The sequence below is a fragment of the Paenibacillus sambharensis genome (genome assembly GCF_003233845.1).
GTDB lineage: Bacteria > Bacillota > Bacilli > Paenibacillales > Paenibacillaceae > Paenibacillus_I > Paenibacillus_I sambharensis.
Map to the genome: position 1 here is coordinate 1 of NZ_QKRB01000034.1, position 47,295 is coordinate 47,295.

At 48.1% G+C, this 47,295-nt stretch carries 45 protein-coding genes; 7 read left to right on the forward strand and 38 right to left on the reverse strand.

Annotated features, from left to right (window positions below):
* Positions 1-692: 692 nt before the first annotated feature.
* The 16 genes from DNH61_RS04790 to DNH61_RS04880 all read right to left on the reverse strand — a co-directional run bounded on the left by DNH61_RS04790 (position 693) and on the right by DNH61_RS04880 (position 15,534).
* Entirely contained in the window at positions 693-1,469 is a 777-nt protein-coding gene (locus DNH61_RS04790; RefSeq protein ID WP_111145540.1) for a hypothetical protein, read from the reverse strand.
* Between the two features lie 254 nt (positions 1,470-1,723).
* Positions 1,724-2,230, reverse strand: a complete 507-nt coding sequence (locus DNH61_RS04795) for an outer membrane protein assembly factor BamD (RefSeq protein ID WP_111145541.1) — start codon at positions 2,228-2,230, stop codon at positions 1,724-1,726.
* Positions 2,231-2,457: 227 nt separating this feature from the next.
* On the reverse strand, positions 2,458-3,000 hold the full coding sequence (locus tag DNH61_RS04800) for a hypothetical protein (RefSeq protein ID WP_146240946.1): 543 nt from the start codon (positions 2,998-3,000) through the stop codon (positions 2,458-2,460).
* 185 nt (positions 3,001-3,185) lie between these two features.
* Positions 3,186-4,187, reverse strand: a complete 1,002-nt coding sequence (locus DNH61_RS04805; protein ID WP_181438584.1) for a DUF4365 domain-containing protein — start codon at positions 4,185-4,187, stop codon at positions 3,186-3,188.
* A gap of 254 nt (positions 4,188-4,441) precedes the next feature.
* A complete protein-coding gene (locus DNH61_RS04810) occupies positions 4,442-4,822 on the reverse strand; it encodes a hypothetical protein (RefSeq protein ID WP_111145544.1) in 381 nt (126 codons plus the stop codon).
* Between the two features lie 288 nt (positions 4,823-5,110).
* On the reverse strand, positions 5,111-5,773 hold the full coding sequence (locus DNH61_RS04815) for a hypothetical protein (RefSeq protein WP_111145545.1): 663 nt from the start codon (positions 5,771-5,773) through the stop codon (positions 5,111-5,113).
* Between the two features lie 228 nt (positions 5,774-6,001).
* Positions 6,002-6,601, reverse strand: coding sequence for a hypothetical protein (locus DNH61_RS04820; protein WP_111145546.1), 600 nt, complete (start codon positions 6,599-6,601; stop codon positions 6,002-6,004).
* A 343-nt stretch (positions 6,602-6,944) separates the two neighbouring features.
* On the reverse strand, positions 6,945-8,027 hold the full coding sequence (locus DNH61_RS04825) for a YaaC family protein (protein WP_181438585.1): 1,083 nt from the start codon (positions 8,025-8,027) through the stop codon (positions 6,945-6,947).
* Between the two features lie 595 nt (positions 8,028-8,622).
* On the reverse strand, positions 8,623-9,429 hold the full coding sequence (locus DNH61_RS04830) for a radical SAM protein (RefSeq protein ID WP_111145548.1): 807 nt from the start codon (positions 9,427-9,429) through the stop codon (positions 8,623-8,625).
* Positions 9,426-10,184 (reverse strand): hypothetical protein, encoded by a 759-nt coding sequence (locus tag DNH61_RS04835; RefSeq protein WP_111145549.1) that lies wholly within the window; start codon positions 10,182-10,184, stop codon positions 9,426-9,428. The genes DNH61_RS04830 and DNH61_RS04835 overlap by 4 nt, the downstream gene beginning before the upstream one ends.
* Positions 10,185-10,551: 367 nt before the next feature.
* Positions 10,552-11,196, reverse strand: coding sequence for a RipA family octameric membrane protein (locus DNH61_RS04845; protein ID WP_111145550.1), 645 nt, complete (start codon positions 11,194-11,196; stop codon positions 10,552-10,554).
* Between the two features lie 199 nt (positions 11,197-11,395).
* Positions 11,396-12,040: a hypothetical protein gene (locus DNH61_RS04850; RefSeq protein WP_111145551.1), complete on the reverse strand. Its 645-nt coding sequence runs from the start codon at positions 12,038-12,040 to the stop codon at positions 11,396-11,398.
* A gap of 226 nt (positions 12,041-12,266) precedes the next feature.
* Positions 12,267-12,521: a hypothetical protein gene (locus DNH61_RS04855; protein WP_220036923.1), complete on the reverse strand. Its 255-nt coding sequence runs from the start codon at positions 12,519-12,521 to the stop codon at positions 12,267-12,269.
* A 334-nt stretch (positions 12,522-12,855) separates the two neighbouring features.
* The gene (locus tag DNH61_RS04865) at positions 12,856-13,098 is read right to left on the reverse strand and encodes a hypothetical protein (RefSeq protein WP_111145554.1); all 243 of its coding nucleotides are present in this window, start codon (positions 13,096-13,098) and stop codon (positions 12,856-12,858) included.
* 1,083 nt (positions 13,099-14,181) lie between these two features.
* Complete coding sequence (locus DNH61_RS04875; protein ID WP_111145556.1) at positions 14,182-14,481, reverse strand: hypothetical protein; 300 nt, start codon at positions 14,479-14,481, stop codon at positions 14,182-14,184.
* Positions 14,482-14,922: 441 nt separating this feature from the next.
* On the reverse strand, positions 14,923-15,534 hold the full coding sequence (locus DNH61_RS04880; RefSeq protein ID WP_111145557.1) for a carbon-nitrogen hydrolase family protein: 612 nt from the start codon (positions 15,532-15,534) through the stop codon (positions 14,923-14,925).
* A gap of 236 nt (positions 15,535-15,770) precedes the next feature.
* Here DNH61_RS04880 and DNH61_RS04885 point away from each other — a divergent pair, with 236 nt between their 5' ends.
* The 3 genes from DNH61_RS04885 (at position 15,771) to DNH61_RS04895 (ending at position 19,094) form a co-directional block, all read left to right on the forward strand.
* Positions 15,771-16,616 (forward strand): alpha/beta fold hydrolase, encoded by an 846-nt coding sequence (locus tag DNH61_RS04885; protein WP_111145558.1) that lies wholly within the window; start codon positions 15,771-15,773, stop codon positions 16,614-16,616.
* 127 nt (positions 16,617-16,743) lie between these two features.
* Positions 16,744-18,072 carry a cytochrome ubiquinol oxidase subunit I gene (locus tag DNH61_RS04890; RefSeq protein ID WP_111145559.1) on the forward strand — a complete coding sequence of 443 codons (1,329 nt, stop codon included), beginning with the start codon at positions 16,744-16,746 and terminating at the stop codon, positions 18,070-18,072.
* Positions 18,069-19,094: a cytochrome d ubiquinol oxidase subunit II gene (locus DNH61_RS04895; RefSeq protein WP_111145560.1), complete on the forward strand. Its 1,026-nt coding sequence runs from the start codon at positions 18,069-18,071 to the stop codon at positions 19,092-19,094. The genes DNH61_RS04890 and DNH61_RS04895 overlap by 4 nt, the downstream gene beginning before the upstream one ends.
* Before the next feature lie 40 nt (positions 19,095-19,134).
* Here the strand turns inward: DNH61_RS04895 and DNH61_RS04900 are convergent, their stop codons facing one another.
* The 6 genes from DNH61_RS04900 to cypC all read right to left on the reverse strand — a co-directional run bounded on the left by DNH61_RS04900 (position 19,135) and on the right by cypC (position 25,661).
* A complete protein-coding gene (locus tag DNH61_RS04900) occupies positions 19,135-19,590 on the reverse strand; it encodes a tripartite tricarboxylate transporter TctB family protein (RefSeq protein WP_181438586.1) in 456 nt (151 codons plus the stop codon).
* Positions 19,587-21,116: a tripartite tricarboxylate transporter permease gene (locus tag DNH61_RS04905; protein WP_111145562.1), complete on the reverse strand. Its 1,530-nt coding sequence runs from the start codon at positions 21,114-21,116 to the stop codon at positions 19,587-19,589. The genes DNH61_RS04900 and DNH61_RS04905 overlap by 4 nt, the downstream gene beginning before the upstream one ends.
* A gap of 27 nt (positions 21,117-21,143) precedes the next feature.
* Positions 21,144-22,154 carry a tripartite tricarboxylate transporter substrate binding protein gene (locus DNH61_RS04910; RefSeq protein WP_111145563.1) on the reverse strand — a complete coding sequence of 337 codons (1,011 nt, stop codon included), beginning with the start codon at positions 22,152-22,154 and terminating at the stop codon, positions 21,144-21,146.
* A gap of 380 nt (positions 22,155-22,534) precedes the next feature.
* Positions 22,535-23,584, reverse strand: coding sequence for a pectate lyase family protein (locus tag DNH61_RS04915; RefSeq protein WP_111145564.1), 1,050 nt, complete (start codon positions 23,582-23,584; stop codon positions 22,535-22,537).
* A gap of 335 nt (positions 23,585-23,919) precedes the next feature.
* On the reverse strand, positions 23,920-24,225 hold the full coding sequence (locus DNH61_RS04920) for a hypothetical protein (RefSeq protein ID WP_111145565.1): 306 nt from the start codon (positions 24,223-24,225) through the stop codon (positions 23,920-23,922).
* Between the two features lie 176 nt (positions 24,226-24,401).
* A complete protein-coding gene (gene cypC / locus DNH61_RS04925) occupies positions 24,402-25,661 on the reverse strand; it encodes a CYP152 family fatty-acid peroxygenase CypC (RefSeq protein ID WP_111145566.1) in 1,260 nt (419 codons plus the stop codon).
* Between the two features lie 189 nt (positions 25,662-25,850).
* Between cypC and DNH61_RS04930 the strand changes: the two genes are divergently transcribed.
* Entirely contained in the window at positions 25,851-26,414 is a 564-nt protein-coding gene (locus tag DNH61_RS04930; protein WP_111145567.1) for a CBO0543 family protein, read from the forward strand.
* A 95-nt stretch (positions 26,415-26,509) separates the two neighbouring features.
* On the opposite strand, the gene DNH61_RS04935 is transcribed toward DNH61_RS04930, so the two are convergent.
* A complete protein-coding gene (locus DNH61_RS04935) occupies positions 26,510-27,877 on the reverse strand; it encodes a cytochrome P450 (RefSeq protein ID WP_111145568.1) in 1,368 nt (455 codons plus the stop codon).
* Positions 27,878-27,989: 112 nt separating this feature from the next.
* Entirely contained in the window at positions 27,990-28,298 is a 309-nt protein-coding gene (locus DNH61_RS04940; RefSeq protein WP_111145569.1) for a hypothetical protein, read from the reverse strand.
* Positions 28,299-28,496: 198 nt separating this feature from the next.
* On the opposite strand from DNH61_RS04940, the gene DNH61_RS04945 reads away from it, so the two are divergent.
* Together DNH61_RS04945 and DNH61_RS04950 are read left to right on the forward strand one after the other, a co-directional pair.
* Complete coding sequence (locus DNH61_RS04945) at positions 28,497-28,769, forward strand: GlsB/YeaQ/YmgE family stress response membrane protein (protein ID WP_111145570.1); 273 nt, start codon at positions 28,497-28,499, stop codon at positions 28,767-28,769.
* 190 nt (positions 28,770-28,959) lie between these two features.
* Positions 28,960-29,142: a hypothetical protein gene (locus DNH61_RS04950; protein ID WP_111145571.1), complete on the forward strand. Its 183-nt coding sequence runs from the start codon at positions 28,960-28,962 to the stop codon at positions 29,140-29,142.
* Between the two features lie 94 nt (positions 29,143-29,236).
* On the opposite strand, the gene DNH61_RS04955 is transcribed toward DNH61_RS04950, so the two are convergent.
* From DNH61_RS04955 to DNH61_RS05025, 14 genes are all read right to left on the reverse strand, one after another.
* Positions 29,237-30,946, reverse strand: a complete 1,710-nt coding sequence (locus DNH61_RS04955; RefSeq protein WP_111145572.1) for a glycoside hydrolase family 13 protein — start codon at positions 30,944-30,946, stop codon at positions 29,237-29,239.
* Positions 30,947-31,092: 146 nt separating this feature from the next.
* Complete coding sequence (locus DNH61_RS04960) at positions 31,093-31,443, reverse strand: hypothetical protein (RefSeq protein ID WP_111145573.1); 351 nt, start codon at positions 31,441-31,443, stop codon at positions 31,093-31,095.
* A gap of 119 nt (positions 31,444-31,562) precedes the next feature.
* Positions 31,563-31,853: a protein kinase family protein gene (locus DNH61_RS04965; protein ID WP_111145574.1), complete on the reverse strand. Its 291-nt coding sequence runs from the start codon at positions 31,851-31,853 to the stop codon at positions 31,563-31,565.
* Positions 31,854-31,885: 32 nt separating this feature from the next.
* Entirely contained in the window at positions 31,886-33,913 is a 2,028-nt protein-coding gene (locus tag DNH61_RS04970; RefSeq protein WP_245947947.1) for a serine hydrolase domain-containing protein, read from the reverse strand.
* A 239-nt stretch (positions 33,914-34,152) separates the two neighbouring features.
* Positions 34,153-34,578: an organic hydroperoxide resistance protein gene (locus DNH61_RS04975; RefSeq protein WP_111145576.1), complete on the reverse strand. Its 426-nt coding sequence runs from the start codon at positions 34,576-34,578 to the stop codon at positions 34,153-34,155.
* Positions 34,579-34,671: 93 nt separating this feature from the next.
* The gene (locus DNH61_RS04980) at positions 34,672-36,348 is read right to left on the reverse strand and encodes an ABC1 kinase family protein (protein ID WP_111145577.1); all 1,677 of its coding nucleotides are present in this window, start codon (positions 36,346-36,348) and stop codon (positions 34,672-34,674) included.
* A 31-nt stretch (positions 36,349-36,379) separates the two neighbouring features.
* Positions 36,380-36,748, reverse strand: coding sequence for a phasin family protein (locus DNH61_RS04985; RefSeq protein WP_245947944.1), 369 nt, complete (start codon positions 36,746-36,748; stop codon positions 36,380-36,382).
* A gap of 156 nt (positions 36,749-36,904) precedes the next feature.
* Positions 36,905-37,201: an antibiotic biosynthesis monooxygenase family protein gene (locus DNH61_RS04990; RefSeq protein WP_111145578.1), complete on the reverse strand. Its 297-nt coding sequence runs from the start codon at positions 37,199-37,201 to the stop codon at positions 36,905-36,907.
* A gap of 305 nt (positions 37,202-37,506) precedes the next feature.
* Positions 37,507-38,397, reverse strand: coding sequence for a PhzF family phenazine biosynthesis protein (locus DNH61_RS04995; protein ID WP_111145579.1), 891 nt, complete (start codon positions 38,395-38,397; stop codon positions 37,507-37,509).
* 58 nt (positions 38,398-38,455) lie between these two features.
* Positions 38,456-40,411 (reverse strand): type I pullulanase, encoded by a 1,956-nt coding sequence (gene pulA / locus DNH61_RS05000; RefSeq protein WP_111145580.1) that lies wholly within the window; start codon positions 40,409-40,411, stop codon positions 38,456-38,458.
* Positions 40,412-40,637: 226 nt separating this feature from the next.
* Complete coding sequence (locus tag DNH61_RS05005) at positions 40,638-41,747, reverse strand: prenyltransferase/squalene oxidase repeat-containing protein (RefSeq protein WP_245947946.1); 1,110 nt, start codon at positions 41,745-41,747, stop codon at positions 40,638-40,640.
* A gap of 14 nt (positions 41,748-41,761) precedes the next feature.
* Positions 41,762-42,925, reverse strand: coding sequence for a glycosyltransferase family 4 protein (locus DNH61_RS05010; RefSeq protein WP_111145581.1), 1,164 nt, complete (start codon positions 42,923-42,925; stop codon positions 41,762-41,764).
* The gene (locus DNH61_RS05015) at positions 42,922-43,965 is read right to left on the reverse strand and encodes a nucleotidyltransferase family protein (protein ID WP_111145586.1); all 1,044 of its coding nucleotides are present in this window, start codon (positions 43,963-43,965) and stop codon (positions 42,922-42,924) included. The genes DNH61_RS05010 and DNH61_RS05015 overlap by 4 nt, the downstream gene beginning before the upstream one ends.
* A 528-nt stretch (positions 43,966-44,493) precedes the next feature.
* The gene (locus DNH61_RS05025; protein WP_111145583.1) at positions 44,494-45,459 is read right to left on the reverse strand and encodes a DUF1861 family protein; all 966 of its coding nucleotides are present in this window, start codon (positions 45,457-45,459) and stop codon (positions 44,494-44,496) included.
* A 253-nt stretch (positions 45,460-45,712) separates the two neighbouring features.
* Here DNH61_RS05025 and DNH61_RS05030 point away from each other — a divergent pair, with 253 nt between their 5' ends.
* Complete coding sequence (locus tag DNH61_RS05030; protein WP_111145368.1) at positions 45,713-47,164, forward strand: IS1182 family transposase; 1,452 nt, start codon at positions 45,713-45,715, stop codon at positions 47,162-47,164.
* The last annotated feature ends 131 nt before the right edge of the window (positions 47,165-47,295 follow it).

The following is a 47,295-nucleotide window of genomic DNA, read 5'->3' on the forward strand; positions in this document are numbered from 1 at the left end:
GAACCCTCACTGGCTTAAGCTGCCGATCGATTAAGCGAAGCGATCGGATCGCCGTGTCGAAGACTTAGCCAGTGCAGGGTTGTCTGCTGATTTCGCTTCCTCGAAAAACCTCTGCAGACCAAGGGCCGTAAGGCCCGCAGCGTGAATACGGTGTTAACTGATGTCGACTCTTCTTCGAAATTGCTTCCTATTAATGTCTATAGTCCCTTGTCATCTTTTAGTTCTAGTATTTTTGTAATGTCTTGTAGCATTGTCGGTTCTTATAGGGGTTAGTCTTTATACTGGTTTCGTCTTTATACTGGTTTCGTCTTTATACTGGTTTCGTCTTTATACTGGTTTCGTCTTTATACTGGTTTCGTCTTTATACTGGTTCGTCTTTATACTGATTTTAATCTTTATACTACATTGCTCTTTATGGTTTGTTGTCATGTCTAGCTTTTATGTTTCTCTGACTTGAAGTCTTAATCTTTGAAGTCTTAATCTTTGTAGTCATTTGCTTGCCCTAAGCTCTATATCCAGTCGATTTCAGTTAACGTTGTTGTATTCACGAACCCGAGAGGCTTAAGGTCCGCTAGGACCGGGTGGCTCCGCCACTTAGCCTCGCAGGGTTGTCTGCTGAATCCGCTTCCTCGAAATGCCTCTGCAGACCAAGGGCCTTCAGGCCCGCCGCGTGAATACGGTGTTAGCTGAAGTTAACCCTTCTTCTCGAATGCGCCCACAAGCCTTAATAGATGTCCTACCTGATTCATATAATTGTCAACTTCATATCCGGTTGGTACATACGCAGAGTGTACTACTTTGTTTCTTAATGCTTTTATTGAACTTAATAGATAATCTAATTTTTCTTTGTCAACACCTTTTCGTTCTCCTAAAATAATCAATGCCTTATGCATTCCTTTTACTTGTTGATCCTTTTCTATTATTGCCGATGAAATGTGTTCTAGAATTGTGTATGCCCTGATGACTTTCTCAATAGAGCTTCCGATGTCCTTTGTAGATTTAAGATCAAGTCGAATATCCGGAATCTCGAATTCAGGGGTTCCTTCCATGAGGTTAATATATTTTTGAGGTAGTACTTCTCTAAAATCTAGTGATAGCTCTTGAACTGCAAAACGCTTGAAAAACAAATATGCAAAATTGATAAAGAATTGTGTTGTAAAATTATCTGGAGTCAATCCCTTATGTTGAATTGTATTTCTCAAATCGTGAATCTCTTGTATTCTTGGTTTTTCTGGAATATTTATATCAGATTTTTCTAAACTACTTAGAGATTCATGCAATGATAATGTTTGTCCATCTTGTTTATATATCCCCTTACCCATCAAGACAACTTTTTCTTTTAATATTAGTTCGATTGCATGGTCAACATGCAATATAGCAAATTTTCTACTTCTTGGAGTACCATCAAAATGGTGTTCAATTCCATGTTGAAATGATTCAATAGCATGTGCGAGCATTGGTGACATCATTTAAAATCGCTCTCTTCTTTTATAGATTTTGGGTTAATTTCAGCTAACGTTATTGTATTCACGACGTCGATCCCCCTTAGATAGCTCCTATCTTAGGGGGATCGATGTGTCCGGCTGCTCCTGCTTCCCCGAAACTGAAATGCCTCTCCGAATCACTTCTAACTCCTGCCGGACCGAGGGCGGATGCCCGATGCGTGAATATGGTGTTATATGCTGTCGTGGCCTTCTTGAGTTACTTTCATAATTGCATTTTCTTATCTCGTCCAAATCACTTCATCATTATTATTGTGTATATTTACTTTTGTCTTATCGATGTTAGTTGATTTACCTGTCGGATGATCAATAATATAAGCAGCTTCACCGTTCATTGAAATATTTACAAGACTACTGTCTTCAAACACTATTTCCATCTTCGTACCCTGCTCAATAATTTCGTTTCGATATATCACTATTCCGATAAAAGGTGATTGTTGTGTTACAGCAGTTATATCTATCCCTTCTGGATCACCATCCCAAAAGCTACCAAGATATTGTGGTTTATTGCTATTTAATATTGCTAGACTAAAGACCGAACCTACCCCCAAAATAATTGCATGATCAAAATATTGTTTCTTTGCTAGAACATTTAAGCTCTTAGACTCAATAAAGTCCTGCAGTTCTACCTCTGTTGGGGTTCTACTAGTAATTGGTTTAGAACTACTACATCCAACTACACTAAAAAGAGTAGCCATTAAAATTATTAGTTTTAACTTAGATCTCATGGTTTCACTCTTTGCTTTTTATTTTTGTTGCCACGATTGCATATAACGTTTAGACATTCACGAATCCTCACTGCCTTAAGTGACCGAAGGGAACGGCCGCGATGCGGTTAGGCAGTGCAGGGTTGTCCGCCTGATTCTCATCCTCGAAAACCCTCGGGCGGACCAAGGGGCGCGACAGCGACCCGAAGCGTGAATGCGGTGTTATCTGATGTCGAACACTTCTTCGATTACGCTTGCAGGTCTATACCAGCTTCTTTAAGAGCCATGAAATAAACCATTTTGTCGTGCTCTGCATATTCATCTTCAACAAATTTCTTGTATTGAAGTCGCTTATCCATACTGATATTTTTAAATGTACCAATCAGGTCATTATGATAAATAAGATTCTTTAAGGACGATATTGTGGTAGTATAAATACTCGGATAATCCCGTTTTGTCCTGTCCATCAACTCTATAAAATGGTCCATGTAACATTCAAAATTGTGACATTCATATTCTTCTATGCCCGTGCAGAATGGGAAACCACTTCCATCTTCCCATTCACAAAGCAACCCAAAAAAGGCAAGTAATGACCCAGATCTAAATCTTTCATTTGGATCTCCAAAATGCAAATAAAATGGATAGAGCAACTCACTACACCATGGAAAATCAATAATGCCCCCTTCTTCGTTAACGCAATAATGAAGGTGGTCTATGACTTGATTAATATTAAGTTCACTTTTCATTTTTCTCTCCCCGCAATTGTTCGATTTCAGATAACGTTCCCGCATTCACGAACCCTCACCGACTTAAGTGACCGAAGGGAACGGCCGCGATGCGGTTAGTCGGTGCAGGGTTGTCGCCTGGATCCACTCCCCCGAAATCCCTCTGGCGACCAAGGGACTCGGAGAGGCCCGCAGCGTGAATGCATTGTTATATGAAGTCAATGCCTCCCTGATTTAGCAATCAAAATTTGTTATATTTCTTGTAAATTTTTTTTCAAGTACTCAAATATTCCTGATGAGATCTCTTTGTTAATCTTTAAGGATAGATTATTTATTTCCATGTAAGTGTTTAGATTAATGTAGTTCTGTTCTACGAATTGACCTAAGTCATTTTTGTCGAATTCAACTAAATAACCTCTATCCTTTTCGTATATATTGATTTTCTTACAGAAGGAATGCATTAACAATGTTATTCCAGCACTCTTTTTTTGTGTATTCAAAAAGTAAAACCACGGTATTCCTATTTCTATAGAGTTTTTTAACCAAGTCATTATTTCTGGTATTTGAAAAATCTCTCGGTCATCTTCATCATATTCCGGAAAAAATATATCTAATGTCGACCTAGATTTTATTAACATATCTTTATTCTTTGATAATCGTTCAATAAAGCTAGTTAAATATTCATAGCTTCCTGTAAGTATCTCATTTTTAGGAATTGCTACGATTCTAAATTTGGAATCGTGAAGGAGACCGTCAATTGCCCAGTTTAATTTAATTTGTTCTTCGTAATCAACAATAGGACCTGAAGTTTGAAATAGTTCATATATAAAATTACTTGTAAGTAAATTTCCTTTTGGTACTTCCATCCACCAACCATTAGCACCATATGGTGATGTTTTATCTAATTCGAACTGGACCCAGTGCATGCGTTTAAAACCCTCATCCATTATGACAATATATACTGGAGACTGGCTATTTAAATAGTAGTTTAAATGTTTGTTCTCGCCAATGAACTTATATCCTCCATTAGTTTGTGATTTAAAAAAAGAATTTCCATGCTTCAATTGAATACCTATAAGTCTTCCTGTTACATATTCATTTTCTACTAGTTCAATATATCCATCAATTCCAAAATCGTTTTCTTGGTTAATAGGGTGATATATACAATTAAGTTCTGAATTAACAAAATGTTGAAAGAATGTTTGCCCAATGCTTCCTATTAATTGATTCTTATTTCTTTTTGGAAATGTCATCTTCTGAATATCTCCCATCGTAATTTGCATTGGTTTCATATAACGTGCATGTATTCACGAACCCTCACTGGCTTAAGCTGCCGATCGATTAAGCGAAGTGATCGGATCGACGGGTCGAAGATTTAGCCAGTGCAGGGTTGTCCGCTGAAATACATCCCTGCCAAATACTTCTCGAGGACCGAAGGCCGTTAGGCCTTAAGCGTGAATGCGGTGTTATGCGTAGTTAATGCCCTCTTCGAATCTACTGGTTAAATCTAGTCTGTCTCATAAAATGTCCATTCATCACCTCGACCGAATCTATCCTTTGCATGGACATCATTTACTATCTTTGTAGCAAGATATTCAGCCGATTTGACAACACCTTCAATTTCATATGTAATGGTATATCGAATTAGATTGTTCTCATCCTTCCTTTCAATTTCAAGTACTTTTCCACCTTTGGATTTTATTACTCGTTCAATCTCTTGTTTATGTACATCATTCAAGTACTTAGTAACTGGAACTATTAGTATTGCCACAGATACTATAGTGAAAATTATAGGAACTACCATAAACTTTTTGTTAACCATTCCGACAAAAATAGATGTGAATAACCCAACAATAAACACTAAAATCATAACTTTGACCCATATCATTTAGTTGGTCTCCCTAGTAACAACTTTTAAAGTCTTTCGATCAGACTTGCATTAATTACGCATAACGTCTCTTGCATTCACGAACCTTCACTGGCTTAAGTTGCCGATCGATTAAGCGAAGCGAGCGGATCGCCGTGTCGAAGACTTAGCCAGTGCAGGGTTGTCCGCCTGTCCCAGCTTCCTCGAAAACCCTCAGGCGGACCAAGGGACGCGATAGCGGCCCGCAGCGTGAATGCGGTGTTATAAGATGTCAGCGCCATCTTCGAGATACCTAAAAACATTTCCTAATTACTCTTCCTCAGTTATTGGCCTTCTTAATTTTTTATTCTTTGAAAAATATAAGTAATCCTCGATCCTTTCCAATCCTTCTTCGTCTATTTTAGAATACTCAGACCCTAATAACTCCAATATTCTCTCTCTTGATGGATAATTTACGGTATTTATATATTCACTTCTAACATCAAACAATAGCTGAATTTCTTTACTATCAACCTTTAATTTTGAAAAATAACCAACTACCCAGCTATAAAGATCCCATGTATGTAACCTATAAAAATCCGCTTGTTCCTTCTGCAATGGTTCATACTTTAGTCCTAATGATTCTGCAACTCTATCCAGTTCGTACTTTGCGTCCAATTTCCTTTGAATCTCTGCAACACCAGCCGAATACCTCATTGCATGGCTAATTGAATGTAATGTTTCAGCAATTATTGGTGCCGCAACTGTTTTTAGTGCATCAATAGTTGCATATGCTTCTTCTGTTGCTTTCTCAACTTTCTTAAGTTGGGCTTCAAAACCTGCACCTTTAAAGAATTCAAATTTATCCATGTTAATGAATGTTATAGCTAATGCACTAGCTACAACTGATATCCCCATCTCGGTTGGTCTTCCAGTAAATCCAAAATACATTGCCGGACCCATTATTATGATAATGTATATAAAATTCTTCATGTAAAACCTCCCGGATTATGGCTGGTTTATCGTTTTTGCGCTGATTTCTTATAACGTTTGTGTTTACGAACCCGAGAGGCTTAAGGCGACCAACGGGAGCCGGGTCGAAGACTTAGCCTCGCAGGGTTGTCCGGCTGCACCCACTCCCCAGACCACTCTCCTGCCGGACCGAGGGCGTCAGTCCGAAGCGTGAACACGGTGTTATACGAAGCCCAAGACTTCTTTGAATCATCTTACAGCATCTACGATTCTAATTAATTCTGTAAAATTCATTAGTTCTGGACTGTTAACATTGTTGAGATTAAAGAATTCTGTATTTCCTATTTTCGAAACAGCATCATATTCTCCAATTAATGAGTCAAGAAGAATGAAGTACATATTTACATAGTGATGTCTATTATCTTCTTCAAACCTGATGTATACCTCGAGATCAATATAATGCCCTCTGTTTTGATATGTAAAATAAACATCATTATAGCCCAGAGAGTCCTCACCCATGTTTACTTTTATTCCTTTAGAATCCATTCTGGGTCTAAAAGGAATGACAACCCAGTCTCTTAGTGGCGGAGCTGCGTCACACAAAGAGATTACATTATCAAATGAGTCCGCAATACCGTCTGCTGAAATAATTAACTCTCTCTTTTGTTCTGGATTATTGCTAATCTCGAACGTCAAGTTCTCATCAATTTCTTTGAGCTTTAAACTCAAATTATCAAAAAGTAATTCCTTATTTGTCTCAAAGTTATTATGAAAATACGATTCATTACTTTCAAACCACTTCCAGAAAGTAGCATAAGGATCTTTCTTCTTAAATAGATCTAAAATCATTTGTTATCCTCTTTTCTTGGGTTTCGTATAACGTTCTTGTATTCACGAACCCTCACTGGCTTAAGCTGCCAAGCAATCAAGCGAAGCGATAAGATCGACGGGTCGAAGACTTAGCCAGTGCAGGGTTGTCTGTTAATTCCGCTTCGTTTAAAATGCCTCTGCAGACCAAGGGCCGCCAGGCCCGCAGCGTGAATACGGTGTTAGGCGAAGTTGCTTGCTTCTTTGAATAACCTATAGAGTTACAAATGTCCCTTCTATTCCATTAGCAAAAAAAGGAAACTCAATAATTCTGGGACCGAGGCCACATTCCGCCGATGTGTGAATAAATAAGGCGAAGTTGCACTTAACTCCAGTAAGAAAATCCTGCGAATAAATGTCTCTTGTTATATAGCCTATCTAATACAAGATTAGGGACAACACGTTCAACAGCAATCATAAAATTCGTAATTAGAGATCTATACTTATCATGTTCCCCATCTATGAGTTCTCTCCATAGTGCTGGTCTATACCTGACCCATATACTAATGTGGTATAACAACATAAAATCAAGTAGTAACACATCATTGATGCCATGAAGTGGCTTCACATAGCATGTCTGTGACAATACGCTTGAATGTGTCTGTTTATTTACAATTAAGTTCTTATCAATTTTTGTTATTGTTTTTATACCTTGTTCACCATATTCATCATAGTTACATAATGAAATGGAATCATCCCAGCCCAAAATATCGTAAACGTCTTCAAAAGCAATGTACTCAGAATTCTTCTGGAATTTCACTTCGATCTCGGGATGATCTGGATGATTTAGAGCATTGTAGGCAAGGTATCTAGGTTGTTCATTGAATAACTCTATAAACATCCCACTAATCTCTGGAATTCTACTTACAAGATCCTTAAAAGAGATGATTTTTTGTGCATCAGCACCATTAACTAAATCACTAAATGTATTGTATCTTGTGGAGATTCCAATATCACGGACAACATAACCAAAAATACTTAGGAATTTTGCAAAGAATCCGTTGGTTAGTATAATAATATATTCCGATTCTGGAAATACACCTTCGTTTACATAAGATTTCAAACCATGTCCATATTTCGTGTATTCCTCAATACTCTTTAATGAGAGCGGATTTTCAATCTTGGTTATTAATAAAGCTTTTAATAAACTGAATGTTCCATAATAATAGGCTAAGCTCGCAGATGTAATGTTACCTTCAATTTTTGTATTAAAATATTCTCTAGCACTCCGAATACAAAATGCTAGCCCCCTTGACTTCTCCTCAAGAATATCGTCCTCAAGTTGTATTCCTTGTTCTTCAGCTCTTCTTTTGATAAAGGTAGTTGCACCAGTTACGCTAGCTAGTACATCTAATCTATTCCATAAGTGCCTGATGGGTTCTTCGGTTGGGATCCTTTCATACCTCATCGAACAAACCTCCATATATTTATTTAAGCAATTTCGCCTAACGTTCTTGTATTCACGAACCGTCACTGCCATAAGTGACCAAAGAGAACGGCTGCGACGCGGTTAGGCAGTGCAAGGTTGTCCAGCTGAGTGTTTCAAGCTGCTCTTCTTTTCAAGTTAATTTCGCCTAACGTCTCTCTCATTCACGATCTCCCGTAGGGAGTTGTCGCAGCAACTACTACACCGAATCATACCTGCGACCGAGGACGTCAGCCCGATGCGTGAATGCGGTGTTATCGCAAGTATTACACTTGGAAGAGAAACTACAAATCACGAAACAAATCAACAAATAGTTTGCTTTTTATATCCTCAATAAACATTTTATTATCTCTGGAAAATTTGTTTTCTAGATCACTTAATTCAGTCCTAAAGCCTAACCATCTACCTCAAGAACACGCCAGCTACCGTAGATATTGAAGATATGGTGTTATCAGATGGTGAGGTCTTATCTATTCAAAGATTGCCATGGACGGCAATACCTTTCATATCCTAATGTACCCGTTAGTTTAACAGATTAGTTAATGGTTTTTAGTTAAGTAACTTGAAAATAGTAAATTTATATATATCGATCTCTAGTTTTAGGATTAATAAACTCATTAAATCTAAATAGTTTTTCTTCCACATCAAGATCAAATATTGAGCAGATGTCTCTATAATCACCTTCTAAACTATTCGTATAAAGCTTTCCTTGCTCATCACAAAATATATAGCCAGTAACTCTATCGCTATATTTAAATTTTTCAATTTTAAATTTACTATCTTCCTTATCTAAAAAAGATAAAGTATCGTCAAAATCATTATTCAAAATTTCAAACATATCTTTGTTTTTTCTTGCGACAGATATAGGGAAAAATTGATATATACTCCAACAATCTATATTATCATACTTCATTAAATATCTATATATATCATATATAGATTTTTTGTTTTGCTTTGTTAATATTGTATTAATTTTAATCCTAATTTTTAAATCGGTTAATGTTTCAAGAATTGTATTTACCTTAGTATATAAGTTTTTTGATTTCCTAATAGAATTATGAGCCTCCCCAACTCCATCTAAAGAGATTCCAATTAAATCAACGTATTTTTCGATAAATTCATAATCGCTTTGAGTAATTGAAATACCATTAGTATCCACTTGAGTAAATAACCCATGTTCTTTTGCTAATATACACGCTTTTCTGAAACTGCTTTTACTAAATGAATCTCCACCACCGAAGGTAATCACGTTAAAATCCAATGAAATTGCTCTCGCTACAACTTCATATGCTTTGTCTTCTATTTTTTGATGATGAAAATTCACATAGCAAAAATCGCATGCTAAATTGCAGCTTTGATTGTATGTGAGAATAATTCTTTTCATTTCTCTATAACCTCTTTCATTGATTTAGAAAGTTTCCAACAATTATTAAAATGACTTTTTAATATATTGTAATTTTGATTATCACGCCCGAACTCTATAGCAATAAAATTATTTTCTATTCGATCTGAGGTTTTACCTAAATGATACGGATCATAAATCATATATTTATCTGTAAAAAATACAGAACAATAAACCTGGTCAGTAAATCTTATTTCTAAGTGTTCATAATTATTATTAAGAGCTAACAGACCATCAATGTCTAACTTCCGATCAATTCCATCTGTATTATTAAGATGATTTCTAATTTTTTTATTTTCGCAGAAGGGATTAATAAGTAGAACCTTAAAAGGTACTCCTTTATTTAATCTTTCTTTAATACTCTTCCAGTGCCTGTCTGTAGGAATATCCAAGTAAGATTTTCCTGTTTCAGCAAGTAGAAACATTTCGTTCGCATCTTCGATAGCCTTACCAGTTTCTGAATTTCTTTTATTTTTCGACCCAAAATCATCCATAAAGTAGTGGTTAGTAACCCCATAACTCTCCATTTCTTTAATTTTCCTCTCTCTAGCAATTGCCAACTTAATTACGGGGTTGTAATCTTTGTTTTTTATGAGAATCTCAAGTATAATAATCACAATTGAAGTTACTAACACCCAAATATAATAACTTTTGCTCAACAAAAAATTAATAACAACTACTGAAAGACCAAATAATACTATTTCTAAAACCCTATTTACTTTATACAGTTTATTCATGTTCGACCTCACTATATTAATTTGTTTAAAATCTAATCACACTTTTTAGTTGGTTTATTAATATTTCTCATTTAAAAAGTTATGGAAGTGAGATACTTCTGTTTTACTTACATTTAAGAAGGAATTTGAATACATTTACTCTTCTCCTGTTTTTTTTTCGTCTCGCCAGATTTCAGCTAACGTGCAGGTATTCACGAACCCTCACTGGCTTAAGCTGCCGACCGATTTAGCAAAGCGATCGGTTCGCCGGGTCGAAGACTTAGCCAGTGCAGGTTGTCTGCTGATTCTACTTCCTCGCAAAATGCATCTTGCGGACCGAGGGGCGTTAGCTCCGATGCGTGAATGCGGTGTTATACGACGCACCTGACTACTTTGAATAACCCCGATCGATGAATTCCTGTTTTCTGTTTTCTTTCCGGGTTGTTCCGTATTTAAAAAAGAAAAAAATAAAAAGAGATGAAATCAATAAAATCAATAATAGGTTCATCCCATCGAATAATTCAAATCTCTCAAAGTAAGAACTTAATGATTTGCTTGCTAATAATATCCAAATCACACAAACAAATAGACTTAAAATAATGTTAATTTTACTTACTGAGAAGGAGTAACGCCCGACTAGATTCCAAAAGTCACTTCGATTAGAGGTTGCAATGGTAGTTTTATATAACGGTCCCAAAGATTCATCTTCCAATTCACCAACTAGTGCTTCCCAGTTTTCTTGCCAGTACTTACTACCTCTATTGACAAGGTACCAAGCAACAGAGAAAACAAGTCCAATACAACTAATTAGGAATTGCACTTCGTATAATTCTTTATTTGTGTAATCATTTTTAGAAGATACGAGGAAATATCCTGCAAAAACGGCTGCAATAAAGGTCCAAAAGTATGTTGCCCGCTTCCAATACAATTCGATTTCAAACTTTCTTATATCCAAAATATGATCTAGTACCCTTTCATTTTTCTCTTTATCCCGAAAAATTAATTTTTCTTTTGGCTCAATGATTCTACTCATTTTTTACAAACTCCTTTACAGGTATGTCGTATAACGTTCAGGCATTCGCGAACCCTCACTGCCTTAAGCGACCAACGGGAGCGGCCGCGATGCGGTTAGGCAGTGCATTGTCCGCCTGGTTCCACTTCTTCGAAAACCCTCGGGCGGACCAAGGGACGACAGTCCCGCAGCGTGAATGTGGTGTTATGTGATGTCCACTCTACGTAGCGCTTACCCAGAACCAATTCTCACCCATTTTTTCTACTTGTATAAATTCTCCAAATATTTCATTAGGCCTTCCTCCATCTGCCGTATAGATGAATCCAGCATAATTATCTATTACTCCACGATAGGTATAAAATAGAACCTGAACATCCGATCCATTACCTTCGATTACAATTTCGCCGCCACCTTTGGACAACTTCTTATAGTTATCTGGTAATTGAATTAGAGCAGAATTATAGGATACGTTTGGTCTAATTGATCCGTCCAATATCATTTGTACTACTTCTTCTCGTTCAGATTTATTAAATCTGAAATTCAAGTTTACTGTTATCGAGGTGAAAGGTACAACGATAACTAGAATAAGAACTATCATATTCAATAAGATGGGAATTCCGCGTCTAGTTCTTTGCCGTTGCGTACCTACAACAAAATATATTAAAACGATTAGTGAACAAAGAGCAAAAATAAGATATCCAAATATCTCGATGAACTGAGCAATGAAAGGTGTAAAAAATTCCACAATAGTCCATTGAAAGATATTCTGAAATAAAATGACGATTGATCCTATTATCGAAATGGATAGCATGAAGTAAAACACGATATTCGATTGATTGTTTTGTGTTCGGTTTAAATCTTCCATGAATTAGCTCCATTTCAGTTTCGATGGATTGCACATAACGTTCTTGCATTCACGAACCCTCACTGGCTTAAGCTACCGACTGATACAGCGCGGCGATCGGTCCGCCGGGTCGTAGACTTAGCCAGTGCAGGGTTATCCGCTGATTCCGATTCTCCGATAACGCTTCTTGCGGACCGAGGGCTAATGCCCGGTTGCGTGAATGCGGTGTTATGTGAAGTATGACGCTTCATTGAGATAGCTGAATAGCCCCACTTATTTCCATTGCATATTTTAAACATGCAAGCTTGTTTAAACTTAAACCCATCTTGTCTTTAAAAGATTTATAAATAATATTTGCTAGTTCAATATCATCTGTACCAGTATTCATATTCAACAATATCTCTTCAATTTCTAAATCATACTCATCAATAGGAGCTCCACTATCAAGAAGACCGATTGGATCCCAATCATTTATGATTTGTGTTATTATTTCTCGTTGCACTATATACCTCCACTGAATTACTTTACGTTTATAATTCACATGATGTTCTTGCATTCATGAACCCTCACTGCCTTAAGCGACCAAAGGGAGTGGCTGCGACGCGGTTAGGCAGTTCAGAATTGTCCGCCTGATTCCTCTTCCTCGAAAATCCTGAGGCAGACCGAGGGACGCGACAGCGGCCCGCAGCTTGAATGCGGTGTTAGAAGCATTTCATTAATCACATCTTCCGATTCAATTGAAGAGTACCACTTATCTCGTTCTTCCGAATTCTTTCTGTGAACGTATGGTTCAAGCACTTTTTGCTTCCTCCAGTTCGTAATAAGTCTACTTTCCATTACAACGGGTATAAACTTGTTATTGTCTCTTGCTCTTCCATACACTCTAATTCTTTCATATCCATCACCTCACATATATGGAGAACAATAAACCTTGGTATTTGGTTTGAAATGCTGGTACCAGATACATGTACTACTTTGTCATCTATTAAATATCTGCCGTCAGCAATTAGGTTCCCGACCAGGCACCAAATAAAAGGTCTTGATATAATATTTTCGTTTTTACGACGCTCTTCACCCATAAAATCACCTTCATCGACAATTCATCTAACGTTCAGATATTTACGACGTTCCACTAACTTAGATAGCTCCTTTCTTAGCCAGTGCGAATGTGTCCGGCAATACACCTTAGAAAAGTCTTCCCGGACCGAGGAGCGTCAGCAACGATGCGTAAATGTGGTGTTATCTGATGATGTTCCATCCTTGAATTACTTTTAATATCAACTTCAGATTTAAAGTTCATGGGGTAGTTGGGACATCTCTTGAGGAGGTACATACCCGACCATATTATTGATTTTTTCGCATATTCGGTCAAACGAGTTGTTAGGATTTTTGCAAGATAGGAAAGTATATACGCTTGAGTTTCCATCTTTGTTTATATAAGAAATACTGAGTGTCTTGTACTCTCGTTTAACGCCAAAACCTCCACCTGTACGTACCCAATTGGATCGTTTATGCATAGATGCGCTCTTTATTTTTTCAAAACAAATAATTTCAATATCATCAATTGTTATGCGATCCGGATAAATATATAGAATTCTCTTTTGGTCTCCATGACTATAACCACTAATGCAATCCAAAAATCCCTTCTCCTTTTGTCTGTTATGCGATACAGCAAAGAATCCCAACACAGCAAGAATCAAAAACACCCAAAATGCAGGGTAGAACATGAGTAGAATTATTAAAACTAAAAGCGGAATACTGCACAAAAATAATATATAAGTTAAAAACGGATGCATAGCATCACCTCAAAAAATTTATTAAAACGCTATAATGAATATCTCTCATTTTCTTTTCTCGAAGAACTTTCTTCTTGTTAAAGTATATCTTCAAATAACGTGCTGGTATTCACGAACCCTCACAGGCTTAAGCTACCGACGATTAAGCGAAGCGATCGCATCGCCAGGTCGATTTCTTAGTGGTAATAGAATTAGCTCCTCTATCACTTGTCGTTCAAGAATATCTTTGACTTCTTGATCGGTGTATTCTCGTATCTCTTGGTATATTCTATCCATTAAACGCTCCAGATATGGTTTTTAATTCTGCTGTATTTTCGTAAGCTTTCTAGCATTCACGAACACTTCCTTGCTTAAGTGGCCAACGATTCAGCCCAGCGATCGTTTCTCAATGAAAGACAACCCATCTTCTATCCTAAGAATTTGATTTTTACTAAATGGATCCCAGCCTTGATCTAATAGATGACTAATTATTTTCGCCATAATATTAGGTTTATATAGATTGATTCTCTGAACTACACCCCACTCAAAGGTAATCTCAACAAAAGAACTTTTATGTATGCCAGAATAGATACGCATCTTAACGTTAATATCGCCTTCGTCAACCAAACAAATAAACTTCTTCTGATTTACAAGTAGCTCTCTAGTATTCTTACGAAAAACTTTCATCAGACTTACTCCTTAGTTGTCTGTCTTTAAGGAATAGATACTTTAGTACTTCTACTAGCAGCAGGATTAGAAGGCATTGCCCTCTTCGCATTCCTAGCTACTCGGTCAAAACCTAACGATTACATAATGTTCAACCATGGCAGGGTCCATGCGCACATGCAAAGTCCATTCATTGCATTTAATAACTGAGAGTTTGACCATAATGTTCCTCCAATTATAGCACCGCATCTAGTTTCTGGAAATAAAAAAAGGATAGCAAAGTCCTATTGACTTTGTATCCCGATGCTTTCGGCTTTTATTAAGAATTGCTATGTATGTTAACATTGTACAGCCCTACACCAGCTGAATTAAAGTAATTTTCTCACACTGAAATCTGCCTGTATCCGTCCCATATCCGCAAACACTCCCTCATTATACAGACAACGAACATACAGACAACTTCTATCCTCCAAGCTCCAGCTCCACAACTCTGCTTCCCGCTTCCCCGCGCGCGATAAAAACAGTCTCTCCCTGCCTGTTGAAGCAGTAAGCGATCGAAATCGACACACCGGTGTCGCCGTAGGAGCCGTCAGCATGGCTGACTCCGATCATGTAGCAGCCGCGTTCAGCAGCGATAGCTCTTGCCTTATCAATCCACTCATCGAACTGCGCTTCGCTGAACATGCCGACGCCAATCGGATGAACGATCAAGTCAGCGCTGCGCTGGTCTTCTGTCCGCAGTCCCTGCTGGATCAGTTCATCGCACAGGATATGGCCGACCCGCCAACCGTCTACATTTGCAAAGGCTGTGTCGCTGTATTTGATCCGATCCAGCACAATCCGCCCTTCCCGGTCGATCGCAATCGCCCGGTCCTTGGGACGCTCCTGCATTCGGCGGTAGCCGCCGATAATCGCAACCTTGAACTCATGCGCAAGCTGGCAGGCTTCCTCCACATTTTCATTCATGTACCCTTCCGGCACGATAACGGCATCTATTCCTGGATGGGCGATGAGCTCATGATGAAGCTGCCGCAGCTTCGGCTCCAGCTTGGGCTGGCAGATCAATATCTTCATTAAATATCTCCCTCTCTCGGCAGTAACAGCACGCAAGACTACTACACTATATTTTCTGATTAGGTAACCCTTCTTTAATCCGATCATATCACTGGCATCCGCTACTATAAATATTAGATTAAACTCTCTCTTCTGCTCCTGTAAACTAGCGTTTCTGCTATAATTTTGCTGACAGGAAAATACTGGACGACCACGAACTATAATGAAAGTAATATCGAACCAAGGAGTGACGTATCATGCTGTCGCAAGGTGTAATCATGAGGGATGGCTTCGAGCTATCCTATCGAATAGAAGGTTCGGGCGTACCTGTTCTCGTCATAGGCAGCAGTATCTATTACCCTCGCCTGTTTGCCGGAGCGGCCTCTGACGGCCTGCAGTTCATCCATCTGGATCACCGGGGCTTCATTAAACCTCCCGCACATATGAAGCCTGAGGACTATACACTTGATAAAATAACCGGTGACATCGAAGCCCTCCGTTCCTTACTGTCCCTGCAGGACTTCGTGATCCTCGGCCACTCCGGCCATGCCTTCATGGCAGCCGAATATGCCCGACTCTATCCGCAGCATATCCGCTCTGCCGTGCTTCTGTGTACGGCTCCCTCGAACAGCAAGGAGAGACAGCAGCTGAGCATGCAATGTTTTGAGGAAGAAGCAAGCCCCGAGCGCAAGCAGCAATTCCAAGAGGATATGGCACAGCTTGCTGCTGATCTGGAGCGTGAACCAGACAGACGGTTTGCACACATGTGTATCCGGATGGCTGCGCTCAGCTTTTACGATTATGCGTACCGCGGAGATCAACTATGGAATGATGTGTATACGAACATGCCGGCCATAGACCACCTGTGGGGGGAAGCTTTCGCCAGCATGGACTTAACCCGGATTATAGCAGACCTGAAGGTTCCGGTCCTTATCGGCTTAGGGCGTTACGATTATCTGGTTGGCCCTTCTTCGCTGTGGGACGGGATTGATGTTCGCAACCCGCATGTACGGTTGGTTCATTTCGAACACAGCGGTCATACGCCTATGCTGGAGGAGCCGCAAGCATTTCGCAGCATCCTTGCCGAGTGGGCCCTTCAATAGAGACCGAGATAACTATGCTTCTTCCTCTTGAGGAGAGAACCAGAACCACCTTACCGGAATAGAACTGGTAAATGTTAGCCAAAATAACCCCTGTGTTGAAATTTTCCAGTCACAGGGGGCTTTATGGATGGATACGGTTACGATGTCACGGGCGCTGATGGGATCATCGCTCGGCTTTCACATTATATTCGCAACACTGGGTGTCGGCATTCCGTTCATGATCCTGCTGGCGGAGGTCATCCATTATGTGAAGAAAGATGCGGACTTCGGCCTGATGGCGAAGAGATGGACGCGCGCGCAGGCGATTCTGCTTGGCGTCGCCATTCCGTCAGGCACGATTGTGGGTGTTATGCTGGCGTTGCTGTGGCCGGGTTTTATGGAAATCGTCGGGGAGGTCATTGCGCTGCCCTTCCAGATCGAGATCTGGGCCTTCTTCCTGGAAGCCCTGTTCATGGCGATCTATGTCTATGCGGCTGACCGGCTTACTCCCATCATGCGGATTATCAGTGTCGGCTTCGTAGCGCTTGGCGCCAGCGCATCTGCTCTTCTCATTACCGATGCTCACGCCTGGATGAACACCCCAAGAGGGTTCCGAATCGAAGACGGGCAAATACTTGACGTCAATCCGTGGGCAGCGGTCTTTAACCCCAGCGTATGGACAACAGCCTCCCATGTCCTGCTGTCCGCTTATATGACGGGCGCATTCGCGGTTGTGTCCATCGCTGCGTATAAGCTGCTTCGCGGCCAGCGCGAGGAGCGGGAGCGCAAGTTCCATCAGAAGGCCTTGGTGCTCGCGCTCTTCGTGGGACTTGCCATGAGTCTGGGCACAGCCTTCAACGGACATGCCACTGCCCAGATGCTGCACGAGTACCAGCCGGAGAAGCTGGCAGCGGCGGAAGGCTTATTTGAAACTCAGGCTAATGCCCCGCTCGCGCTCGGCGGCTGGGTCGATGGTGATTCGCAGCGGATCATCGGCGCCATCCATATCCCAGGCATGCTGAGCTTCCTGGCAGGCGACAGCTTTGATACCGTTGTGAAAGGCTTAAACGAGTTTCCGCGCGAGCATTGGCCGCCGCTGCATGTGCATGTCCTGTTCAACCTGATGGTAGGCATCGGCAGCCTCCTGATCTTCATCGCCGCATTCTCGCTGTTCATGCAGTGGATCCGCAAACGGCTGAACCCCTGGATGCTTCGCATGCTTGTCCCAACCGGCGGGCTGGCGATACTCGGCATTGAGACTGGCTGGATCTTCAGCTGTACCGGCCGGCAGCCTTGGACGATCTACCATATCCAATACACGCACGAGGCGGCAACGACGGCAGATAATGTGGGAACTCTGTTCTTCTTGTTCCTGTCCCTGTATCTATTCTTACTTGTCGTGACCGGCTTCTTCATGCGGCTGTATTTCCGGAAGTTCCCCGTGTCGGTTGATCTGCAGAAGGGAGAAATACTATGAGCGACATGAATATCGCCATATCGCTCATCTGGTTCTTTCTGCTCCTTTATGCCTTCGCTGGTTCAGTCGATATGGGAGCAGGCTTCTGGGCGCTGGTCTATGGACGCAGGAAGGATACTAGGGCCGGGCAGATTGCCAACCGGTTTCTCTCTCCCTCGTGGAAGGTGACCAACACCTTCCTCGTCCTGCTTGTCGTGGCGGTAATCGGCTTCTTCCCGCGCGGCGCTTTCATGCTGGGAACCGCTCTGCTGGTGCCGGTCAGCCTCGTCCTGATCCTGCTGACGCTGCGCAGCGCCTTCATGGTCTTCGCTTACACATCCCAGGAATACACGGTCCCGCTGCTCTGGATTTCCGGCATTACCGGCCTGCTCATACCCGGCCTGCTAATGACCGTGCTGCCCGTGACGCTCGGCGGGTTTATTACTATGGAGGACGGAGCCCCTCACCTGCTGCTTGGCAAAGTGTTCACAAGCCCTACCGTCTATGCTTATGTGGGCTTCGGCATTGCATCCGAGCTGTATCTGTCCTCACTCTTCCTCTCTGACTACGCCAGAGAAGCCGAGGATGAGCAGACCTACCGCCAATATCGCGAGGCCGCAGCGGCACTCGGTCCCATCGCGCTTGCTATGGGTGTCCTGGCGACCTATGCCATGCTGCCCGAAGCAGAATGGATCGTGCTGCGGATGCGCGATAACCTGACCTGGTTTATCCTGTCATTCGCGGCGTTCCTCTGTGCTTATCTGGCCCTGTGGAAGAAGAACAGCAGAGGCAGCCGCGGCCTGCCGCGTGTTGCGGTCCTGGTCACAGCTGCCCAATATACGCTTGCCAGCATAGGGTATGGCAGTGCCCATCTGCCTTATCTGATCTATCCCTATCTCACGGTGGAGCAAGGGTTTACCAATCCCCTGATGTTCCGGTCACTGCTCATCGGGTATACGGTCAGCACCCTTGTGCTGCTTCCGGTCTTCGTCTGGTTCTGGCGGCTGTTCCTGACCGACAAGCGCTACATCAAACCGGAGTAAGCAGCCGGGCAGTTAAGCCCTGAATGCCGGCCGCCCAGGCCTAGGCGCCGAACAAGATCCCCGCAGGAAGCGGCACAATGAACACGTATTTGAACAGAACGAAGAAGAATCCGCTTACGAGGATCGCAATGGCTCCAGCCTGCAGCAGACGCAGCGGCCGGCGGCTCTCACGGCCCCCGAGCAGGCTGATGAAGCCGAACATCATCAGTATGCTGGCGATCAGGAATCCTGACAGCCATATCAACCCCGTGTAGGCGGCTATTCCGGCAGCAGCAGCGGCCAACCGGCCTTTATTCGTTCCCTCCCACAACCCCTTTGCCGAAGGCTTAAGCAGACTAAACACAAGGTAAATCACGCTTAATGCGCCAAGCAGCAGGCCGATGTAACGGGGGAAGACAGCACTCATCTCGTTCAGTCCGGCTGTTTCCAGATAGACGACCACGCTGACAGCCAACAGGACGAATGCTGATATGACATCCTTGTTCAGCAGTCTCACTCCGCTTCCTCCTTTCCCTGTCTCTGACCGCTTCCGCGCCTGCTTCGCAGCCATTTATCGGCCAGCGGAGCAGCGATGGACAGCGCACACAGCACCATGAGCACTACCGAGACCGGGCGTGTGAAGAAGAAGGCAAACACATGATCCTTCGCCTGGCCGATCAGAATGGACTGGGTAAGACCAACCTCAGCGATCGGACCGAGAATGAGTCCAAGCACGATCGGTGCGGGGTGAAAACCAATCTTCGAGAGCAGGTAAGCGCCCAGACCGATGATGACCATCATGACAACATCCGTGAAATTATTGCGTATCGCAAAAGCGCCAATCGTACTCAGGAAGATAATAACAGGTATCAGCACATCCATCCGGATGTTGATGATTCGTCCAATCGGCCCCGAGAAGTAAAGCCCCAGCACGATTAACAGTACATTCGCCAGCAGAAAAGCCCACAGGAAGGTATAGACCAGCCCCGCCTGGGAAGTAAACAGACCAGGACCCGGCGTAATGCCGTGGATCATCAGGGCGCCCATCATGATCGCCGCGGGCGGGGCACCGGGTATGCCCAGCGACAGCAGCGGCACCAGTGATCCGCCGACCTCCGCGTTGTTCGCGGACTCCGACGCGGCAACTCCTTCATAGCTTCCTTTGCCAAATGCCTGCTTATCCTTCGAGAATTTCACCGCCGCATCATACGAGATAATGGAAGCCACATTCCCTCCCGCTCCCGGTATAATGCCGACGATGACTCCAATAATGGACGAACGCAGCAGCAGGAACGGCCGGCGGATCAGCCGGCTCCACATCTGCCTGACGACACCCTTTTCCCTGCGGTATACGATGCGTTCTCCCAGTACACGATTCTCGACGATCCGCAGCACCTCGGGTATACAGAAGAAGGCGATCAGCACGACGGTCAGCTCCAGTCCGGCAACCAGCGGGGCCAGCCCGAAGGTGAACCGGCTCTCGCCGCCGATCGGGGCGATTCCGATCGTTCCGAGCAGCAGCCCCAGACAGCCGCCGATCAGCCCTTTCAGCATGGAGCCGCTGGATAAGGTGGCGATCATGCTGAGACCCAGCATCGCGACCCAGAAGTACTCCGGCGGCCCGAAAGCCAGCGACAGGCTCGAGAGCACCGGGGTCAGGAACAGCAGCGCCAGCGCCCCGATAATTCCGCCAATGCCAGAAGCAAGCACGGCTGTTACAATCGCTTGATGCGATTTGCCCGACCTTGCCATCGGATAGCCGTCGAAGGTTGTAGCGATCGCAGACGGTGTTCCCGGCGTATTAATCAGAATCGCCGATATACAGCCGCCGAACATCCCGCCAATATACAAGCCGCCCATCGCAATCAGTGAAGTATCCGCCGGCATCGAGAAGGTGAAGGGCAGCAGCAGCGCCAGCGCCATCGTAACGGTAAGACCGGGAAGCGCGCCGACAACAATGCCGGCGATAAGGCTGCCAACCAGCAGAAGCAGGTTCAGCGGGTCAGACAACACCTCGAACACAACGGGTATATAGTCGTTCAAATCAATCCCCTCCGCTGCCTGATTAGGTTAAGGTTGTAGCTCTGCCACTAGGGGTTCATATTCAGCTCTTAATTGCTCGATATAGGCCTTCGACTCGGCAGCGCCCATCGCTTTCGGCTCGAAGCCCTCCTCTGTCATCTGGCGGATAACGTCCGGGTCGGCTGCTATTTCCAGGAACGCCATCTCCAGCACCTGAATGACTTCCTTCGGAGTACCCTGCGGAACCGCAACCCCTCTGTCGATGCCTGCAGTCAGCTCAACATCCTGTTCGACGAAGGTTGGCGTATCCGGCAAAGCAGTGAAACGTTCAGATGAGCCGATCGCAATGAGCCGGAATTCATCCTTATAGGAGACCAGATCATTGGAATTTCCCCAGAGCAGATCCGTGTTGCCGCCAAGGAAGCTCTGAATAGTAGCTGCAGCCCCAGTGAACGGAATATATTGAATCGTTATTCCCGTCTTCTTCTCAAATAAGAGATGGGTCATATGCTGGCCCGTATACGTGCCAACCCCGGCTGCTGTAAGGGTTCCCGGCTTATCCTTCGCCAACCGGATCAGATCCTCCAGCGTCTGAATGCTGCTGTCCTTGCGCACGGCAAGCCCGACAGGCGTCGATTGAAAAATCGCCACCGGCTCCAGCTGTTCCGTCTGGTACCCCGCATCCTTCTGCAGCAGCGGCTGCAGGATAATATGCGGCACGTTGATGCCAGCCATAAAATAACCGTCCGGCTTCTTGCCCGCAAGCTCGCTCCACCCTACTGCACCGCCTCCGCCAATCTTGTAGGTAATGACAACCGATGTGTGCAGGATACGTTCCAGATGCGGCTGCTGTCGCCGGGCCTCCAGATCGGACTGGCCGCCCGGATCAAACGGGATGCTGTACGTTATGGGATGCTTAGGGAAGCCTGCAGCGCTTCCTGTATCCCCTTCAGCACCCGGATGCTCGCCCTTGCCCTCTGCTGCCGGTCCGCTCCCTGCCGAGCAGCCCGCAAGCCCCATGAGCAGGATGATCAGCAGCAATGCTCCTATCTGCTTCATTCTTCGCAACTTCAATCCCTCCGCTTCATGACAGTCCTTCTACAGCATACGCAGCACGCCGAAACATTCCACTATAGCCCGATAATTTAATGAATAAAATAAAAGAGAAGCCCATCCCAAACAGGATGAAGGCTTCTCCAGGCGGCTGGCTGCAATGATCGAAGGCTTATAGGAAGCACACTTGCCCATAATAAGAGACCTTTCGAGCATTCATGTGCCATGTAGACGTTCCAGAGCATCTCCGCTCCCTAACGGATAAGCTTTGCCAGCAGGAATGGAACAGCTGATCAGAGGCGAACAAGACGGCAGTGATTAGGCTGACACAAAAAGTGCAGCTGAGACGGGACATTCCCGCTCCAGCTGCACTTCATACTGCTAACCTACAATTTACCGGCGCCCGCCCGTGCCAGCACCTTGCTCTTCACATCACCCACAGCATCCAGACTGTAGGAATACGGCGGTGTGTAGCTGACCGTGGAAGTAGTCGGCATACTGCCGGTGCTGTCTACGAACAGGTTGTTGCGGACATCCCAGTACCCGACCTGCTTGCTGTCCTGTGAGGTAATCGGGTTGTTCGCTTTCTCGAACACGTTATGCTCGATTCTGAGCTTCGCGCCCATCCGCGAGTTAATGCCTGTGCCAAGTATATTGGCGTAATAGTTATTGTAAATATGCCCCTGTCCGTGACGGTAGCTCGGCAGACGGGAGTTCGCGTTTTCCAGCCGGTTGTGGTGCATCGTAATTTTGCGGTCATAGCTGTCTCCGTCTGAGGAGCCGACCAGCATTGTTTTCCAGCCGTCATGCAGATAATTGTAAGAGAACGTGATATATTCCGCGCCTGTCCCCTTCACATCGAAGAGGCCGTCATAGTAGTCCTTATCCGAATCCAGGGTGTTATACAGCTCATTATGATCCACCCAGATATTGGACGCCGGTCCTTCAATGGAAATCGCATCCTTATCGCCAATATTCACATGGTGAATCGTGAGGTTCCGGATAATAATGTTGCTGGCGCGCCATACCTTGATGCCGATGCCGTTGAATTCCGCGCCGCTTCCCGCACCTATGATCGAGACGTCCTGCACATCCTTGACATTAATCTTGTTATCACTCGAGTTGGATGGCGTGATCACACCAGTTACATAGATGGTCAGCGGAACAGCAGAGCTCTTCTTCGCCTTGAGCGCAGCCTCCAGCTCAGCACCAGTCGAGACCGTAATTTCATCACCGCCTGCTCCGCCAGTCGTACCTCCGTTCATCGTGGCAAAACCGGTTAAGCCCTTGTCCGGATCGTATAAACTGTCCACCTTATAAGCTGAGGCGCTCTGCTGCGCAGCCTCTTCAGCCCCCGTGATCTTGGCCCAAGCTGCGGATGGCAGCAAAGACACCAGCAGCACGCCGGCTGCGATCGCTTTCAAAGATTTCTTCATTATTTAACACTCCCTTTCAATGTGTAATTGCCCGGCGGCTAAGCGACAAACTGTAAGCGTTATCAAAAATAAAGCTGACACTGCCTCCTTTCGAACCGTGAGATGAGTGCGATCCTGCAAAGCAGGATATTTCCATTTTAACGTAACCGCTTCCATATTTACATGGGGAATGAGTACCCTTTCCGCCCGCTAACCGTGACTGCTGCTGAATCAACTGGCTTGTATTACGGAAGACATCTGTCGACTATTATCACGGATTGGCTGATTAGCACAAAAACTGAAATGAAAAAAAGCCGCATTAAGCGGCTTTAGTGCTGGCACTGCTCTTGCTGAGATCAGGTAGCCTGACCAACATCATGCAGTCCGATGATGAGCGTTGTCGGCTTCAAAATAATCGTTCCGCCCTGCGGCTTGGTGCGCAGATCGTACTCAACGCTGATGATTTCAATCCGCTCTGCTTCGTCGGTCCGTGTGTCATATACAACTTCAAATTCCCGCAGGCCAATCTTGGGAACGACTACAAGACCGCCGATCTGAAATGGAAAGGTTGTGGTACCGTAGACGAAAGGCACCGTCAGAATCGGTTCATTATTAATATCCTTTATCTCTACCTGCTGAACTACCTTATAGCTGTCGCTCATCTGATGTCCTCCCTTGGATTGAAACAATTAATAATATTCCGCTTCCACTTTGAGCTGCTGAAGTCAGCCCTACCTATACTATCGGCAGAGGAGGTGCCTTTTCGAAGATTATCCGTGCAAAAAAAGCCCGGCCCCTGTCTGGACCGGACTTGCTGGATTGAACCCGCTGATGAATATCAGCTTCGCTGCTGAACCTGTTCGATGATAAAGCCGCTCTCAGGAAGCGATGGCATGCGGACCAGGCTGACACTGAGATCTTGATCCTCAGGCACCTTGTACTCCACTTCATTCGCCAGCAGGTCGAATGTCACCTTAAGCGCTTCGATGGTAATGCCCTCGCCCGGGCACCTGTGGCCCGTATACGCATCACCGCCGCCCTGCGGGATAAAATCAAATGGGCTGCCAGCCCACTCTTGGAAGCGTTCTGGCTTAAATGCATTCGGTTCATTCCACACCCGTTCATCATGGTTGGTGCCATACAGATCAAGAAGGACAAGTCCCCCTTCCTCAAACTCATATCCTCTCCATGTAAAATCGCTCTTCACCCGGGCGCCAAGGAACGGGCCGAACGGGTAGAAACGGCGCACCTCCTGAACGAACTGTTCTCTATAGGCTTCGTCTCCGCTGCGCAGCTTCTGCCGGGTCTCCGGATACTCGTGCATCGCCAGCGCGCCGAACGCAATGAAGGTCGCATTGGCTACGATTGGCCTGAGGACATTAATCAGCTCAATGGCAGCCATCTTGGTATCCAGCTTGTTACCCTCCAGGTCACGATGCCACGCCATTTCATGGAGCGCTGTTCCTTCCTCCGCCGCAAGCTTCCCCGCCCGCACCTGTTCGATGAGCTCCTGGATCCAGGCCTCTGCCCTTCTTCTCGCACGCCTGCCGTTCCAGTGCCGCATGCCGACCGCACCGAAGGCATCTACCATATCTCCAAAATCCTTCGCACGGTCGCGGACCTCCTCTTCCTTCAGCGGAACGCCAGACCAGGCACAGGCCGCCCGGCAGAGCACATCCTGCGCCTCATCGAAGAGAACCACACGGCTTTGCTGCCAGGCATTGAATTTATGCAGCCATTCACTTCTAATTAATGTCTTCAAAGTCTCAACTCGCGGCGGCGTCATCAGGGACATGAAGAGCAGCTTGCGGTGCTGATGGGCCTTGCCATCCATAGCCTGAACGGCATTCTCGCCAAATAAAGTCTTCTGAATACGTTTGGGTGCAGCTCCCTTGCGCTGAAATCGTTCCGGATCATAGAACAGTTTGGCTGACTCCGGTCCTCGCATACAGACCACTTTCTCACCAAGCAGACGGGTTTGGAACAAGTCCGATTCAAATTCACGGCACCGGTTCGTAATGAACAGATAGCCTTCGTTAAGCAGTGCTAGACTGCTGTCCAGTGTTTTCTCATGAGGGATGGATTGATTCGCTGACATCTAAGCACATCCTCCTTTTAATCTTCGTTCGATATAAGTTAGCTTCTATGTATAAAACCTGCTGATAACATCTGTTACCCGATTCAGACACCAGGCAAACGAATGACTGAACAGCGCACTTCTGCATAAAACAGCTGAACAAGGGGAAATTAGGGACAGCATACAACCTTATGGCAGGAGTGAAGGAATGTGGAATCAACGCGCCAGGAGTTATTTGAGAAGCTGGTTACCCTACAGAAAGAGCTGACCCAGAATGCCATTCAATATTGGAAGCTGTACTCGGGATTTAATACCTGGCAGTTCTGGGCATGTCTTGCGATCATGGTCGGACCGCTGATTGTGATCTATTTTACAATTGACAGGCGGAGAATTTTTCAAATTGGATTCTTCGGATTTGCGGTGCATATTCTGTTTGCTTATATTGATGCTTCCGGGATTCGTTCCGGCCTATGGGGATATCCTTATCAAGTACTCCCGTTTTTGCCAAGCTTGTCACTGGACGCTGCCATCATTCCGGTAGCCATCATGCTTGTCTATCAGTGGACGATTAGGCACAGCAAGAACTTTTACCTGTACGCTATTCTTACAGCTGTCGTCTTCGGGTTTGGCTTTAAACCGCTGCTTGTTTACCTGAACCTGTTTGAAAAGTATCAATGGGTCAATTATCCGCTGATCTTCCTGCTTTATTTGGTCTTGTACCTGCTGGCCTATTGGCTCACCCGGCTGTTTCTCATAATGAGGAAGGAGGCATAGGCGAGGGCTGAAGGCGGTTATTGAACTTGCCGGGCATAACAAAATGACCGGCTTTCGCCGGCCATTCATGGTTACGGTAATCCTCTTATTATTCCCTATCTTGCCGACAGCCTGACTTTCATCCCGTCCCGCGGTCTCAAGGTTATTGAAGGCTCCAGAACTACAGTATGTTCCGGCAGCAGTTCCAGCTTATACGATTGCGCAACTGCGGCCAGCAGAAGCACGGCTTCCATCATGGCGAAATTACTGCCAATACATACGCGCGGACCTGCCCCGAATGGAAAATAAGCATAGGATGGCAGATTGCTCTCGAACTCGCTGGTCCATCTATCAGGATGAAATGATTCGGGTTCCGCATAATAACCCGGGTGGCGGTGCATAATCCACTGGCTTAACGCAACCTCACACCCTGCAGGAAGTGTATACCCCTCAAGCTCTACATCCGTCAATGCCTCGCGGGAGATCATCCAAACCGGCGGATATAAACGCATGGACTCTTTAATAATGGACTGTGTATAAACCAGGCTGGGGATATCCTGCAGGCCGGGCAGACGTCCATTCAGCACCTCGTCCAGCTCATCCGTGAGCTTCTGATAAGCGGCAGGATGCTGACCGAGGGCGTATAAGCTCCAGCTGAGTGCGTTCGCCGTTGTTTCATGCCCAGCCAGGAAGAGTGACATCACTTCATCACGCAGCTGTTCATCGGTCATGCCTGACCCGTCATCATCACGTGCCAGCAGCAGCATCGACAGCAGATCGCCATGATCCTGATTCTCCTGCTGCCTTCGCTGATCAATTATCGTATAGATAATCCGGTCAAGCTCTTCGACACTCTGCTTAAGCTCCGAATGCCCGCGCAGCGGCAGCTGCACGGGCAGCATCTCCAGCAGCCGCCTGCTGACGCTGGTCGACTGCTTCACATATTGATGCAGCACCTGATCAAGCGCCCTGCCCACCGTCTTCGCATCCTCTGAAGCCGTCAGATCTACGTTGAACAGTGTGCGGGCTACAATTTCCATCGTACATTGCATCATATCCTGGTGGATGTCCCGGATCTCGCCGTCCCGCCAGCCCTCCAGCATACGAGAAGCGCTGTGAGTCATGGCTTCTGCATAGCTGTTGATACGGTGCTGGTGGAAAGCCGGCTGAGTGAGCCTCCTTTGGCGCAGCCAGAATTCCCCTTCACTTGTTATTAGACCGTTGCCCAGTACAAGCTTTAATATCGGGTCCCGCTGGTAGCCCTTCTTGAACTGCTTCTGCGTATTAACGAGTACATAGCGTATATCCTCCGGACGGCTGAGAATATACATATCCCTGTCTTTCTCAAGCGTCAGCTTGATCACAGGGCCATATTTATCCGTACAGGTCGAGAAGAACTTGAGCGGATTCGAGCCAAGATCCAAGAAGTTTCCCAGAATAGGAATCGGTCTTGGACCTGGCACGGTATTCCCTGTTTTACGCATACCATCAACTCCTCTGCAGCAGATTTGGGAATGCCTTATGTCTGTACAGGAAGCGGAAGCTTGTTCTCTTATACGTATGCCAGATTTCGAACATTAGGATCACACCAGCCATCTAGTACTCATTCTTCTTCCATATTTTCGCCGAATGATCCTTGAAGATCCGTATAAAAGGCTGCGGATCCTCGTGAACCGTGTAGGAATATACCCCCTTGCTGGTATGTAAATATAAAAAGCCCCCCTCACCGCCCCCAAGCCTGCGGTACGACATATCGAACACATCCCGGATCGGGAACTGCCTGTGCTGGGTCACAATTTTGTCCACATACAAATACATCATCCGGTCAGCCACAATGTTCTGCTGCTCAAGTCCGGTAACGACACGCTTCACCTTATAATAGGGCTGTTCTGCGAGGCACTTCATGCTCTCTCCCCCTTCCGTGATCCGCTATTCTAAAGTCTCCATATGACTTATTATACAGCCGGATGGCGCTGAACCCAAATGCCCCAGACTCATAACCTGCGAAAACAATAGGCTTGCGGTCACGTGTTTCACTCCTGGATGACGGGGTAATTAGAGGCAGACAGACAAACCATACTACACGCAAGGGAGATGAAACGCATGGAATTCTTATGGTATCTAATTATCGGTGGTGTCATTGGTTGGCTCGCAGGACTGATTACAGGACGCGATATTCCTGGCGGTATTATCGGTAACATTATTGCAGGTATTATCGGTGCATGGCTCGGCGGTCTGCTGCTCGGAGCTTGGGGTCCAGAGGTGGGCGACATCTACTTAATCCCTGCTCTGATCGGCGCTATCGTCCTCGTGCTTGTCGTGAGCGCCATCATGCGCATGATGCGCAACCGTGACCGTGGTCATGGTCACAGCTAAATTTAGTTCATGAATCTACACATGTATGTCTATTGTTACTATAGTAAACTTAAGACCCTCGCCGCTTCGATCCAGAAGCCGAGGGTCTTCTTGTTGTTGTAGGAGTATTCCTGTCCTGCTGCCCGGCAGCGCTTCGTCCGCTGTTGCGATGGGTAATAGATGGTAGACGACCCTAATGGAGGTGAGGCAGATGCCAGAAAATATGGATCACCAGTCCAAGCCCGAAGACAAGCAGGTTACGGACCATAAGAACAAGAAGGACGACAAGCATGAAGGCAGCTATAATGTTAATGCCACCAGCAGCACAGGGACCCGAATGGTAGGCTCGGAAGGCCGCAAGGGCGGGAGCCCAGACAGCTATGGCGGCAACTAAATATTCATCATAAGGGTAAAAAAGCTCCCGCAGCAAACCGCAATATTCATCTAACGCGGTCTGCTGCGGGATGCTGTTTTATTCGAGGCCTTATTCAGCGCCAGACCATTGCCTCATAAGGCTTAAGCTGGCAGCCGCCTTGAATCGTCTCATCGGTCATCATGCGCTCTTCCTCGTAGTTATGAATCAACAGTTCGCGATCTCCATTCTTCCAATAGGCTATCAGCTCAGGAGACAGCTCAAGTTCCACTTCCACTTCTGAGAAGTTCATGATTATCAACCACTGCTCATCTTCATACTCCCTTTTATATATGAGCAGCTGCTCATGCTCCTCAAGCAGCGGCGTGTAACATCCATAGACGAGTGCCCGATTTGCCCGGCGCAGTGCGATCATTCTCTTATAATAGTTAAGAACTGACCGGTTATCTTGAAGCTGTCCTGCAGCATGAATTTCCTTGTAATTTGGATTCACTGGCATCCAGGGTATACCATCCGTGAAGCCTGCCTCCCGGCTATTTTCCCACTGCAGGGGTGTTCGGGCATTATCCCTGGATTTCCTGCGAATCCGCTGCATGATCTGGTCCTCGTCATGGCCTTTATCCAACACCATGGTTCGGAAATAAGCTAAGGCTTGCTGTTCTTTAAAGTCCTCAATGCCCTGCAGATGATCCGCATTCGTCATGCCGAGCTCCTCGCCCTGATAGATAAATGGTGTGCCGCGCAGCGTCAGCAGCAGGGTAGCCAACAGCTTCGCGGATGCCTCCCGATATTCACCTTCATGTCCCAGGTATGAGACGAGCCGGGGATGGTCATGATTGCTGAGGTACAAGCCTATCCACCCCTGTCCGTGAAGTTCCTGCTGCCAGTTCTTCACAATAGACTTTAATTCTGTAAGCGTCCACTGCTTTTCCTCCCACATATCATGCTCGGGATCCGCAATCTTCGATGCTTCGATCATTAGCACCATATCCAGCTCCTTCTGTTCGGGAGAGGTATAACGCTTAACATCATCGATGGTTACGGAGGATGTCTCGCCTGCTGTTACAATCGGATACTGCGAGAAAACCTCGTGCAGCTCTTTCAGATACGTATGGATATTAGGTCCGTTCTTATAATGAGGCTCTCCATTAGCCTGCAGCTTCTCTTCCGGACTTCGTTCTGCATCCGGCAGATCACTTTCCTTGGAAATGACGTTAACGGCATCTATCCGGAAGCCGTCAATCCCCTTGTCGAGCCAGAACCGTATTATATTCCGCATTTCACGGCGCACCTTCGGATTATCCCAATTCAGGTCCGGTTGTCTCCGGCTGTAGAGGTGAAAGTAATACTCCCTCGTATGCGGATCGTATGTCCAGACTGATTCACCCAGGTAGGAAAGCCAGTTGTTCGGCGGACTGCCGTCTTCCTTGCCCGGACGCCAGATGTAATAGTCCCGGTATGGATTATCTGCGGAACTGCGCGCTTCAATAAACCAGGGATGCTCATCTGATGTATGATTGACAACCAGATCCATAAGAAGCTTCATTCCCCGTTTATGAATCTCATCAAGCAGCAGCTCAAAGTCGGCCATCGATCCATATTCCCCGGCGATCCTATAATGGTCGCGAATATCGTATCCGTAATCAGCATTAGGCGAACTGTAGACCGGCGTTATCCAGAGCGTCTCCACGCCCAGCTCTTCCAGATAATCCAGCTTCTCCAGAATTCCGCCCAGATCGCCAACACCATCTCCATTACTGTCTTTGAAGCTTCTCGGATAAATTTCATACACAACGCTTTCCTTCCACCATTGTCTCTCCTCCATTAATTCCCCTCCCCTGCTGCGTGATACAGCTTCGTTTATCTAACCCCTTCCCTATCATTTATCCTTTTCCAGCCGGAATAAATCTTCACCGGTTCAGCAAGAAGACCGCCTGGATGTCCAGACGGTCTTCGATGTATTTATTCTTCTCATTCACCCACCCGGGTATAAGAGTCCGAATATTTGTTTACAAGTCCCCGGAAGACAAGCTTAGGCTGCGCGGCATGTGCAATGACCTCCAGAATCTCGAAGGGCTGCTCAGCTTCCTTGGCAGATTCATGAATCTGGATACAGATATCGTGGATCGTTTCCATGAATTCACCCTCCCACAGGGTGTACATATAAGCCAGATGCAGCTCGCATGCAACCTCGGGTTCAAGGTTAAGGCACGTTGATATCGTCATAACACTACTGTGGAAGGTCGCCCAGTCCCGCGTGTCCAGTGTATAGCCTGCCGCGTCTGTTAGGGTCTTTACAATATCTTTGCTGGTAATCGCCATGTCGAGCCCTCCGCTTGTCGGTCAGATTGGGGCAGATGGTTAATAGAGTTGACTATGCCATCTGTGCCTACTTCTATTATCGGCAGTACCGGCCCCAATAAGTAGACCAGAGCGCTGCTTCATTGCTCCACTGCCGGCCTCCACCACTCCCATGCGTCCAGATAAGCCTGCAGGTCATGCGGATGGTGCTTCAAGCAGGTGGAGATCCGGAAATACAAGCCGATCAGAACCTCTTCATATATTCGGTCCTGCTTCGTACCAACAGCCAGCTGCTCGAATGCCGCGCTAATCGTCTCATACGAGAGGTCATCCGGCGAAGAGCAAAAGGCGTAGATGAGATCATAAGCCGGCGGGCCAATGACAGGCTGCGGATCGATAATGCCGCATAGCCGTCCGTCGTTGTCAAACAACAAGGCAGACCCGGTTAAGTCGTTATTGCCTGTTAAACAATGGACTTCACGATATCTGCCACCTTGATCAGCATAGCAGCAGATTCCTGGCGAAGCAACCGGTCCTTCGGGCGGAAATGGGCCGCGCCTTGTTCATCCACCTTTACCTCTGGGCCATACAATCCGGCTCCCACCACATATTGTATGGACTCCTCCGCCCAGGGAGACGACTTATCCGCCAGCTTGGCGGTAAAATCAGGGAAACCGACAGCCTTGGCGAACCGGTGAAGCATGACGGCGGCTTCCTCCCTTGTTATCGGCCGGTCAGGCTTAAACTTCCCGTTCTTAGTGCCTTGAATAGCTTGAAGCTCTGTTAAGGTCTGAATTTCCGGTTCATACTTGTGGCCCTTCACATCCTTGAAGAGTGACGGCGTTCTTGAAGGGGTAAGGCCTGCCATCCGCATAATCTGCGCGGCAAACTCTCCGCGTGTGACGGGCTCTGCCGGACCAAAGCGCTCCGCATTGTCCTCATCCAGGGCAGCCCCTAGACTCCTCATCTTATAAATATACGCAGCGTAAGCATGATCTTCCGGCACATCCTTGTAAGGCTCAAGCACAGGGGCCTTCGCTGCCCAGGAATCCGGGATGGTGTAGTAGAAGTAAGCGACATCCCCGGAATCATCTTCCTTGAAAGCGGCAAGGTTCCCGTCCTCATCCTGGAAGAGGAGCGGTTCGACCTGCCGCAGCTTGCGCTCGCCGTACATATCCTTGACCAGCAGATAGCCCTGCTCCGGCTTCACTTCATAGAATAACAGGGGCACCCGGAGATTCCGGTAAATCCCTTCAAAGCGCTGCAGCTCTGATTTGCTGGCATCGATCGGCTGGCGCGGCTGATCCTCCTGCGGATAATAATGATCCATGAACGCTTCGAACAATGCAACCCGTACATCCACCGCATCTGTGTTCGTTACAATGAAACCGCCGACGTTCTTCTCCGGCAGCAGCCAGAGCCAGGAATGGTAGCCCTGAAGGTCGCCGCCTTTTCCAATGACAACCTGCCCGTTAAACATCTGATGAAAGAACATTTCAAAGCCAAGCCCTGCGTTCGGCAGCTCCTCATGAATGCCGACATGTGCTTGATGCATAAGTGCAGTCGTGTCCGCACTCAGAATCCGGCCGTCTCCAAGCTTACCTCCATCTAGATTCGCCAGCATATACTTCGCGATATCTGAATTCGTGGCAAACATGCCGCCATCGGGTGCAATTGTCGGTATCATAGGATACACCGGATAAGCCTGCCCTTTGCTGTTATAACCGGTTGCAAGCTGGCTCTTCACCTGCTCGGTAATCCGGAAGTCGCTGTCGTTCATGCCAAGCGGCTCGAAGATCCGCTCTTCCACAACCTCTTCGAACGGCTTCCCTGTCACATTCTGGACAACAAGCCCCTGCAGATTGAAGGCATAGTTATCATAGCGGTAAGCCTCACCCGGGGCAATGACGATATCCGGCCGGGCATCCTTGATGAACTGCTCAAGCGAATAGTCAGCTCCTGTCTGTTCGGAAGGGACGGCAACCGAATCCGTAAATTCAAACCCGGTCGTATGAGTCAGCAGGTGCCGGATTAACAATGGCTTGCCTGTCTTGTTCGTGAATGTTATCCCGTTCAGATATTTCTCGACCTCATCATCCAGGCTGACCTTCCCCTCCTCCACAAGCTGCATCAAGGCAGTGGCCGTAAACAGCTTTGAGACAGACGCCATGCGGAACATCGTCTTGTCTGGTTTGACCGGCAGGCGGCTCTCCACATCGGCGTATCCGTAACCTTTGTTCAGGACCACATTCCCTTCTGCCACGACTGTAAACGCAGCACCTGTCAGCTTATCCTTGATCTCTGGTGTTTCGAAGAACGAATCCGCGAAGGCTTCAACCTCCTTCGGGTCGGTTGGCCCTGCCGCAGCAGCTGGGGGAGCTGCGGCAGCGAATGCCGCCATAGGTGCTGTAAGCAGCGACAATGCCAGCAGACCGGCCGCGGCCCGGCGAAACAAGCGGCTCACTTTGGGCTTGGAATCGGCGTTTAACATTGGGATCAAATGAACTCTCTCCTCTCATAGTTATGTACGGTGTAGTCCGGCTCCTGCTGTTAATCCCACTATACCTGCAGCTTCCGCTCCCCGACACCGGCCGGAGTCCAGCCGCTAAACCCGACCTGCGTCGGGAATAGGAGCTGGACCTAATACCCTCTCGAAGCACGACAAAAAAAGCAGCACCCTTCTCCGTGGAGAAAGGCGCTGCCTGGTTTCATAACCCAGTTGTAACTGATTTACTCTTCAGCCTGCAGATTCACCTTAATATTGCCTCTTGTTGCCTTGGAATACGGGCAGACTTGATGGGCCTGCTCAATGAGGTCCTGGGCGGTTTGCCGGTCGACGCCATCTACCTTGGCGTTCAGCTCGACCTCCAGCTTGAAGCCATTGTCTGTCTCATCCTTCAGGATGGACACCTTGGCTGTAACCTTCGTTCCCTGCACGCCCTGAATCTTCTTGTTGCGAATAACCAGGTTAAGAGCACTGTCGAAGCATGCCGCATATCCGGCCGCAAACAGCTGCTCAGGGTTCGTTCCTTCTCCCCCGGCTCCGCCAAGCGATTTGGGCATCTTCACATCCAGATTAATGATGCCATCGGATGAAACGACCTGTCCCTCACGGCCGCCCTTCGCTGTCACTTCCGCTGTGTAAAGTGGGTTCATGGTTAATCCCTCCAATCGGTTATGCCTACAGTACAGGTATACCCTAATTGAACGAACCCTTAAACGGCCATCCGGACTCGTTTCACCAAACCGTCAGAACCTGCCGGATTTGAAGATGGAATACAGCAGCCAGACAAACATCAGGACCGCGATCGTGAACCCGATCTCAAGTGCCGGAACGTTAGAGAGCACAGTCGTCTGGCGGGTGAAGGAGGAACCGATAATAAGACCCATCATAATGATGCTGAACGCGAGCATAACAATACTGAAGGAGAGCCGGTTGCTGATCCGGTCCAGCTTGCGCAGGAACACATCGAGCTCAGGCACGCTGATTTCCAGCCGCATATGGCCGTTCTTGACGACATTCATAAGCTCCCGCAGCTGCTTGGGGAAGTGAACCAGCAGCTCCCCGTAATCCATCATGTCCTTCCACAACGTCTCACCAATCTTGCGGGGATGAAACTTGTCCTTCAGCAGCCGCCGTCCGAACGGCTCAGCCAGCTTCACCATGCTGATTTCAGGATCGAGCCGTTCTGCCACCCCTTCCATTGTGAGCAGCGCTTTGCCAACCAGAATGAGATCAACCGGGATCTGAATCTGATGACGGTTAGCCGTATCGAAGAGATCATTAACAGCTTCACCCAGGCTGACCTCGCTGAGCGGAACGCCGTAATATTTCTCCCGCAGTATGTTAATATCCTTGCGCAGCTGCGCCGTGTTCACATCCTGCTTGACGATTCCCATCCTTAAGACAGTCTTGATAATTCCATCCGTGCTCTGCCTCATCAGGGCGATAATTAGTGAAGACAGGTGCTGCTTCATCTCAGGCGTCAGACGCCCGATCATGCCGAAATCAATGAATGCAATCCGCTCATCCGGCAGGACCATAATATTACCAGGGTGCGGGTCCGCATGGAAGAAGCCTTCTATGAAGATCTGGTGAAGCATGGCCCGGGTGAAGCGCTGGGCAATCTTCTTCTTGTTATAGCCAAGCTCGACCAGCTCGGCATCATGGCTGACCTTGATTCCGTCTACATATTCCATTACCATCACTCTGGTCGTGCTGTAAGCCCAATGAACGGCTGGTATGTAGATGTTTGAGTCATTAGCGAACTGCTTCGCGATCGTCTCCGTGTTCCTGGCTTCAATCGTATAATCCAGCTCCTGCAGCAGGGACTTGCCGAATTCCTGAATCATCTTCACGACCTGATACCGCCTGGCCCACTCGAATCGGTTTTCGGCGAGCAGCGCCAGATTTTGCAGGATTTCAAAATCCGTCCTAATGGTCTCCTCTATGTCTGGGCGCTGCACCTTAACCGCCACCCGCTCGCCATTCGAGAGCTCAGCCAGATGGACCTGGCCGATGGAAGCTGCAGCAAGCGGCGTCTGGCTGAAGCGGGTAAAGATTTCGTCCATATGCATATCAAGCTCGGTTTCGATGATGCTGCACACTTCCTCATATTCGAACGGCTCGACTTGATCCTGAAGCTTCTCCAGCTCCCTCACCATTTCCTCAGGAAATACATCGGGACGTGTGCTGGCCAGCTGGCCAAGCTTGACAAAGGTCGGCCCAAGCTCCTGGACTACAAGACGAATGCGGTAGGCAACGGATTTCTTCGGGACGCTGGCCGGCTCCTGAAACATGCGGACAGGCAGCGGCAGCATATGGAAGACATCTATCTCTTGTACGATGAAGCCAAACCCATGACGGATCAGCGCTGAGGCGATATCCCGGTAGCGGTTAATATGACGTATCCGTTTCCTGATCATGGGGCAGACTCCTTTCGCTGTGTAGGTTCAATTAAGGCTGTGGATTCACCGAAGGCGCAGCCGAAGCCTCCTGCTCGGAGTTGACATCAGCAGACAATGGTTCAAGCGGCGGCAGCGGCTGTTCCAGCTTCTCCACCCGTTTCTCCAGGCGTGCAATATCTTCCTTCGTCGCCATATTCAGCTCGACCAGCAGCTGCTGCAGCTGCTCACGAATCATCTGCTTGATCTGCGTCTGTTCTTCCTCTCCGCGCTGAACCAGCCGGCTGACGAGGGCTTTGGATTCGCCAGGAGCGACCTCTCCCTTGCGGACGAGCTCGTCTACATATTTCTCAACCTTCTCCTTGCTCGTGACGGTAATGCCTACGCCTAGCGACAATGCCTTCTTCAACAGTTCATTCATCAACCTCAACCTCCAGTGTTAGAGTAGTGAACGTTCATCCGTTGTGATCTTGCGTAATCCTGGCGGTGCAGTGTGCGCCTGACTCCATCATATCGCAAATGGGCTGAAAATCCCAACCCGGCCGGCCAAACCTTCGGGATTCATATCAATCTTCTCTTATGTCAGATTAATAGCCGTATAATGCTCAACCACCGGGAACGGATCATAGTAGTGATGCAGCAGCTGCTTCCAGTCCTGATACTCTGCTGAGCCTCTGAAGCCTTCCGTATGGTCCTCCAGCGTCTCCCATCTGACCAGCAGCAGGTACTTGTCCGATACCTCCATGCACTTGTGAAGCTCGTGACTGATGTAGCCCTTCATGGACGAGATGATGCGTGAAGCCTTGCGAAAATCCTCCTCGAATGCCTGTCCCATCCCCGCCTTCACTTGTAATTCCGCTTGTTCCAGTATCATCGAAATTCAGCTCCTTATGTATAGATGATTTGATATAATTCCCATATTGTAGCATGTAAAAAACCGGAATAGCGAGCTATTCCGGCTTTTTATGAAAAACTTATGAATTTCCAGAACGACCTGTCAGCCCGACGATCATTACAATCAGTATGAGCAGTTGAATGAGCGTGTCGACACCCATTGTTTTCCCCTCCGTTACTGCTGTAATGCTCCTTCGTCAAGCTTCTCCTCCCTTAATCAGACAGCAGATTACGTCTCCCACTATATAACTATGCGGCCTGCTGCCAATTATGACCGCAAGATTCTTAGCCAATATCTGCCGTAAAGCTGCGAACGCAGACGGCGCTGCCGGCGATCCGCACATCAATGGTCTGTTCAGCAGACCGGTTTACAAGCACCCTGACTTTCCCGTCCCGGCCCATCTCTTGACCCTGCTCAATGATAAGCTCGGCTGATTCAAGCTCGGGATGGAGATAGGTCATATAATAAGCACCCATGACGCCTGAAGCTGTGCCCGTAACCGGGTCTTCAATCGTGCCTGAATAGGGCGATGAGAAGTGCCGGGCATGCATGACAGCATCTTCGTGAATCGTCTGCATGCAGAACGGATGCAGGGACGTTCTCGGCATTTCCTTCAGAATGACCGGAAACCGGGCATTCTCCGGCTTCATCGCCGCGAACGCCGTCAGCTCCTTGACCGGAATAAGCAGCGTCCAGGTTCCCGTGCTGCCGTAGACGATCGGCATGGAATCATCGAGCTCAGCAAGTGTCAGCCCAATCGACTCCATTAGCGCTTGCTTGTCGCCTGTAAAGGGCTTGAACGCGGGCGCTGCCTGCTTCATGACGAGCGGGTAATTAGACGCCTGCAGAAGCTCGATGGGCAGAATACCCGCCTTCGTTTCCAGCGTGATGACCGATTGGCCGCCAATTAGGCCTTGATCCAGCATGCAGCTGATCGCCCCCATGGTGCCATGGCCGCACAAATTCATTTCATGGCCGGGTGTATAATACTTGAATGTAAAGTCAGCGGCTTGTGACGGCAGTATGAACGTCGTCTCATTAAAGCCTGCGGCTTTGGCAGCGGCCTGCATTTCCTCACCGGTAAGGTTCTCAGCATTTAGTACGACCCCTGCCGGATTGCCTTTGCCGGGAATATCCGAGAAAGCATCATAGTGATAGATCTGCACCTGCTTCAATCTCCATCCATCCTCTCTCCACAACAGTCACTCCAGCCGCCGGTTCGCCCTTCGGCAATTAATTTATTGCAAGAATTAACGTGCCAATTCCTTCTGCCACAGCCTGCTGCCGGTCCAGCTGATGCAGCTGCATATCCGTGTAGAGCGTCTTCCACTCTCCAAGCTGGGGTAGCTGCAGCTCGATCTTCTCCTGACTGGCATGATACAGCACGAGCAGATGCTGCGTCGCATCCCCTCCCGCATGATTGCGAAGCGTGAAGGCTAGGCTTCTGGCATCCGGAGCAGGTTCGAATACCAGATGACTCCGGATCTCCTCTGTTGTACGCAGCCGGAAGGCCGGATGTTCTTTGCGGATCTGGATCAGCGCGCGGACATGCTCCACATGATCCTGATGGCGGGCACAGCGATGCCAATCCAGCGCGTTAATATCATCTCCGCATTTGTAGCTGTTCTCAATGCCCTGCTTGGTCCGCATAAATTCCTGGCCGGCATGGAGGAATGCGATACCCTGGCTGGTCAGAACAATTGAAGTGGCAAGCCGGTGCATCTGCCTGCGAACCGGCTCGGGATCATCCGGATTGGTGATGCTGAGCTTATCCCACAAGGTATGATTATCATGGCATTCCACAAAGTTCACGGACTGTACCGGTTCATCTGCGAATATCTTCATGCCCGAGTCATACGCCGTTCCGCCGACAACCGCCCGCTTCAGGTCGTAACCGCAATCCCAGCTTCCATTGACAAATCCTTTGCGCGTAGGCTCGAGCGTCTTCCCCTTTACCGTATCGCGGAACTGATCATTGAATATTCCGATGCCTGGCAGCCGCGCGGCATTCCTCATATCAGCACGCTGGTCCTCCGGCAGAGCGGTGTTCATCATCCACCCTTCCCCGATGATCAGAATGGACGGGTCTATTTCATGGAGCTTCTGCTTCACTTCGAGCATGCTCTCAATATCAAGCAGCCCCATCAGGTCGAAACGGAATCCGTCAATCCGGTAATTCTTGGCCCAATGCAGAATCGAGTCCACAATGAACTTGCGGACCATGGGACGCTCAGAGGCCACATCATTGCCGCAGTGAGATCCGTTCGACAGCGTGCGGTCCGGCCAGTGGCGCATATAATAGCCTGGGACAAGCTTGGCCAGATTGGCACGGTAGCCGTCGTAGACATGGTTATAAACAACATCCATAATGACCCGCAGGCCGCGGCGGTGCAGCGTATGGATCAGCTGCTTCAGCTCGCGCACCCTGCACACGGGATCATGGGGGTCTGTAGCATAAATGCCTTCCGGCGCATTATAATTTTGCGGGTCGTAGCCCCAGTTATAAGCCGGAGTATCACTTGCTTCATCAATGGATACCGAGCTGATGTCGAAGATCGGCAGCAGCTGCACATGGGTAACGCCCAGATTAACTATATGATCAAGACCGGTATGTATGCCGTCCGGACCTGTCGTCCCTTCCTCGGCAAGCCCCAGGAATTTGCCCTTGTGCCGGATGCCGCTCTCCGGGTGTATGGACAGGTCGCGAACATGCAGCTCATAGATAACAGCATCCAGCGGCGATTGTATAGCCGGCTTCTCGACACCCCAGCCTTCCGGATCAGTCTGCTCCAAGGTTCCGATATAAGCACGTTCGCCATTGACACCTACCATTGCTGCATAAGGATCTGCTGCTTCGTTCCACTGCGAGCCGATCTTGACCAGATACGTATAATAAAAGCCTGCCAGCGGCTCGTTTACCTCAAGCAGCCAGGTCCCCTTGTCGGAACGCTTCATCTGCATAACCCGGACAGCTGATCCTTGTGCAGATTCATACAGCAAAACCTGGGCTTCGGAAGCCGTCGGGGCCCACAGCCTGAACCGGGTTAGCCCCTCCCTGCACGTAACCCCCAGGTCATCGCCATCATAATAAAAGGCGTGGTCGAATTCTTCAGAAAAGACGGACAGACCACCCGTTACCGAAACGTCTCCATAATCAATGACTGTATCCTGCTCCTTCTGTACGGCCATATCCCTCTCCTCCTTCGGATAGATCTTATTCAGGTCTATCAGCTCTTTACCACCATACTGGCGGACTTGTAACTGTTCTGCTTCAAACCGCCTATTATTTAAGTATAGCGAACATTATGCCAGAGGGTAACCATCAATAATCATTTAGCAGTCCGCAAACAACAGGAGCGATGATTCGCATGCTCCCCTCCCCGCGAATCACCGCTCCTGTTCAAGTCATACCTGCTTATCGAGAATATACTTGTGCTTCCCGTTCCCGGCCTAATAAGATTGTCTCGTTGTAAAAGGCTTCCGTCAGCAGATAAGACAGCGTGGATTCTGCCCCCCTGTTGCGGTTGGGACCGCTGCGGGTCAGTCCGTCGCAGCAGCTGCCTTCGTGAATGTCTGCTATTCTGACGGAGCAGTCATTGCTTCCGTGGAACCATTCGCGGCAGCGTTTTACCATATCCGCATCTTCATTCTTCCACTCCACCAGGTAAGCTTCCCTGCATGCCAGGGCAAGCTTCATGACCTCAAGAGGCTGCTGATCCCACTGGCTGGTGTGATCTGCTGATGCCCATGCCTCGTTCCCGACCGGCCGGACCCGCCCTTCCGGAGACGTCATGACCTTGCGAAGCATATCCAGCGACTCACGCGCCGCTTGGCGGGCTTCCTCAGAGCCTGTCACCTGATAGGATAAGAACAGTGACCAAGGCAGGACACCGTTGCCGTACGTCATAGACGATTCAAACCATCTCCACCCTTGAGCTGCATGCCGCTTATACTGCTCAAGCAGCTTCTTCTCCAGCCATTCTACTCTCTCACGGAGCTGCAGCCGCTGCTCTATGTCCGGCCTGCTGCCCTGAACGGGCTGCCGCAGCGGATCACGCAGGATTGCCGAATAGGCCGCAAGTGTGTAGGCCCATCCCCGCGGGTACTTAAGATTCTCAACCTGCTGTGCCGACCGGATCAACAGCGATTCTGCCGCCATCCTGCGGTCGTCATCCGCCAGACCAAGCCATGCGCAGGCAGCAGCCCAGACCGTCCTTCCAAAGCAGTCATCTGACGGCTCCTCCTGTTCCAGCCGCCGGTCATAGGCGACATTGTTGTGGAAGGAGCCGTCCTCTCGCTGCATCCAGAGCAGGAAGGCAAGGTAAGTATCGGCAAGCTCCAGCCATTCGCCGGCCATGTCCGGGCTCAGCTTCATCCACTCCACACATGTCCATAAGGCTCTCGCATTATCATCGGTGGTGTAGCCTTCCTTGCGCCTTGGCAGCAGGCCGAGGGCATGCTCAAGCAGGCCCGTGTCGTCTGTCATCCTGCGCAGATGCCGTACTGATACCTTGGATGTCTCCACTGCTGATCCCCTCCCTAGTTGGCTTGCAGAACTGGATAATCCCGTACTAACTGGCCGAATAGACGCAGATGCAGGGCACCGGATTTGGACCAATGCATGCTCTCGCCTATCTTCGCCATCTTGTCTTCCCACCGGCTGAGCACATGGTCATCCGACAGAATAGAGATCATGCGGGAAGCCCACACCTGATGCTCACCTGGAGGCAGCAGAAGGTAGGGATGGCTGCCCAGCAAATCCTTGGCATATGCATATGGCGTGCTGAGTACAGGACGCCCAAGACCAACGGCATAGGCCAGTGTGCCGCTGGTGATCTGCTGCATGCCCGGATATGGCGTCAGATACAGATCGCATGCCGATAGATAGCCAACCAGCTCATCTTCTTCCACATAGCGGTCAACCATAACCACATGGTTCTCTACGCCGAGCTGCTGTGCCAGCTCCTTGAGCTCCTCCCTGTATGCTTCTCCTTCATGCTTGCGCACCTCTGGATGGGTCTGCCCCACAATGGCATACAGAACATCCGGTATTTCCTTGGCAACTTCAGGCAGCGCACGGATGATGGTTTCAAGGCCCTTGCCTCTGCTCAGCAGCCCGAACGTCATCAGCACCTTTCGGCCGTCCCAGCCATGCGCTTCCCTGAAAACTTCCCGCTTGCCCGGTGCTGGCTCTGGCGTGCCATGCGGCACAAACTTGATTTTGTCCCGTGGAATATGGAATGAACGCTCCAGGTAAGCCCCAGCCTGGCGGTTCATGATCAGGATCAGGTCGCTCCGCTCGGCAATCTGGCGCTGGATGCTCCGGTATGGCTCCTGCGGTTCCTCGAATACCGTATGGAAGGTTACAGCCAGCGGCTTCTCCAGATGCTCAATGAAATCAAGAATATAGCTTCCAGCCTCTCCGCCGAATATGCCAAATTCATGCTGCAGCGACACGACTGCCGCATCGCTTGCATTCAGACGCTCGGCAAGCTTGCGGTAAGCATCCCGGTCTTCCTTCTCCAGCGTCTGCAGCGCAGGGTCCGTATGCTCTTCCGCCCAGCCGGCTGGCGTTATCGCGATCACTGGGTCGATGCCTGTCCAGCCCTTGGCGGCACGTACGCTCTGTCTCAGGTGATGGGTATAGGTTGCAATCCCGCATTTTTGAGGGACATAGGTACCGATGTATGCAATCTTGGTCATACGGTCATAGCCTCCTTCATTCGGTTCACAACGGCTTCATACAGGACGTGTCCGCTTCCCGCTTCCGCCTCATAACCGAAGACACACTGATAGAGCTGTGCCCCGCGGCTTACGCGGCATTTATCCCACAGAATGGTTTCAGACAAGCGCGCTTCCCGTTCAATCCGGCAGTCATTGCCAATGACTGTGTTAGGCCCGATTATCGCCTTATCGCCGATATGCACGCGGTCTCCGATCAGAACCGGCGGAATCAGGAGGACACCAGAGCCAATGACGCATTCCTCTCCCACCCATATTCCTCTGCTCTGCTCATGACCGGCAATCGGGAGCGGGAAGGTGCGGTCCAGAATGTCCCAATGCACCTTGCGGTAGCGTTCCCGGGTTCCCATATCCAGCCAATAGCCCCGCATGTGACAGCCGTATGCACCAAGCCCCTGCTGAATGAGCAGCGGGAACGTTTCCCGCTCAATGGAAACCTCCCTGCCAGCTGGAATCAGGGAGAGAACCTGACGGTCAAGCAGGTAAACACCCGCGTTGATTAAATCTGACGGCGCTTGTCCAATCGGCGGCTTCTCGATAAATTTTAGAATCCGGCCCGACGGGGTAATATCCACTACGCCGAATTGCGACGGGTCCTCAACACGCGTAAGGCCAATTGTCGCGCTCCCGCCATGCTGTTTATGGAATTCAATAAGCGGCAGTATATCAACCTTCTGAATAACATCGGCATTGAAAACAAGGAACCGTTCGCCGAGAAGATGCTCGGCATTTTTGATCGCGCCAGCCGTGCCCAGCGCTTCTTCTTCAACCGTATAAGCGATCGAGACCCCGAACCGGCTGCCGTCGCCAAAGTAAGAACGGATCAATTCGGGATAATGCTTCAGGGTAATAACAAATTCTCCAATCCCTTGTTCCTTCAGCTGCAGAATCAGATGCTCGAGCCACGGCCGGTTACCAACAGGGGCCATGGGCTTCGGAAGCTGTTCAGTCAGCGGACGCAGCCGTGTTCCCAGCCCGCCCGCAAGCAATAATGCTTTCATCGCAATCTCCTCCTCGGACATAACAAATAAGCCTGCTGCAAAGGAACGATTCACCGGTCATGTTCCCATGAGCGCTAAATTATTCGGCCGCAACCGGCTTCTCTATCAGGTTACCGTTATGACAAAAAGACGCTAATGACTGCATCAGTATGACCGGAACAAGCTATGGATATCGTGCAATTACCCTTCTCAGCCTTCTTCTCAGTCTCCGGATGCCTCGCACGCTTCGAACACTGTGCGGAACCCGGAGAGCTTCTGCAGACCAGAATGCCTTCATTCTTCCTGCGGATGGAAACTCGGAAGCAGCGGACTCTGCCGCATACTGCCTTCCAGGCAGCATAAATAAGTCGTTCCGTAAGAATGGCTTCTCAAGCAGCATGGTAAGTATCCCTCCTCACAAAAGATTAGCACTCGTTAGCATAGACTGCTATTAATACTAATAAAACATGGAGGAGGATCTGCTCAAGACCGAAAATCAACAATTATTTTCCACTATGTGAGAATTACCTTGTTAAACTGCTTCATTTCTCACGTATTCTCATTTTTTCTTGTTAAGGCTTCAAACCTCTGGAAGGGGTCCGGGATGGTCATGGTATGAGCTTCTGCATCACTTATACCAGCATATAGGACCGCTGTCCCATCCGGATTGCGCACCAATCCTCCGCTGAATACGACATTGTGCAGGTCCTCCCGTTTGGCCGGCCCAGGAAGAAAATTATTGCGGACGGCGATCAGCTCGATATCCGAGTACCAGCCGGTATCCGGGTCCAGCACGAAGATCATCGGGTAATAATGCCTGTTGTTCCCTTCATCAAACCGGGCTATATGTCCCAGTACGCCAATGAGACCATTCGACAGCATTTGAGCTTCATTAACGCCGCCCCACTCGGCATCCGTGAACTGTTCCTCAAGCAGAGGGGCTTCCGCAATCAGTTCCATGGTCAGCTCTTCAAGAGAAGCTGTACGGGCAAATCCGATTTTCCCTCTTCCTCCCTTGATACCCTGCGGCCGGGTGAATACGCCGATCCCGCCATCCTCAAGCTCCACCAGCCGGAGATCCTTCATCCCATCAGGACCGGTAAAGAAGGGGCGAAGCTCACTTACCCTCTGTCCTCTGTAGAGCACTGTGCGCCACATCAGCCTGTTCTCATCCTCCGGATTCGGGTAGGTTTGGACGCCTCCCATAATCAGCTCGCCGCCAACTCTCGTAATGAACGGATCCTGCAGATGGAATACCGGCAGCTCATGCTTGGGTGCCCATACTTGTTCCTGCTGCGCAAAGAACATCACATCCGAGCTTTCGCTGTCCCGCGACTCTACCCGGCCTGCGAGCAGTATGGTCCCCTCATCTGTAAAGGGTGCTGTAATGTTATAGACATCACGGCTGCCGACACCTGTGAAGGCCAGCTTCTCCGTCTGCAGGACAGGAACCTCCCTCACATGAAATTCCTTCAGAAGCAGGTCGCAGTCAAGTGTTGCCCGTTTGTTTTGCATCCTTCCTCATCTGCCTTTCATGAAATATTGTCCCTTCCCAATACCCCCATCCGACTCTATTATTTTCACAGCTGCGCAAAAAATCAAGACGGTTTATGTTCAACAACCACAAAAACAAAAAAAACCGCCGACCATCCGCGGAGGGCACTGAAAAAGTCCGTTTTATAGAAAAGGTACAGTCACACTCAAGAAATTGAGGAGACTGTACCTTTTCTCGTTTATAATTAAGGTATCACAGAGAGCGGGTGAGCGAATGATTCGGCAGCAACAAACGTTGATGCTTAGTCCATATGCCAAGCTGTACGATATGTTGATCCCCAAAGACAATATGCTGCGTCAGATCAACGAATTGGTGGACTTCGCGTTTATATACGAGGAACTGAAAGACAAGTACTGTCAGAACAACGGTCGAAATGCCATAGATCCGATCCGTATGTTTAAATATCTGCTACTCAAGGCGATCTTCGAGCTGTCAGATGTAGACATTGTGGAACGTTCACGGTACGACCTTTCGTTCAAGTTCTTTCTAGATATGGCGCCGGAAGATCCGATCATTGAGTCCAGTTCCCTGACGAAGTTCCGCAAGCTGCGCTTGAAGGACATGAACCTGCTGGACATGCTGATCGGCAAGACAGTAGAGCTTGCCATCGAGAAGGGAATCCTGAAGAGCAAGTCCATTATCGTAGACGCCACCCACACGAAAGCACGCTACAACCAGAAATCGCCGCGTGAAATCCTGCAAGATCGGGCCAAGAAGCTGCGGAAGGCCGTGTATGCTGTGGACGAAACGGTTAAAGTCCGCATGCCGGCCAAGAACACAAACGATGTGCTGGAAGATGAAATTGCCTACTGTAACAAACTTATTGCCTTCGTCGAGACAGAGTCAGGAATTGCGCAGCTGCCGAAGATTACGGAACCTCTGAATCTCCTGAAAGAGACCGTGGACGATGATGTCGAGCAGCTTCGTCTGGCGGCAGATCCGGATGCACGCATAGGCCACAAGAGTGCAGACTCCGCCTTCTTCGGTTACAAAACGCATCTGGCCTTGACTGAAGAAAGAATTATTACGGCAGCGGTGATTACGACTGGCGAGAAGAATGACGGCAAGCAATTACAAACCCTGATTGAGAAAAGCCAAGCGGCCGGCATGCAGGTGAGCACCGTCATCGGCGATGCCGCCTATTCCGAGAAGGACAACCTGGTCTATGCCAAGAGCAACGAGATTGCGCTCGTGTCGAAACTCAACCCGCTCATTACGCAGGGGAACCGAAAGAAAGAAGACGAATTTCTGTTCAACAAAGATGCCAGCATGTATGTCTGCACGGCAGGGCATATGGCAGTCCGCAAAGCTCGGCAAGGCAAGAAAGGTGTAGGCAAAAATCAGGTGGATACTTACTACTTCGATGTCGAGCGCTGCAAGCGCTGCCCGCTCAGGGAAGGCTGCTACAAAGAGGGAGCAAAGACAAAAACCTACTCTGTCAGCCTGAAATCTGATGAACACGCCGAACAGATGGCCTTTCAAGAGACAGAGTATTTCAAAGCAAAAGCCAAGGAACGCTACAAGATTGAAGCAAAGAATAGTGAACTTAAACATAGACACGGGTTTGATGTCGCCACATCCTCGGGTCTGCTTGGCATGCAGCTGCAAGGGGCTATGACCATATTTGCCGTAAACCTCAAACGGATATTGAAGTTAGCGGACTGAGGATGCCTCGTAAATCCCAGACAAACAGATTAAAGAAGAAGGCATCTGCACCGAATTTTCGGACAGATGCCTTCTTTGTACACCTAAATGTGGCCGCGTGAAGAAAATTGCTTGGTTTTTCAGTGCCCTCC

Coding starts and splice junctions, on each gene's coding strand:
- DNH61_RS04790 (WP_111145540.1), bottom strand. CDS start 1,469: ATGATGTCACCAATGCTCGCACATGCTATTGAATCATTTCAACATGGA.
- DNH61_RS04795 (WP_111145541.1), bottom strand. CDS start 2,230: ATGAGATCTAAGTTAAAACTAATAATTTTAATGGCTACTCTTTTTAGT.
- DNH61_RS04800 (WP_146240946.1), bottom strand. CDS start 3,000: ATGCGGGAACGTTATCTGAAATCGAACAATTGCGGGGAGAGAAAAATG.
- DNH61_RS04805 (WP_181438584.1), bottom strand. CDS start 4,187: ATGACATTTCCAAAAAGAAATAAGAATCAATTAATAGGAAGCATTGGG.
- DNH61_RS04810 (WP_111145544.1), bottom strand. CDS start 4,822: ATGATATGGGTCAAAGTTATGATTTTAGTGTTTATTGTTGGGTTATTC.
- DNH61_RS04815 (WP_111145545.1), bottom strand. CDS start 5,773: ATGAAGAATTTTATATACATTATCATAATAATGGGTCCGGCAATGTAT.
- DNH61_RS04820 (WP_111145546.1), bottom strand. CDS start 6,601: ATGATTTTAGATCTATTTAAGAAGAAAGATCCTTATGCTACTTTCTGG.
- DNH61_RS04825 (WP_181438585.1), bottom strand. CDS start 8,027: ATGAGGTATGAAAGGATCCCAACCGAAGAACCCATCAGGCACTTATGG.
- DNH61_RS04830 (WP_111145548.1), bottom strand. CDS start 9,429: ATGAAAAGAATTATTCTCACATACAATCAAAGCTGCAATTTAGCATGC.
- DNH61_RS04835 (WP_111145549.1), bottom strand. CDS start 10,184: ATGAATAAACTGTATAAAGTAAATAGGGTTTTAGAAATAGTATTATTT.
- DNH61_RS04845 (WP_111145550.1), bottom strand. CDS start 11,196: ATGAGTAGAATCATTGAGCCAAAAGAAAAATTAATTTTTCGGGATAAA.
- DNH61_RS04850 (WP_111145551.1), bottom strand. CDS start 12,040: ATGGAAGATTTAAACCGAACACAAAACAATCAATCGAATATCGTGTTT.
- DNH61_RS04865 (WP_111145554.1), bottom strand. CDS start 13,098: ATGGGTGAAGAGCGTCGTAAAAACGAAAATATTATATCAAGACCTTTT.
- DNH61_RS04875 (WP_111145556.1), bottom strand. CDS start 14,481: ATGAAAGTTTTTCGTAAGAATACTAGAGAGCTACTTGTAAATCAGAAG.
- DNH61_RS04880 (WP_111145557.1), bottom strand. CDS start 15,534: ATGAAGATATTGATCTGCCAGCCCAAGCTGGAGCCGAAGCTGCGGCAG.
- DNH61_RS04885 (WP_111145558.1), top strand. CDS start 15,771: ATGCTGTCGCAAGGTGTAATCATGAGGGATGGCTTCGAGCTATCCTAT.
- DNH61_RS04890 (WP_111145559.1), top strand. CDS start 16,744: ATGGATACGGTTACGATGTCACGGGCGCTGATGGGATCATCGCTCGGC.
- DNH61_RS04895 (WP_111145560.1), top strand. CDS start 18,069: ATGAGCGACATGAATATCGCCATATCGCTCATCTGGTTCTTTCTGCTC.
- DNH61_RS04910 (WP_111145563.1), bottom strand. CDS start 22,154: ATGAAGCAGATAGGAGCATTGCTGCTGATCATCCTGCTCATGGGGCTT.
- DNH61_RS04915 (WP_111145564.1), bottom strand. CDS start 23,584: ATGAAGAAATCTTTGAAAGCGATCGCAGCCGGCGTGCTGCTGGTGTCT.
- DNH61_RS04920 (WP_111145565.1), bottom strand. CDS start 24,225: ATGAGCGACAGCTATAAGGTAGTTCAGCAGGTAGAGATAAAGGATATT.
- cypC (WP_111145566.1), bottom strand. CDS start 25,661: ATGTCAGCGAATCAATCCATCCCTCATGAGAAAACACTGGACAGCAGT.
- DNH61_RS04935 (WP_111145568.1), bottom strand. CDS start 27,877: ATGCGTAAAACAGGGAATACCGTGCCAGGTCCAAGACCGATTCCTATT.
- DNH61_RS04940 (WP_111145569.1), bottom strand. CDS start 28,298: ATGAAGTGCCTCGCAGAACAGCCCTATTATAAGGTGAAGCGTGTCGTT.
- DNH61_RS04945 (WP_111145570.1), top strand. CDS start 28,497: ATGGAATTCTTATGGTATCTAATTATCGGTGGTGTCATTGGTTGGCTC.
- DNH61_RS04950 (WP_111145571.1), top strand. CDS start 28,960: ATGCCAGAAAATATGGATCACCAGTCCAAGCCCGAAGACAAGCAGGTT.
- DNH61_RS04955 (WP_111145572.1), bottom strand. CDS start 30,946: ATGGAGGAGAGACAATGGTGGAAGGAAAGCGTTGTGTATGAAATTTAT.
- DNH61_RS04960 (WP_111145573.1), bottom strand. CDS start 31,443: ATGGCGATTACCAGCAAAGATATTGTAAAGACCCTAACAGACGCGGCA.
- DNH61_RS04970 (WP_245947947.1), bottom strand. CDS start 33,913: ATGTTAAACGCCGATTCCAAGCCCAAAGTGAGCCGCTTGTTTCGCCGG.
- DNH61_RS04975 (WP_111145576.1), bottom strand. CDS start 34,578: ATGAACCCACTTTACACAGCGGAAGTGACAGCGAAGGGCGGCCGTGAG.
- DNH61_RS04980 (WP_111145577.1), bottom strand. CDS start 36,348: ATGATCAGGAAACGGATACGTCATATTAACCGCTACCGGGATATCGCC.
- DNH61_RS04985 (WP_245947944.1), bottom strand. CDS start 36,748: ATGAATGAACTGTTGAAGAAGGCATTGTCGCTAGGCGTAGGCATTACC.
- DNH61_RS04990 (WP_111145578.1), bottom strand. CDS start 37,201: ATGATACTGGAACAAGCGGAATTACAAGTGAAGGCGGGGATGGGACAG.
- pulA (WP_111145580.1), bottom strand. CDS start 40,411: ATGGCCGTACAGAAGGAGCAGGATACAGTCATTGATTATGGAGACGTT.
- DNH61_RS05010 (WP_111145581.1), bottom strand. CDS start 42,925: ATGACCAAGATTGCATACATCGGTACCTATGTCCCTCAAAAATGCGGG.
- DNH61_RS05015 (WP_111145586.1), bottom strand. CDS start 43,965: ATGAAAGCATTATTGCTTGCGGGCGGGCTGGGAACACGGCTGCGTCCG.
- DNH61_RS05025 (WP_111145583.1), bottom strand. CDS start 45,459: ATGCAAAACAAACGGGCAACACTTGACTGCGACCTGCTTCTGAAGGAA.
- DNH61_RS05030 (WP_111145368.1), top strand. CDS start 45,713: ATGATTCGGCAGCAACAAACGTTGATGCTTAGTCCATATGCCAAGCTG.